Source organism: Actinoplanes sp. NPDC051851, assembly GCF_040681165.1.
Classification (GTDB): domain Bacteria; phylum Actinomycetota; class Actinomycetes; order Mycobacteriales; family Micromonosporaceae; genus Actinoplanes.
This window is the reverse complement of the sequence record NZ_JBFAYF010000001.1, coordinates 57672-114788: the sequence shown is the minus strand read 5'-3', so window position 1 is coordinate 114788 and position 57117 is coordinate 57672. Positions and strand designations below refer to the sequence as shown.

The following is a 57117-nucleotide window of genomic DNA, read 5'->3' as shown; positions in this document are numbered from 1 at the left end:
GGACGGCGACCGCCTGGTCGACGGTGGCGCCGGAGCCGGCGATCAGGGCCGAGACCGAGCGCATCTCCCGCTCCAGCCGGTCCAGCTCGGCGAAGCCCCAGAGGTACGTCTCGGTCAGGTCGACCTTGGCGCCGAGGAAGTACTGCGAGGCCAGCTCGTACCGCTCCAGCCCGGCGGCCTCCTTCTCCCGGCCGCGCGGCGCCATCTCCTCGCGGAGGAAGCGGCCGAAGTCGCTGGTGGCCGCGGTGGCCGCGGCGGCGCCCCGGCGCAGTTCGGTGGCGAGCGCGCCGTCCGCCTCCAGCCGGCCGGCCAGGCCCGCGAAGAAGTCGTCCCGGTCCGGGTCGGTCCACGCGTCGCACTGCTCGGCCACCGCGAGCAGTTGGGCCCGTGCGCTGACCAGGTCCTTGTCGGCGCCCTCCAGCAGGGTGCGGCGATACTGGTCGAGGGCCTTGGGGAAGGCGTTGAGCCGGGCGGCGATGTTGGCGACCGCCTCCTCACCCTCGGTCGGCATCACGTCGAACACCATCCGGAGCCCGTGCAGGCCGCTGGTGATGACGCTCACCTCGGTGGCGGTGAAACCGGCGTCGAACCGGGCCAGCTCCAGGCCCAGCCGCTCCATCATGGCTTCCTTGGCGACCTGTTCGGCCTCGTGTTCCGGCTCGGTCACGTCGAGCTCGTTGACGGTACGGCGGATCAGCTCCGCCTGGGCCGCGAAGCCCTCCGGGGAGAGGTCGTCGGTCTTGTCGTCGTAACCCGAGATGCCGACGGCGGTGGCGCCGGTCGGATTGAGCTCGGCCCAATCGTCGACATATCGGTTGGCGAGTTCGTCAATTCGTCCCACGGCCGAACCCTACGGGACATCGGGTGCCAAAACGGTCCGGAATTTGTAAGGATCCGCCCCGAACGCGGGCGAGGCCGGCGTCTAGTGGCTCGCGGTCCACTCCAGCAGGCGCTCCGCGGGCCAGCTGTTGATCAACCGGTCGGCGGGGACGCCGCAGAGCGCGGCCCGCTCGCAGCCGTTGCCGAGCCAGTCCAGCTGGCCCGGGGCGTGCGCGTCGGTGTCGATGCTGAACCGGCAGCCGGCCTCGACCGCGACGGTCAGCATCCGCTTCGGCGGGTCCAGCCGGTCCGGCCGGGAGTTGATCTCGACGGCCTTGTCGTGCGCCACGCAGGCGGCCAGCACCTTCTCCAGGTCGAAGGTGCTCGGCGGGCGGGTCCGGGCGGTGCGGTGCGCGGCGTCCCCCGCGCCCTGGGCCGCGATCTTCCGGCCGGTCATGTGGCCGAGGACGTCCAGATGCGGATTCGCGATCGCGGTCACCATCCGCCGGGTCATCCGGGCCGCGTCGTCGCGGAGCCTGCTGTGCACCGAGCCGACCACCACGTCGAGCCGGGCCAGCAGCTCGTCCTCCTGGTCCAGCGAGCCGTCCTCCAGGATGTCCACCTCGATGCCGGTGAGGATCCGGAAACCCGCCGGGAGCTGCTCGTTCAGCGCCGCGACGTGGTCGAGCTGGCGGCGCAGCCGGTCGGCGGTCAGGCCCTTGGCCACGGTGAGCCGCGGCGAGTGGTCGGTGAGCACGAAGTACTCGTGGCCGATCTCGGCGGCGGCCAGGGCCATCTCCTCGATCGGCGAGCCACCGTCCGACCAGTCCGAGTGCACGTGGCAGTCGCCGCGCAGCGCGGACCGCAGCGTCGCGGCGGCGCCCGGCAGGTCGGTCCCCTCGGTGCTGAGCAGGCGGCGCAGGTAGACGGGCTCCTCGCCGGCCAGTGACTCGGTGACGCAGCGCGCGGTGACCTCGCCGATCCCGGCCAGCTTCGCCAGCGTGCCGGCGGCGGCCCGGGCGGTCAGTTCCTCGTGCGGTGTCGTCGCGACGGTCGCGGCGGCGGAACGGAAGGCGCGTACCCGATATGTCGCCTCGTTCGCCCTTTCCAGCAGAAAGGCGATTCTCCGGAGATCGGCGACCGGATCGCGAGGGGCCATGCGGCCAGACTAAGCCCGCAAGAGCGGACCAATGGCGGAATCGGGGCGAATAAATCAATTAGCGCCCATGTCCGATGAAGATCCAAAGGGAGTTGCCCAGCGAATATTCACGTCGGTATGGTCCGTTCGCCGTCCGCGCGGAATGGACGGATAAACGGGGAGGAACACCACGATGTCCACTGCCCTGCGCGCTGCCGTTTCGGTCGCGATGCTGGTCGGTTTCTATGTTCTCGGTCTCCTGCAGCTGGCCCTGGTGGGCTGGCTGGTCGTCGAGATCGCCATCCACATGCACGGCGCCGGCGCGGTCAAGCTGATCTGGCTGCTGATCGCCGCGGTCGGCGCGGTGCTGGCCGGCCTCTGGCGGGCGATCCGGCACCGGCCCGGCCGGCCGCACGGCCTGCTCCTCACACCCGAGCAGGCGCCCGAGCTCTGGCAGACCGTCGGTGAGCTCGCCGCCGAGGTGGGCACCCGGGCGCCGGACGAGATCCGGCTGGTGCCCGAGGTCAACGCCGCGGTCAGCGAGGACACCCGGCTGCTCGGCCTGATCGGCGGCGTCCGACGGCTCTACCTCGGTGTGCCGCTGGTGATGACCCTGACGGTCGACCAGATGCGCTCGGTGCTCGCCCACGAGCTGGGCCACTACTCCGGCTCGCACACCCGGCTGGGCGCGGTGGCGTACCGGGGCCGCCTCGCCATGTACGAGACGCTGAGCGGCGTCGGTAGGTGGAACGTCTTCGGCTGGGTCTTCAAGGGCTACGGCTACCTCTACCGCCTGGTCAGCAACGCGGTCGGGCGCCGGCAGGAGCTGGAGGCGGACCTCGCCTCGGTCCGGGTGGCCGGCCTCGACGCCGCCACCAGCACCATGCGCGAGCTGCCGGTGATCGACGCGGCCTGGGACTTCTACTTCGGCAACTACATCGGGTACGGCTGGAAGCTCGGGTACGCGCCGGACGACGTCTTCGGCGGCTTCGCCGAGCTCTGGGCGGCCCGCGGCGACGAGCTGGCCGAACTGCGCGAGCAGGAGCCCGAGGGGGAGACGTCCCGCTGGGACACCCACCCGGCGCCGGCCGACCGGATCGCCGCGATGCGGGCCGCCCCGCGGAGCGCGCACACCCCGGACGGGCGGGCGGCCCGGGTGCTGCTGCCCTCGATCGACGGCGCGGCCCGCGAGCTGCAGACCGAGGTGGTCGACTTCGGTACGCGTACCGTCCTGCCCTGGCCGGACTTCACCGCCGCCTCGATGACGCTCACCATGCAGAACCGCGCCGACCGGATCTTCCGTTCGGCGGCCCGTCTCTCCGGCGTACCCGAGGCCGGTCTCGCCGAGGTGCTCGCGCTGGTCGAGGCGGGCCGGCTGGGCGAGCTGGCGGCCGAGTTCTTCCCGCGGGCCACCCGTGAGGAGGCCGCGGTCGCCTTCGCCGGCGTGCTGGACGACCTGGTCGGGCTCGCCGCGATCCGGTCCGGCACGGCCCGCTGGCAGCACTCCTGGTCGAAGCCGGCCGCGCTGGTCGGATCCGACGGCGAGCCGGTCGACTTCGCCGAGGTGGCCCGGTCGCTCGCGGCGCCGGAGAGCCTGGCGGACGGCCGGGCGCGGCTCGCCGAGCTCGGCATCGAGGTGGGTCACGCCCGGGTGGTGCAGGCCCGGGCGACCGCGAGCGGGGCCGACGTGCTCGGGGCCATCCCGAACGCCAAGGTCGACGGCGGGCACGCCGACGTCATCCTGCTGGACCGGGGCCTGGTCGTGGTGCCCGCGCCGAAGTCGACCGACGACGGCGACAAGCGGGTGGTCGCGCTGCTCCAGTCGACGAAGGCCGACGACCTGGCGACATGGAACCGCTACATCGCCTTCGAGCAGGTCAAGACCGTCGAGATCGGCCGGAGTACGCCGCTGCGGGCCGAGCTGACCCTGCACGACGGGCAGACCGTGTCGATCGAGGAGCGCTGGACCGCCAGCAAGGTGGGCAAGAGCGACGACGTCCTCCGGGAGATCCTGGAGAGCCTCAAGGAGCGCGGCGAGGCCTAGAAACACCTAGGCTCCGAACCTATGCGGACGATTGACTGGGTGGACGGCGCCGTCGAGATCATCGATCAGACCGTGCTCCCCGCCGAGGAGCGGGTGCTCCGCCTGCACACGGTGGGCGAGCTGATCGCCGCCATCCAGTCCCTCGCGGTCCGGGGTGCGCCGGCCCTCGGTGTGGCCGGGGCCTTCGGCGTGGCCCTGGCCGCGAGGATCCACGCGGACGATCCGGTGGCGCTGGACCGGGCCGTACGGAGGATCGAGAGCGCCCGGCCGACCGCGGTGAACCTGGCCCGCGGCGCCCGGCGGACCGCGGCGCGGCTGCCGCTCGGCCCGGACGCGGTGCTCGCCGCGGCCTGCGCGATCCGGGACGAGGAGATCGCCGCCTCGACGTCGATGGCCTACCGCGGCGCCGACCTCGTGGTCGAACTCTGCGGGCCACGGCCGACGATGCTGACTCACTGCAACACCGGCGGGCTCTGCGCGGTGACCGTCGGGACCGCGCTCGGCGTGCTCGGCGAACTGCACCGGCGCGAGCAGTTGGCCGGGGTGATCGCCAGCGAGACCCGGCCGCTGCTGCAGGGTGCCCGGCTGACCTCCTGGGAGCTGGGCCGCTGGGGTGTGCCGTACCGGGTGGCGGTCGACTCGGCGGGCCCGTTCCTGATGGCCCGGGGCGAGGTGGGCGGCGTGATCCTCGGCGCCGACCGGATCTGCGCCAACGGCGATGTGATCAACAAGATCGGGACGTACGCGCACGCGCTCGGCGCCCGCCGGGCCGGCATCCCGTTCATCGTGGTGGCACCGGAGTCGACGGTCGACACGGACACCCCGGCCGGCGTCCACGTGGAGATCGAGGACCGGGGCTCGGCCGAGGTGACCGGGTGGAGTGAGGCGGTCAACCCGGCCTTCGACGTGACGCCGTACGACCTGGTGACCGCCATCGTCACCGACCGCCGCGTGATCCGCCTGGACCGCGGCGAGAAGCTCTAGTCTTTGATCCAGGGCTTCAGCCAGGGCGTCTCCGGCCAGCCCTCGGCGGCGGCCATCAGCGGGAACGCGGTCGCGCCGTCCACCGTCTCGCGGATGATGTCCGCGTGCCCGGCGTGCCGGGCGGTCTCCTGGATCAGGTGCAGCAGGATGTAGCGCAGCGTGAAGTGGTCCATCTCCTTGCTGTTCCACGGCACCGAGTGGTCGACCGGGATCCGGTACCCGAGGTCGTCGATCTCGGTGACGGTCTTCTCGGTCTCCGTGGCGGCGCGGTCGTAGCGGGCGAAGACGTCCTCGATCGTCTCGCCGTCCGCGAGCGCGAAGTTCTCCTGGTACGCCGCGAAGTCCGGCTTCTGGTCGCCGCCGCGGACCGTGGAGATCCAGTTCTCCTCGGTGCTGACGCAGTGTTTGATCAGCCCGCCGACGCTCAGCGGGCTGGCGCTCGGGGCGGCGCGTAACTGCTCCTCGGTGAGACCGTGTGCGGTCAGCTTGAGCACGTAACGCATCTGGGCTAGGTAGGCGAGCAGGCCCTCCTGCTCGGAGTCGATGGGGCCGACCTGACCGGGCATGCCGTTCTCCTTCGTTCGCCGTCACGTTCGTTCGTCGTCACGGAGAACGCTAGGAGGATTAGCGGTCAGGTTCCGGCCGCATTGTCGAAAGACCGGTCTCGTCCACCGAAGTCACCCATCCGCCGGACCGTCCCAGCGCCAGCAGCGCCGGGACGTCCGCCGTGATCGACTCGCTCGTGCCCGGCGCCGGAGGCCAGGAGCGGCGCTGAGTGCTGGCGAGTGTGAGGATCGGCATGAGCGCCGTTACCGGGTCGGCCGACGTCAGGGCGTCTGCCATCTGCCGCAGGTCGCCGATCAGGGCGTCCAGCTCGCGGTGGACCGAGCTCCAGTTGCCTGCGCACATCGCCGCGGTCAGCTCGGGACGGGTCGCCGCCACCCGTGTTCCGTCCCGGAAGGATCCCGCAGCCAGGCTGATGGCCAGCGGATCCTCCGCGCTGAGGGTGAGGGCTGCGGCCAGAAGATGGGGTACGTGACTGATCCGGGCGACCGCGGTGTCGTGTTCGGCGGCGGTGGCCGGTACGACGCGGGCGCCCAGCCCGGTGTAGAGGCGGGCCAGCGTGAGCCAGTCGTCCAGGGAGGTCTCGTGCGGCTCCAGGGCCAGCACCCAGACCGCGCCGCGGAACAGTTCGGGGTCGGCGGCGGCGAAGCCGGAGGACTCGGTGCCGGCCATCGGGTGCCCGCCGACGAAGCGCCGCAGGCCGTGCTCGGCGGCGAGGACCCGGACGGGGTTCTTCACCGAGGTGACGTCGGTCACCAGGCCGTCGAAGCCCGTCAGCTCCGGGAGCACGTCCGGCAGTACGGTCAGCGGCACCGCCAGCACCGCGCACTCCCGGCCCTCGAGTGCCGCCGCGGGCGTGTCCGCGATCCGGAAACCCGCCGCCCGGGCCAGCTCGCGGGTGGCCGGGTCGGCGTCGAAACCGGTCACCTCGTGACCCGCCGCCGCGAGCGCACGCAGCAGGGAGCCGCCGATGAGGCCCAGTCCGAACAGAGCGATCCGCACGCGTCGACTCTGACACGACGCGGGGCCCGTCCTGTCGGGCGGGCCCCGCGTTTCGGTCGTACGGGAGAACTCAGGCCTTGCAGTTGTGGGTCTTGTTCCACTTCTTGACGGCGGCGACCGGGCTCTTCTGGTTGCCCTTGCGCCACGACGCGAGGTAGGAGTACGGCCAGACGACGCCGCGCCGGACCTTCCAGTCGCCGGTCTTGGCGCACGCCGGCGAGATGCCGTAGTGCAGGTGGCAGACGCCGCTCGCGTTGCCGGTGTGGCCGACCTTGCCGACCAGCTGACCGGCCTTGACCCGGACGCCGGCCTTGATGCCCTTGGTGACGCTCTTCAGGTGCGAGCCGTAGTAGCGGACGCCGTCGTCACCGAGGATCGAGACGAACTTGCCGCCGTTGTAGGGGCCGTCCTTCATCCCCTTCTTGTACTTGTCGACCCGGCTGACCTCGAGGATCACGCCGGTCGTCGTCGCCACCACGCGGGAGCCGCAGGCGGCGAAGATGTCGGTGGCCTTGTAGCCGGAGTGGGTCTTGTGCCAGGACACGTTCTTCGCGTCGACCGGGAAGACGTACTTCGTCGTGCTGGTGCTGGCCACGTTCACGGTGGCGGTGGAGGCGGGGTGCACGTACTGCTGCCGCTCCGTCGCGGACGCCGAGATGGATCCGGCGCCGGTCGCGGCGAAGCCCAGGCAGACGGCCGCCAACGTCAGGCTGGTGAGGGTACGGGATAGACGCACCGCGCCATCCTGGCATGCCGTGTCGATGGGCGTGGTACCCGCCGCCAAATGGGCCGTTCCGGTGACCGGCCGGATACGCTGCACCGAGGAACCGGAAGGAGCACCCATGGCCGACCCTCGAGGCACCTGGCCCGAGCCGCCGCCCGGGTTCTACAGCGGGCTGCCGCCACGGCCGATCTACCGGGAACCGCACCCGGTGATGGCCGGCTCGGTGCTCAGCGGGATCCTCTCCGCCGCGCTCTGGCTGATCCTCTTCGGCAGCCTGGGGCGGGACCTGGCGTCGTACGCGTGGTGGACGATCGCGGCCGCGGTGAGCGCCTGGCTGGTGGCGCTGGTCCTGGCGGCGTTCGGGGACCGTGGCGTGGCGGTCGGGGTGTCGATCGCGGCGGGCCTCGGCCTCTCGGTGTCGATGGCGTTCGTGGCCGCCCGCTGGATCGGGACGTACGACTGGCCGCTGTGGTGATCATCCGGTGCCGGCCACCGCGCGTAGGGTCTCGATCGCGGTCCGAACGGGGTCTGCCGAAGTAGGCATCGACCCTTGACGAACGCCGGGCGCCTTGTCACTCTCGGCCCATGGCCCCCTCATCGCAGCGGCTCGATCCGGATCGCTGCCGTCGCCGTCTGGAGCTGCTGGCGGCTCTGGCCCACGCGAAATCCGCGCGTGAGCTGACCACCCCGCAGCGACTGCGTGGCATGCGTCTCCGCGAGCTGATCGCCACGCGTCGCCGCCTGGTCAACTGACCCTTACGTCTCAGTAGGGCGTGGCGCGATACGCCCGCCTTCCCACCCGCTACCGTCAGGCGCTGAGGATTAGAGTCGCGTTGGGGGAATCGTGTCGATTTTCGCTGCCGCCGTCGCCCGTGGCAAGAACGGGTGGATGGCGTCGGAGCTGGACCTTTCGGGCCTGGCAGACATCGACGAGGTGGTGGACGCGCTACGGGATGCCGAGCCGGACGCCGAGCTGGCGCTGTTGTTCGTCGAGAGCGATGACGAGTACCTCGCGATCCTGCGACTGGACGAGGCCGAGGACCTGCGGGTCTTCGGCTCCGACTCGGGCTTCGCCGAGGAGTCGCGGATCGGGTCGGTACTGCTCGGCGAGGTGGAGACCCCGGCCGTCGGGGTCGACGACCTGGCCGCCGGGGACGATGGTGAGGACGAGGAACAGCCGGTCGACCCGGATATCGATCCGGTCGGCGACGCCGAGCTGCTCGCCGACCTCGGGGTGAGCGCGCAGCGGCTGCTGGCGCTCTGTGGCATGGAGGGCATGCTGCCCTCCGACGTCACCGCGGAGATCTGCCAGAAGATCGGCTGTGGTGACGAGATGGAGGAGCTGCGCGAGGCGTGATACGCCGGGAGCAGCACGAACAGTGGATGAGGCGGGCGCTCGACGTGGCGTCCGCCTCGGCGCGGGACGTGCCGGTCGGCGCGGTGCTGCTCGGGCCGGACGGCGCCGAGCTCGCCGCGGCCGGCAACGAGCGGGAGCTCTCCGGGGATCCCACCGCGCACGCCGAGATCCTGGCGCTGCGCCGGGCCGCGGCGAAGCACGGCGAGTGGCGGCTGGAGGGCTGCACCCTGGTGGTCACCCTGGAGCCGTGCACGATGTGCGCGGGGGCGCTGGTGCTGGCCCGGGTGTCGACTCTGGTCTTCGGGGCCTGGGAGCCGAAGACCGGTGCGGTCGGATCGCTCTGGGACGTGGTCCGCGATCGCCGGCTCAACCACCGGCCCGAGGTGTACGCCGGGGTGCTGGAACCCGAGTGCGCCGCCCTGCTCCGCGACTTCTTCCGCTAGCCCGCCGTGCGGGGGGATCCCAGGCGCGCTCCGCACCCGGAATCCCCACACGGCTGGGTCAGGCGATGGCGGTGGCCAGACCGATCTTGACCATGTTGCTGAAGCCCTTCTCGCGCTGCGCGGAGTCCATCGCGGCGCCGGTCTTGATGTGATCGCTGACGGTCAGGATGGTCAGCGCCTTGACCTTGTAGCGGGCCGCGATGGTGTAGATCGCGGCGGACTCCATCTCGACCGCGAGCACGCCGTAGTCGGCCAGCCGGTCGTAGAGCTCGGGGCGGTCGTTGTAGAAGACGTCCCCGGCCATGATGGGTCCGACCCGGATCGGGGTGCCCTGCGCCTCGGCCGCCTCGACCGCGGTCCGCAGCAGGCCGAAGTCGGCCACCGGGGCGTAGTCGACGACACCCTCGAAGCGGTAGCGGTTCATGTTGGAGTCGGTCGACGAGCCGATCGCGGCGATCACGTCACCGAGCTGCAGGTCCATCGCGAGCGCGCCGCAGGAGCCGATCCGGATGACCGACTTCACCCCGTACTCGTTGATCAGTTCGTGGGTGTAGATGGAGGCCGACGGCATGCCCATGCCGGAGCCCTGCACCGAGACCCGCTCGCCCTGGTAGGTACCGGTGAAACCGAGCATCCCGCGGACCTGCGTGTAGCAGACCGCGTCCTCGAGGAAGTTCTCGGCGATCCACTTCGCTCGCATCGGGTCGCCGGGCAGCAGCACCCGCTCGGCGATGTCCCCGGGCTTCGCGCCGATGTGCACGCTCATGCAGTTCTCCGTCTCGTTTCGTTCCTAGCGGTCGATCTTGCCAGGTCAGCACGGTCGCGCTGGGTTATGGGTAACCCGGTGGAGAGCGTGCCGAGGCGTCGGGTAACGTACTTCCCGGTGGTGTGTCCGAGTGGCCTAAGGAGCACGCCTCGAAAGCGTGTGAGGGTTTACGCCCTCCGCGGGTTCAAATCCCGCCGCCACCGCCAACAGAGCCCGGTCCATCACGGACCGGGCTCTCTTGTTTTCTTTCGTCTCATCCGTCACTCTGTGTGCCTTGAGTCGGGGTCGCCCGGGCGGTCATTCGTGACCTAGTCCGTTCGGCTGTTCTCCATGATCAGAGTCGTTCTTGTAACGAGAGCGTTTCGTCGCAGTTCACAGGCTGGATGTACGCAGAGTAGTCAATCATGGACGGCCCAAAGATGTCGGGTGTAGCGCAAGTCACGCGGGCCAAATACACCGGATCAGACAATGCGGTTCCGACCGGGCGGCGAGAAACTTTCGCAGTATCGCCCTACGCAGATCTGTCGATGCATGTCCTAGATTTGTCATGTGAGAGTTGAGCATCACTGGTGGAATGGCGACGTCCGGCTCCAGCGCCGGGATGTCTACGTCCGCACCGACGGCAGCACCTGGGAGGTCGAGGCCCAACTGGGCGGCCCCGAGGGGAAGTCGAAGGTGCAGCAGTGTCCCGGCCGGGCGTCAGCGATGATCCTGGCCGACGCGTGGCGCGGACCACGCTGGCGGTGGCGCGAACTCTAGTTCGCGCCAGGAGCCCCCGGCTGTGCCGCAAATGCTTGACTTGTCCCGGCCAGCCTCGAAAGGGCCGGATCCCATGATCGGGATCCGGCCCTTTCGTGTGTGTCAAGCCGGTTCGCGACGCACGCAGGGTCCGATGTGCGCGATTCTTCGCGATCTACCCTGAATGCCCATCCAAAGGGCAAGGAAGCGATCAACCATGCAGGCCTCAGTCACCGACCACCGATGCGATGTCGCCGTGCTCCACCTCCGCGGCGAGCTCGACGCGGACACTGCCGGCCGGCTCTACACGACCCTCGCCGACCTGCTGGAGCGCCCGGTCCCACGCATCGTCGTCGACCTCACCGGTCTGAGATTCTGCGACTCGGTCGGCCTGAGCGCCTTCATCACCAGTAAGCAGGTGATCGCGGCCCGCGGTGGCTGGCTGAGCTTCGCGGGCGCCGACGACTTCCTCACGCAGCTGATGAAGACGGTTGGCCTCAGTCGATATTTCGCAATTTTTCCGGAAGTAGAGGATGCCATAGCTGCCGCACAGCTCTAACGCCGGAACGGTTGCGTACCCGCCTATCACCTGCTTCTTCCCGAATGCTGGAACTCGTATAGGCGGTCATCGACCCGCGTGACACGATCCTCCGACTTGGACGTGTACGCGGGGGAGGCGTCGTGAGCCGGTGGAAGGCTGCCCTGGCAGCCCAACTGATCATCGTGTGTGGACTCGTCGGGATCGCCGCCGAGTCGCCACCGGCGGCCGCGGCCGCCACCGTCACCATTCCGGCCGACTGCCCGGTCGTGACACCGGGCACCTTCGGTGCCGCCCCGGCGGGTGCCCTCGCCGGGGGCACCTGCCGTCGGCTCGACGTGCCGGCCGGCACCTACCTGATCAAGGCGTACGACGCGGCGAACCAGCTGCTGGGCAGTGCGCTCTACGACGCCGACGGCGCCCTGCGGTGCTCGGCGTACTACTGCGCGCTGACCGCGGGCAGCCACTACCTGATCGTCGAGTCGGCCGGCGCGGACTTCGCCACCACCCTGGTCTCCACGGCGGCCGAGGGCTGCACGGCGATCGGCGACCAGGGCTTCAGCACCGGGGCGTACCGCGCAACGATCGGCGCGGTGGGCGAGGTCGACTGCCTGGAGCTGCCCAGCACCTCCGGCTACTTCCACGTCGCGCTCGCCGAACACGACCGGCAGACCTGGCCGGTGCTGCGCCTGGTCCACCCGTCCGGGCCGACGAGCTGCACCAACTCGTCCGGGCTGATCACCGGCGCGGGCTGCCGGATCACCGGTGACGAGCCGGTCCGGCTGCTGGTCACCAACGACGACGACCCGGTGCCGGGGGACTACCGGCTCGCGGTCCAGAACACCACCGGACCGACCGGGTGCGCCACGGTGGCGCCGCAGGGCTCCTTCGGGAACCCGGGCGGGGCCACGGTCGCGTTCCCCGGCGAGGAGTACATCACCTGCCTGACCGTCCCGGCCGGACAGTTCGCCGGCCGCGAGCTCTTCACACTGACCCGGATCGCGGGCGGCGGGTCCGCCGGATACCGCGTCTACGACTCCGCCGGGCAGCGGGTCTGCACCGTCACGACGGCGGCCTTCGCCGCCGGTGGCTGCGCGATGAGCGGGGACCAGCCGTACACCGTGGTGATCTACACGGCGATCAACTCCGGGACGTACCGGCTCACCCACGTGGACGCGACCGGCACCGGATGCGAGTCGCCGGCCTCCACCGCGTTCGGCGGGGTCGCCACCGTGGGGACGCTGACCGCGCCGGGCGACGTCCGGTGCTACCGGACCGGTGCGGCCTGGCTCCGGACGCACCCGAGCGGCGTCACGACGTACCTGCGCTACTTCGACGCCGACGGCGACCTGCGGCTCTGCCTCAACGGCGAGTGCGCGCTCAACGGGCCGACCGAGTTCTTCCTGACCGCCGGTGCGGCGACCGGGTACGCGGTGGACACCTGGGCGACCGGCGGCGACTGTGCGACGCCCACCGACTCGACGGCGTACGGCTTCGGCCCGGTGAGCGGGACCCTGACCGCGGCGGACCGGGCGTACTGCCTGCGGGTGCCGGTGGCGCCCGGTGACGCGTTCCAGGTGACCGGGGTGGGCGCGGCGACGCCGTACCTGATCAGCCCGGACGGCACGGTCGCCGCGTGCCCGGCGGTGACCGGCGGCCACCTCTGCACGGCCGGCACCACGTCGATCGGGTCCGCCCTCTTCGCGCTGGTCGGCGACGATGCCGTCTTCCAGGCCACCGCGACCTGCGCGACCGGCCTCTGCGACGGGGCGCAGTACACGCTCACCGGCTACTCGCCGATCACGGTGGCGGCCGGTGGGAAGGCGACGATCACGCTCTTCGGTACCTCGCTGCACCTGCGGGACACCGTGTCGCTGACCCGGGCCGGGTACGCGGCGATCCCCGCGGTGGTGCGTACGGTCTCCGGGGACCGGCAGGTGCTCACCGCCGAGGTGGACCTGACCGCCGCGGCGGCGGGCGCCTGGGACGTGAGCGGGGTGTCGTACTCGTCCGCCTCGCGGACCGCGCGGGTGGCGGGCCTGGTCACCGTGAACCCGGCGCCGCGTCTCACCGTCACCAAGGCCCCGTCGGTCGGTGGCACGGTGCGGGTCGGGTCGACGGTCAAGGCGGCCACCGGGACGTTCTCGCCGGCGGCGGCCGCCTACACCTACCAGTGGACCGCGAACGGCACGGCGATCAAGGGGGCGACCGGGGCGTCGTACACGATCCCGGCGGCGTACCGGGGCAAGCGCCTCGCGGTGACCGTGACGGCCCGCCGCAGCGGATACCAGAACACCGCGGCGACGTCGGCCGCCGTGACGGTCGGGTACGGCACGGCGCCGAAGGCCACCAAGGCTCCGAAGATCACCGGGTCGGTGAGGGCCGGTAAGACCGTGAAGGTCTCGGCCGGGACCTGGTCGCCGAAGGCGGACTCGTACCGCTACGAGTGGCGGCTGAACGGCAAGGTCATCAAGGGTGCCACGGCGTCCTCGCTGAAGCTCAAGAAGGCCTGGATCGGTAGGAAGCTGACCGTCGTGGTGATCGCCAAGCGGGCGGGCCACACCGACGGCCGGGCCACCAGCGCCGGCGTCAAGGTCAAGAAGTGAGGAACGTGCGCGCCACCCTGCTTCTTCTCTCCGCCCTGGTCGCGGTTCTCCCGGCCGGACCGGCTCGTGCCGAACCGGCCGTCGACGTCGACCCCGCGACCTGCGTGGCGGTCGGCGACCAGGGGTACTCCGAGGACGCCTACCGAGGTTCCTTCGCCGCGGCGGGCGAGGTCGACTGCCTGGAACTGCCCAGCCCGGCCGGCGCGACGATCGAGATGCTGGTGCCGCGGAACTCCAGCGGCGTCCAGGACCCGGACTGGACCGTGGTCGACGCGGACGGTACCCAGGTCTGCTCGTACGGGACCTGTGAGCTGACCGGTCCCGCGCCCTACCGGGTCCTGATCACCGGGCCGGGCGCCGGCTCCTACCTGTTCGCCGTGCAGCGGACCGACCAGGAGCTCACCGGCTGCGAAGCGCTGCCGCTCGACGCGATCGGCGCGACCGGTGGCGTGCTCGTCGGCGGTCACCCGGACCGGTTCGTCAGCTGCTACGCGATCCCGGCGGACGCACACGCCGACACCGAGCTGTTCAGCATCGCCCGGGTCGGCACCCTGCTCTCCGTCGCCGGGATCTCCGTGCTGGACCGGGACGGGACCGAGATCTGCGGCGGGTACCTGGAGAGCACCACGGCGAAGCTCGCCCGGTGCCGTCTCGTGGACGGTCAGGCGTACACCGCGGTGGTGACGCACCGGACCGGCAGCACCCCGGCGTACCGGCTCAGCCGCAAGGACGCCGGGGTGGCGACGGCGAACTGCGACACGCCCGAGTCCACCGTGGTCGGTGGGGCCCCGGTGAGCGGCACGGTCGGCGCGGCCGACGACGTCCGCTGCGTCCGGATCACCGACTCCGGGAGCGGCAACTTCTGGATCGGGGTGCGCGCCAGCAGCTCGGGCATGCAGTACGCGGTGCTGGACGGCGCCGGCAACGAGATCACCGGCTGCTACGCCAACGAGCCGTGCCGGGTCACCGGCTCGGACTCCTACCGGATCATCATCTGGTCGTCGTTCGTGTCGGCGACCGTCTGGCCGGTGGCCTACCGGGTGGACACCTGGTGGCTCGGCGAACGGGGCGTGTCGAACACGATCTGCCCGACGGTCGGCGCGACGATCAGCGGGACACTGACCGAGGAGTCCGCCGGGCGCTGCGTGCAGGTGCCGATCCGGGCGTACCAGACCACGGTCCAGGTGCTGATCGGGAACAGCGCGGGCGGGACGGCGGTGCCCTTCGTCTACCTCACGAACATCGCGAGCGAGACGAACCGGGCCGGGCGGTGCCCGCAGATCCTCAACGGCTTCGAGTGCACGCTGACCGGGTCGTTCGCCGGCACCACCGCGATCGTGATGATCGCGCCGCGCTGGGAGCTCGGGTCGTACCCGTTCACCGCCGAGGTGAGCTGCACCCCGGCGCCGTGCGTGAAGCCCGCGTACGCGGTGACCGGGATCGCCCCGTCGGCGGCGCCGAACTCCGGGCCTGTCACCCTGACCCTCAGCGGGGCGTCACTGGCGGGCACCACCGGCGTGGTGCTCAGCCGCAACGGCGGCGCGAACCCGATCACCGCGGTGATCGACAGCAGGTCGGAGGAGTCGGTCACCGCCACGGTGGACGTCACCGACATGCCGGCCGGTACCTGGGACGTGACCGCGACGTCGGCGAGCGGGACCGCCACGGCGAGCCTGGTGCTCACGGCGGCGCCCCTGACGTCGACCCGGGTGCCGACGCTCAGCGGGACGGTCCGGGTCGGGTCGACGGTCAAGCTCTACAACGGGACGTTCGATCCATCGCCGACGTCGTACACCTACCAGTGGACGGCGAACGGCGCGGCGATCGGTGGGGCGACCGGGGCGGCGTACACGATCCCCGCCTCGATGCGCGGCAGGCAACTCGCGGTGACCGTCACCGCCAAGCGTGCCAACCGGCTGCCGACCTCGCACTCGTCGGCGAAGACGACGGTGGGTTACGGCGTGGCGCCGAAGGCGACCACGGCGCCGAAGGTGACCGGAACCGCCAAGGCCGGGAAGACGGTGAAGGTTTCGGCCGGCGTCTGGTCACCGAAGGCGACTTCCTATCGGTACGAGTGGCGCCTGAACGGCAAGGTCATCACGGGGGCGACCGCGTCCTCGCTGAAGCTGAAGAAGGCCTGGATCGGCAAGAGGCTGACCGTCGTGGTGACCGCGAAGCGGACGGGCCACACCGACGGCAAGGCGACCAGCAAGAGCGTGACGATCAAGCGCTAGAAAGTCGGCGAGGGCCGACCCGATCGGGGTCGACCCTCGCCAGCACTGTTTTCAGCTCGAAGCATACGAGACGCTACGACAACGCCACGCAGCGGTACCCCTACGCGGATCGACCGTTCCGAAGCCCCAGATGCACGGCCACGGCCTCGCGGAGCGGCTCGTGCAGAGAAGCCGGAAGCCGCCCCAGGCGCCGATCGATACGTGTCACGTCGATGGCGCGGAGCTGTTCGACCTGAACCTTGGACTCCGCGGTGAGACCCGTCCCGATCTGGTCGGATGCGATGAGAACCTGGAAGGGGTAGACCTTCGTGACGTTCGAGGTGATCGGCGCGACGGTGACGACGCCACGGCCGTACCGTTCCGCGGCCCGGTTGGCGCCGTCATTGCTGATGATCACCGCAGGGCGGACCTTGTTCGCCTCGCTTCCCGTCGCGGGGTTCAGGTCGACCCGCACGATGTCGCCCCATCTCACGACGGCAGACCGTCGGCGGCGGTGGCGTCCCACAGCTCGGCGTCGGGGGAGTCCGACCACTCGCTGAACGCATCCGCGTACTGATCGGCGAGCTGTCGCTCACGGAGAAGAGCGACGGCCTCCTGGAGGGCTGCCGAGCGGTTCGTTCCACGCTCGTCGAGAAACCGGACATCCTCCTCGGGGAGGCTGACGCTTATCTTCATAAGTGGATGCTACCAGGAGTAGCACCACTGGTACTACCGTGTTGGCGGCCTACGCCGATGGCGAGGATCCTCGGCGCGGGCGAGAAGCGTGCCACTCGCGGACCGTCGGCGGGCGCCATGCGGGCGACCGCCCGAACATTCGGTCAGGCGCCGGCGCCTGGCCGCGGGAGACGTATGCGGCCCAGGTGGCGCGACTGATCGGCGCCCCTGCGGATGCGAGAAACGCCAGCACATGGTCGGTCGTCCACCAGTCGTCCGGCAGTCCGCCGCTCGTCTCGCCCATTGCGGGTGAGACTACGCGCCCCACCGAGCGGTTTGTCCGTAGTGGCGTCCACGAATTGTCTGTCCGTTCCGTCTCCGTGGCCGAATACAACGTCGAGTTGTATTCTTCAGATCCGTGGACACAGCTTCGCGTTGTATTGACATCGGCGAGGGTGATCCCCTCGCCCCGGAAGGCCGGACAGTGGCGGCTATCTACGCTCTCGGGGACACCGCTGAGGAGGTCGGGCAGGCTCTGCTCTCCGGTGGGTGGCTCGGGCGGCGCCGCGCCGTTGCTTCCTGTCCGGTCGCCCGCTACCTCACGGTTGTCGTGCCCGGCGTGGTCGATGCGATTGTCGGATCGAGCGGATTGACCGTCCATCTCATCGGTGGCGACGACATCGAGATCGCCCTGCCGTCGGCCGTCGCGGGCTTCGTCCTCGCCTTCGACGTCGGCGTATTCCCGGAGTTGATGGCGGAGCAGCGAGGTTGAACCCGCGGCCCGTGGACGGAGGGCGGGGAAGCAGAAAGGCCGGACCCGCTGGGTCCGGCCTTTATCGGCGGAGGATACGAGATTCGAACTCGTGAGGGTGTTAACCCAACACGCTTTCCAAGCGTGCGCCCTAGGCCTCTAGGCGAATCCTCCGTGCGCCAGGATACATAGCGGTTTCCGGCCCTCCGCGCGGGAGGGGGTCCCACACCGCCGGGCGGTCGCCGGGTAGGCTTGTCCGCAGCCCCTCGTGCGGCGTTACCTCGTGAACCTCCCCAGGGCCGGAAGGCAGCAAGGATAAGCGGGCTCTGGCGGGTGCACGAGGGGTCCTTCTTTTTCTCCCTCGAGACACCCCACCTCCGGGGACGGCGGTTTGGTTCTGTCGGACCCTCGGCGGAGAATGACGCGGTCGTCAGGAGGTGGCAGGAGTGGCGCTCGCGCTCTACCGGAAGTATCGTCCGCGGACCTTCGCCGAGGTCATCGGGCAGGAGCACGTCACCGAGCCGTTGTCGCAGGCACTGCGCAGCGGCCGGCTCAACCACGCCTACCTCTTCTCCGGTCCACGTGGCTGCGGCAAGACGTCGAGCGCCCGGATCCTGGCCCGCTCGCTCAACTGTGAGCAGGGGCCCACCCCCGAGCCGTGCGGCGTCTGCGGCTCCTGCAAGTCCCTGGCGAACGACGGCGGCGGGTCGCTCGACGTGATCGAGATCGACGCGGCCAGCCACGGTGGCGTCGACGACGCGCGCGAGCTGCGGGAGAAGGCGTTCTTCGCCCCCGCCAACAGTCGCTACAAGATCTACGTGATCGACGAGGCCCACATGGTCTCGTCGGCCGGCTTCAACGCGCTGCTCAAGCTCGTCGAGGAGCCGCCGGAGTACGTGAAGTTCATCTTCGCCACCACCGAGCCGGACAAGGTGCTCGGCACGATCCGCTCGCGGACGCATCACTACCCGTTCCGGCTGATCCCGCCCGCGGTGCTCCGGCCGTACCTGCAGACCCTCACCGACGCCGAGGGCATCACCGTCGACCCGGCCGTCTTCCCGTTGGTGGTGCGGGCCGGCGGCGGCAGTGCCCGGGACACCCTCTCGGTGCTCGACCAGCTCATCGCCGGCGCCGGTCCCGACGGGGTCAGCTACGCGCGCGCCGTGAGCCTGCTCGGCGTCACCGACTCGGCCCTGCTCGACGAGATGTGCGAGGCGCTGGCCGAGGGCGACGGCGCCGCGGCGTACCAGACGATCGACCGTGTCGCCGAGGCCGGCCACGACCCGCGCCGCTACGCCTCCGACCTGCTCGAACGCCTCCGTGACCTGATCGTCCTGCAGCAGATCCCGGACGCCGTCGCCAAGGGCCTGATCGACGGCCCGGCCGACCAGCTCGAGGCGATGGCCTCCCAGGCCACCCGGCTGGGCCCGGCCACCCTCTCCCGCTGCGCCGACATCGTGCACAACGGCCTGGTCGAGATGCGCGGCACGACCGCCCCGCGCCTGCTCCTGGAGCTGATCACGGCCCGCATGCTGCTGCCCGGTGCGGAGGATTCGACCGGTGCCCTCCTGCAGCGCCTGGAGCGCTTGGAGCGCCACGGTCCGCCGATCGGCGCCGGGCCGTCTCCGGTTCCTTCCGCTTCCGACGTACGGGTCTCCGCTGACGTGCGCGCTTCTGAGGTACGCACGGAGCCCGGCCCGTCCGCGTCACCCGGCCCGATCGGCGGAGCCGGGGGTGGTGCCGGTGACGCGCGCGCCGCGGCCCGTGCCGCCGCGGCCGCGGGAGCCAGCGGCGGTGGTGGTGGGCGTCGTCCGTCCGGTCGCGCCGCCGCACCGGTGTCCCCGGCCGCCCCGGTGACCGCGGCTCCGGTCGCCGTCCCCGCGGCTCCGGCCGACCCTGTTCCGGCGGACTCTGTTCCGGCGGACTCTGCTCCGGTCGCGTCCGCTCCGGTCTCGCCCGCTCCGGATGTCCCTGATTCGGGGGGTTCCGTCCCGGTTTCTGTCGCTCCGGTGGCCGCCGCCGACGAGCCGGACTGGAACCAGGTGGCCACCGGCGAATCCGACGATGAGCCGCCGTGGGACGAGGAACCGCCCGCTGCCGTCGCCGAGACCCGTCCCAGCCCGGAGGAGACGCTGACGCGGATCCGTTCCGCGTGGCAGTCCCTGGGCCAGGAGCACGAGAAGGTCCTGGCGATGCAGAACTACGGCGTCATCCTCCAGGACCTCGACGGCGACACGGTCCTCTTCACCGCGCCGACCCCGAAGTCCGTCGAGCGCTTCCTGAGCTACACGGACGAGATCGTCACCAAATTCTCCGGTACGGTCGGCGGCCGCTGGCAGATCCGCTGCGAACTCCAGGGCGCCTCGCCCGCTCGCGGCGCCCGTTCCACGTCCCAGCCCGCGCGAGACCAGTCGGCGTCACGCCACCTCTCCTCCTCTTCCGCGGCCCGCCCGGCGCAGCCCGCCGCTCCGGAACGCAACACGGGCCGGACCGAGCCGCGTCCCGCGCGCCCGTCCCGTCCGGCTGCCACCGACTCCGACGACGATTGGCCGGCCTCTTCCCACGTCCCTGATCCCGCTGCACAGAGCGCGGCTGCACAGAGCGCGGCTGCTCGGGGTGCGACCGACCAGCGGGTGGCGGTTCCGGGCGCCGGCGGTGACTCCGGCGCGTCCGATGACGGCTGGCCCGAGCCGGCTCGGCCGGGTAGTGCCTCTCGAGGGCTCCAGGCGCCACGGGATCCCGAGCCGGACGATGGCGGTTGGCCCGAGCCCGTCAAGCCGGGCAGCCGCGACTCCGTAGCCGGTTCCGCGGCGCCGCACGCCGTCACTGCCGACGGGCCGCATACCGTCACTGCCGACGGGCCGCACGCCGTCGCTACTGGCGGGCCGCACGCCGCCGTGGAGCCGGTGCCCGCGGCAGGGGCGCCCTCCGGCTCCTCCGTTGCGGCTGCATCGGCGGTGACGTCCCCGGCGGTGACGTCCTCAGCCACGTCGGCACCGGTGGACGTGTCGGCGTCGGCGGCCCATCCCGCCACGGGCCCGGCTTCGCGTCCGGCCGCGACGACGGGCGGCGGGGGGTTCGGCGGCGGATCCGCTTTCGGCGGTGCCGCCCTGTCCGCCGCGCCTCCACCGGCTCCCGTTCCGGCTCCGGCCCCGGCTTTCGCTCCGACTCCCGCTCCGACTCCCGCTCCGACTCCCGCACCGGCTGTTCCCGTGGCCGTGCCCGCCGTCCCGGCTGCCGGCGCTGCTCCGGGTGCCTCGTCTCCGACCGCCTCGTCTCCGGGTGCCTCGTCTCCGGGTGCCTCGTCTCCGGCGGTTTCATCTCCGGCTGCTTCGTCGCCGGTGGTGTCGGCTCGGGCGGCCGCCATGGAGGCTGCACGTGCTGCGGCTCGTGGTGGGGTGGGTTCGGCGTCCAGCAGCGCCCAGGCCGTTGCGCGTGCTGCCGCTGCCCGTGCGGCCGCTCAGGGCGGTGCCGGTGGTGCCGCTCCGGCTGCCGCTCGGGCGCCGATCTCCGCTCCCGGGAGTGCGGGAGGGGCCGCGTGGTCCGATGGGACTCCTACCGGGGAGGCTCCCTACGACCCCGAGTTCGACGGGCCCCCGCCCGCCGGGTCCGACCCGGGGTACCAGGGCTTCGACCCGGGGGATGAGCCCTCGGACGAGATCATCGACGAGAAGACCGCCCGCCAGTCCGGGGAGGAGCACGCCATGCAGCTTCTCCATGCCGCCTTCGGGGCCGAGAAGATCGGCGAGCTCTAGCGGCTGCCGTTCCCTTCGCCGGCGCACACCCTGAAACGGGTGTGTGCCGACCACCCCTGCCCTTACCTGACCCGGCCGGGCGGCGGCCCCCGCGTGTGGGGTGCTGCGGACGAACAAAGGTGATGGTCTCCAGCGACAACCACGGCGGCCCCCGCGTGTGGGGTGCTGCGGGATGAGGCGGGGCGCGTGGTGGCGTACGGGAGAGGTTTGGAAGGTGTGTGGGGGTGAGAGGCGGGGCGAAGCGTGGTGGGTGGCGGGTTCGGGGAGAGGGTGGCGGCTACGCTGGCGGCGGCTGATTCGGGCGGCGGTGTCGGTGGCGGTGTGATTGATGCCGGTCGTCGTCGGGAAACGGCTGACGAGACAGTGTTGGACCAGAGACAGTGTTGGACTAGTTGAGGAGCGGTGCCATGCGCCCCGGTGCACAGCCGAACATGCAGCAGATCATGAAGCAGGCGCAGAAGATGCAGCAGCAGGTCGCCAAGGCGCAGGCCGAGCTGGCCGAGGCGGAGCTGACCGGCACCGCCGGTGGCGGGCTGGTCACCGTGACGGTGACCGGGCTCGGGGAGTTCAAGGCCGTGAAGATCGACCCGAAGGCCGTGGACGCGGACGACGTCGAGACGCTGGAGGATCTGGTGCTCGCCGCGATCCACAACGCGGCCGAGGCGCAGCGGGAGCTGGCCGAGGAGAAGATGGGACCGGCCACCGGCGGCCTCTCCCTCCCGGGGTTCTGATCCGTGTACGAAGGCGCCATCCAGGATCTGATCGATGAGCTGGGCCGGCTTCCGGGCGTCGGCCCGAAGTCGGCTCAGCGCATCGCGTTCCATGTGCTCTCTGCGGACCCGGCCGACGTCAACCGGCTGGCCACGGCGCTGCGCAAGGTCAAGGAGCTGGTCCGGTTCTGCACGACCTGCTTCAACGTCTCCGAGGCGGAGCAGTGCCGCGTCTGCCGTGATCCACGGCGTACGAACGAGGTGCTCTGTGTCGTGGAGGAGCCGAAGGACATCGTGGCGGTCGAGCGGACCGGGGAGTTTCGCGGGCGTTACCACGTGCTCGGCGGGGCGATCAATCCGCTGGAGGGGATCGGTCCGGACAATCTACGCATTCGGGAGCTCCTCCACCGGCTCGGTACGGGTGAGGTGAAGGAGCTGATCCTCGCCACCGACCCGAACACGGAGGGTGAGGCGACGGCCACCTACCTCGGCCTGCTCGTCAAGCCGATGGGGATCGCGGTGACCAGGCTGGCGAGCGGTCTGCCGGTCGGCGGTGACCTTGAGTATGCGGACGAGATCACGCTCGGTAGGGCCTTCGAGGGTCGCCGCGCCATCTGAATTTACCTGTGGTAACACTGCCGTAACGGGCTGCTAGGAGTTTGGCCCGGATTGGCTACTTACAGGCCCTCTACGCGGTACCTTCCGTTTGTTCGGCGTCTAGGTCACGGTGACATCACGAGGGAGACACGGAAGCACCCGAGTGCGGTCGGTGAGCTTGACCCGAGGCGCCGCATTAGGTGAATGTTCCTCTCGATGGCGGCCACACCCGCCGTCGGGTGCCTTCGTGGCCCCGGCCTGATCTCGGCCGGCGGCGGCGAGGGTCGGCACTCGAGGCATGCGAAAACCGATCGGTTGCCGCTCGCAGCGTGGGCCATCGTCGCCGTGCGTGGGTCTTCCGTGTCCACGTACCGTCGGCTGTGGACTCCCGTTGCACGGCGGCCGGGAGAGGACCGGCGAACAGATGTCGCTTGGCCCAAAGGCGTCGATCTCCGAGGAGACTCCGGCGCCGACCGCCGACGCGGCTGAGGAGCGGGGGCCCGCCGAGAAGGCGATCGCCGGACGCTCGCTCAAGCAGATCGCCTGGCGCCGCCTGAAGAAGGACAGGGTGGCCATCGGCGGCGGAGTCGTCGTCATCTTCCTGATCGTCGTGGCGATCCTGGCGCCCGTACTGACCAAGCTCTTCGGGCATCCGATCGACGAGTATCACATCGATCAGATCGATGTGACCTTCGGTACGCCGCTCAAGCCGTGGGGCGGTATCAGCTCGGACTTCCTCCTCGGCGTGGAGCCGACGTCCGGCCGGGACGTGTTCAGCCGCATCGTCTACGGCGCGCAGACCTCCCTGACCGTCGCGTTCCTCTCCGCATTCTTCTCGACCTTCCTCGGTGTTCTCTTCGGCACCGCTGCGGGTTTCCTGGGTGGCTGGATCGACTCGGTGGTCAGCCGGGTGATGGACTTCCTGCTCGCCTTCCCGCAACTGCTCTTCTCGATCGCGCTGGTGTCGGTCCTGCCGCAGTCCTTCCTCGGAATGGACAGCCGCTGGTCGCGGATCCTGGTGCTGGTCGTCGTGATCGGGTTCTTCGGATGGCCGTACATCGGGCGCATCGTCCGCGGGCAGACGCTGTCGCTGCGCGAGCGTGAGTTCGTCGAGGCGGCTCGCAGCATGGGCGCCCGGTCTCCGCGCATCCTCTTCCGGGAGCTGCTGCCGAACCTGGCGGCGCCGATCCTCGTGTACGCCACGTTGATCATCCCGCAGAACATCCTGACCGAGGCCGCGCTGAGCTTCCTCGGCGTCGGTATCCCACCGCCCAACCCGTCCTGGGGCGGCATGTTGTCGGACGCGGTGAGCACGTACTCCATCGATCCGATGTACATGATCATTCCTGGCGCGACGATCTTCATCACGGTGCTGGCTTTCAACCTCTTCGGTGACGGCCTGCGCGACGCACTCGACCCGAAGGCCCGCTGACACAGGGGCACACGGAACATCGCATGTTTCGCGGACCGCCCGGTTCGCTTTTCGAGGAGGTAGGAGTACCAGTGTCAGGAAGAACTAGGGCGATTGCGGCGGCCGGCGTCGCTGTCGTTCTGGGGCTGACCACCGCGGCGTGCGGTGGAAGCTCCGACAGCAGCGACAAGTCCAGCAGTTCCAATGGCAAGGCCGCATACAACGCCGCGATCACCAGCGTGGTGAACGCGTCCGACGTCAAGGGCGGCACGCTCAACCTGTGGGGTGCGCAGGACGCCGACTTCTGGGACCCGGTGCGCGGCTACTACGCGTTCGTGTGGGACCTGAACCGGCTCTACACCCGTAAGCTGGTCGACTACGCCTCCACCCCGGGCACCGACGGCCTGACCCTGCAGCCCGACCTGGCGTCGGCGCTCCCGGAGATCAGCGCGGACAAGCTGACCTACACGTTCAAGCTGAAGACCGGCATCAAGTTCGACGACGGCAGCACCATCACGTCGAAGGACATCAAGTACGGCATCGAGCGCGTCTTCGCGCAGGACGTCCTCCCGGGCGGCCCGACCTACCTGATCAACATCCTCGACCCGGATGGCGAGTACCCCGGCCCGTACAAGGACACCGACCCGAACAAGCTCGGTCTCAAGTCGGTCGAGACGCCGGACGACCAGACGATCACGTTCCACCTGGAGACCGTCAACTCGGACTTCCTCTACCTGCTCGCCATGCCGGGCGCCGGCCCGGTTCCGCAGAAGCGGGACACCGGCGCCAAGTACACGTCGGCCCCGGCCTCGTCCGGTCCGTACATGTTCAAGGAAGGCAGCATCGAGCCGGGTAAGGGCGCGACCTGGGTCCGGAACCCGAACTGGGACGCCTCGACCGACACGATCCGCAAGGCGCTGCCGGACCAGATCAACCTGACGATCACCACCAACGCCGAGGACATGGACTCCCGCCTGATCGCGGGGACCGCGGACATCGACGTCGGCCAGACCGGTGTGCAGGCGACCGCGCGTACCAAGATCCTCCAGGACCCGACCCTGAAGGCGAACGCGGACACCCCGACCACCGGCTTCATCCGGTACGCCGCGCTGGCGACCAACGTCGCGCCGCTCGACAACATCGAGTGCCGCAAGGCGGTCATGTACGCCGCCGACCCGACCACGCTGCAGGCGGCCCGTGGTGGCCCGATCGCGGGTGGCGACATCGGCACCAGCATGCTCCCGCCGAACATCGCGGGCTCCGAGGCGACGTACGACCCGTACAACCGCCTCCAGGGCAAGGCGCAGGTCGACGAGGCCAAGAAGGCGCTGACCGCGTGTGGCCAGCCGAACGGCTTCTCCACCAAGATCGCCGTGCGTAACAACAAGCCGGCCGAGGTCAAGTCCGCCGAGGCGCTCCAGGCCTCGCTCAAGGCGGTCGGCATCAACGCCTCGATCGAGCAGTACGACGGTTCGCAGATCGCCACCGTCATCGGCTCGCCGGACAACGTCAAGGCCAAGGGCTACGGCATCCAGATCGCGGGTTGGGGCGCTGACTACCCGACCGGCTCCGGTTACCTGCAGGCGCTGGTCGACAGCCGCTTCATCCTGAAGAACGGCAACTACAACCTGCCGCTGATCAAGGACGACTCGATCGACGCCCTGTTCGACCAGGCCGCCGCCGAGACCGACGCGACCAAGGCCGCGACGCTCTACACCCAGATCAACCACAAGGTCATGGAGGGCGCGTACTACCTGCCCTTCGTGGTCGACAAGGCGCTCAACTACCGCAACCCGCGGCTGACGAACGTCTACGTCCACGACGCGTTCGGCATGGTCGACTTCCAGGCCCTCGGCGTCAGCGACGGCAAGTAGCAGTTCGTCAGTGCCTGACAGCATCAGCATCGGGTAATTCGAAGGGTTGGTGAAGGCCGCCCGCGGCGGGCGGGTGCCGGTTCGCTCCGGTACCCGCCCGTCGTTCGGCCGAACGACGTGCTGGCTTATCTCATCCGGCGGCTGATCAACGCCGTCCTCACGCTGCTGGCGGTCACGTTCGTGACCTTCGCCATCTTCTTCATGGTGCCGAAGCTGACCGGCAGCGACCCGGCGCTGCTCTACATCGGCAAGAACGCCGGTGACAAGGTGGCGCTCGAGGGCATCCGCACGAAGATGGGTCTCGACGACCCGATCATCGTGCAGTACGGCAAGTTCCTGAAGGGCCTGGCCGTCGGCCGCGACTACGCCAACGGACCGGACGTCACACACTGTTCGGCGCCCTGCATCGGCTACTCGTTCAAGACCGAGCAGGAGGTCACCCCGCTGCTCATGGACGACCTGCCGGTCACCCTCTCGCTGGCGCTGGGTGCGGCGGTGCTCTGGCTCATCGCCGGTGTGGCGACCGGCGTGATCTCCGCGCTGCGAAGAGGCACGTTCCTGGACCGGGCCACGATGACCGTGGCGCTCGCCGGTGTCTCCTTACCGATCTACTTCACCGGCCTGCTCGCCTCGGCGATCTTCGTGTACTGGCTGGCCTGGCTGCCACAGGGGCAGTACGTGCCGTTCACCGAGAATCCGGCGGACTGGTTCGTGCAGATGCTGCTGCCCTGGATCACCCTCGCCTTCCTCTTCGCCGCGAACTACGCGCGACTCACCCGGGCCAACATGCTCGAGACGCTGGGCGAGGACTACATCCGTACGGCCCGGGCCAAGGGCCTGCCGGAGCGGGTCGTGATCGGCAAGCACGGCCTGCGGTCGGGTCTGACCCCGATCGTCACCATCTTCGGCCTCGACCTCGGCACGCTGCTCGGCGGCGCCGTCCTCACCGAGGCCGTCTTCAACCTGCGTGGCCTCGGCTACCAGGCGCTCCAGGCGATCAAGGGCAGCGACCTGCCGGTGATCCTGGGCGTCACGCTGATCGCCGCGATCTTCATCGTCGTCGCCAACCTGGTCGTCGACCTGGTGTACGGCCTCATCGACCCGCGCGTGCGGCTGGGCTGAGGGAGAGCGAATGTCACGCCCATTCCTCGAGGTCAAGGACCTGACCGTCCGCTTCGAGACCGACGACGGCATCGTGCAGGCCGTCTCCGAGTCCAACTTCAGCCTGGAGGCCGGCAAGACGCTCGGCATCGTCGGCGAGTCCGGCTCGGGCAAGAGCGTCACCTCGCTCGCCGTGCTGGGGCTGCACCGTACCCGGAGCAATGCCAAGGTCAGCGGCGAGATCTGGCTCGACGACCAGGAACTGGTCACCGCCACCGACGAGGACGTCCGCGCCCTGCGCGGCGGCAAGATGGCGATGATCTTCCAGGACCCGCTGAGCGCGATGCACCCGTACTTCACGGTGGGCGCGCAGATCGTCGAGGCGTACCGGGTGCACCACCCCGGGGTGAACAAGAAGATCGCCCGGGAGCGGGCCATCGACATGCTGGCCCGGGTCGGCATCCCGCAGCCGTCGCGCCGCTTCAGCGACTACGCGCACCAGTTCTCCGGTGGTATGCGCCAGCGCGCGATGATCGCGATGGCCCTGGTCAACGACCCGAAGCTGCTGATCGCGGACGAGCCGACCACGGCCCTGGACGTGACCGTGCAGGCGCAGATCCTGGACCTGATCCGGGACCTGCAGGAGGAGTTCGGCTCCGCGGTCATCATGATCACTCACGACCTCGGCGTGGTGGCCGAGCTCGCCGACGACGTCGTGGTGATGTACGGCGGCAAGATCATCGAGCACGGCCCGACGGTCGACCTGTTCCAGCGGCCGCAGCACCCGTACACCTGGGGTCTGCTCGGCTCGATGCCGCGGCTGGACCGGGAGGTACGCGACCGGCTCACCCCGGTGAAGGGCTCGCCGCCCAGCCTGATCAACCTCCCCTCCGGCTGCGCCTTCCACCCGCGATGCCCGTACGCGGGCCGCAACGGGGACCGTTCCTTCACCGAGGTGCCGGTGCTGACCGGCGGCGCCCACGCGGTCGCCTGCCACATGCCGGCCGAGGAGCGCACGAAGATCTTCCAGGAAGAAGTCGCACCGAACCTCTGAGCGGGGAGAGTTAGAACGATGAGCGAGAACCTGCTCGAGGTGACCGGGCTGCAGAAGCACTTCCCGATCACGAAGGGGCTGTTCAAACGCCAGGTCGGCGCGGTCCGCGCGGTGGACGGCATCGACCTGACCGTCAAGTCCGGCGAGACGCTGGGCCTGGTCGGCGAGTCCGGCTGCGGCAAGTCGACGGCCGGCCGGCTCTTCACCCGGATCCTGGAGCCGACCGGCGGGAAGATCGTCTTCGAGGGTCAGGACATCAGCCACAAGACGGTGACGCAGATGCGGCCGCTGCGGCGTGACGTCCAGATGATCTTCCAGGACCCGTACTCGTCGCTGAATCCGCGGCACACCATCGGCACGATCATCTCGGCGCCGCTGCAGATCCAGAACATCCCGACCCCGAAGGGGCTGAAGACGGCCGTACAGGAGCTGCTCGAGCTCGTCGGTCTCAACCCGGAGCACTACAACCGGTACCCGCACGAGTTCTCCGGCGGCCAGCGGCAGCGCATCGGCATCGCCCGCGCGCTCGCCCTGCGGCCCAAACTGATCATCGCCGACGAGCCGGTCTCCGCGCTGGACGTGTCGATCCAGGCTCAGGTGGTGAACCTGCTGGAAGACCTTCAGAGCGAGTTCGATCTGACGTACGTCTTCATCGCGCACGACCTGTCGGTGGTCCGGCACATCTCCGACCGGGTCGCCGTGATGTACCTCGGCAAGGTCATGGAGATCGCGCACCGCGACGACCTGTACAAGAACCCCCGCCACCCGTACACCGTCGCGCTGATGTCCGCGGTCCCGGTGCCGGACCCGGTCCGCCGCGACCGCGCCCAGCGCGAGCGGGTGCTGCTCACCGGCGACGTCCCGAGCCCGATCAATCCGCCGTCCGGGTGCCGCTTCCGCACCCGGTGCTGGAAGGCCCAGGACATCTGCGCGAACGAGGAGCCGCCGCTCGTCCAGCGGCTCGACGACCCGGACTCGCACCTGACCGCGTGCCACTTCCCGGTGGTCGACGACGAGACGGTGGCGGGCCGCAAGCCGGCGGCGACTCCGGCCTGACCTTCGGCGGCGGCTTCGGTCTGACATTCGGCGTACGGGGAAGGGCGAGCCCGCAGCGGGCTCGCCCTTCCCCGTATCAGTGGAGTCTCATCGCTCGCAGCCGCTCCGGGTGTCCCGGTCGGGGAACGGGGTGACGCACCGGTCGGCGCCGTCGCCACCGTCGAGCAGGTTGGCGTCCCCCGCCGGGGTGCCGGACCAGGCCTTGACGGTCAGGGTGTCGTGGCCGGCGCCGCCGTACAGCTTCGCGCCGCCGTCGTAGGTGGTCAGGGTGTCGTCGCCGGCCCGGCCGTACATGGTGGTGTCCAGGTATCCGCTGCCGACGAAGACGTTGTCCGCGGCGTTGCCGGTGAAGATGACCGGGCCGGAACCGGCGGAGGCCTGGGCGCCCTCGAACGTGCCGTCGACCGCGTCCGATTCGTTCACCGGCGTGTTCGCGGCCGTGCCGTTGAGGTCGACGGCGATCGTCTCCGCGCCCTCCTGGTAGTAGAGCGTGTCGAAGCCGGAGGCACCGCGCAGCGTGTCGGGCCACCACACCGCGACGTCGTAGACGTGGCCGTCGCCGGTCACCCGGTCGTTGCCGGACCCGCCGTCGACGACGTCCGGCCCCTCGTCACCGGAGAGGGTGTCGTGGCCGGCGTTGCCGTAGACGCGGTCGCTCCCGTAGCCGCCGCTCAGGGTGTCGTTCCCGGCGCCGCCGGTGATGCTGTCGTCGCCGCGCCCGCCGACGATCCTGTCGGTGCCGGAGCCGCCGTCGGCCACCAGCCGGATCGCCGTCTTGTCGACGAGAACGTCGTCGCCGCTGCCCAGCGAGATGTTGATGGACGCCCAGGCGCGGCTCGCCGAGCAGATCACCCTGGTCTTGTCGCCCTTGACGGCCTTGCAGCCCTTGCCGGCCTTGACCGCGACCCGGTCGTCGATCACCAGCTTCGTGCCGGAGAGGCTGACCGAGACGCTGTTCCGCGCGCCCGCCGCGGCGGTGTACCGCACCCGGGCGCCGGCCGAGTCCGTGGTGACCTTGACGACGGCGGCCGAGGCGGCCTGTGCCGGTACCGCGACGACGCCGAGCGTGAGTGGTCCGAGCAGCGTGACGCCGGCCCGGACGAGCCATGGCGATCGTGACATTGGTGCTCCCCCCTGAGAAGTCGAGGAGAGCGTAGGAAGGGGCGGGACCGTTCCGCTGCCCGTGACCGCCGCTGTTCATCGTCGCGTCACGCCGATTTCGCGTGCACTGTGGAGGGAGGCGGTCGCGGGCGGCGGGAGCGTCAGTGCTCGCAGGCGGTCAGCGTGTCCCGGTCGGGCCAGGGCGTCACGCAGGTGTCGCTGTCGGCGCCGCCGTCGAGGAGGTTGGCGTCGACGGCCTGGACACCGGCCTTGCGCACCACCAGGGTGTCGTCGCCCTCCTCGCCGTACAGCTTCGCGCCGCCGTCCCAGGTGGTCAGCGTGTCGTTGCCGGACCGGCCGTACATCGTGGTGCCCTTGCCGCCGCCGAGGAAGACGTTGCCGGCGGCGTTCCCGGTGAAGACCGCGGGCCCGGACACGACCGTGGCCTCGGCGTTCTCGAAGGCGTCGTCGACGATGTCGCCCTCGTTGAGCGCGGATCCGGCCGCCGAGCCGTTGAGGTCGACCGAGATGCTCTCGGCGCCCTCGCCGTAGCTGAGCGTGTCCACCCCGGGGCCGCCGTGCAGCGTGTCCGGCCAGGTGGCGGGGGTGGCGTACCGGTGGCCGTCGCCGGTGACCCGGTCGTCGCCCGCCCCGGCGTCGATCACGTCGGCGCCGTCCTCACCCACGATGACGTCGTCGCCGCCGCGCGCGTCGATGACGTCGTCGCCGCCACCGCCGTGGATCGTCTCGGCGTTGTCGGTGCCGGTGATCCGGTCGGCGCCGTGGCCGCCGGTCAGGCCCTCGACGTCCGAGCCCACGGTGTCGTGCTCGCCGTCGGCACCGTCGTCGTTGCCGAGCATGCCGTCGAGCGCGATGGTGACGTCCGTGGTCCGGGTGGCGTACGAGATCGTGTCCCACCCCGACCCGCCGCCGTAGTAGTCGGCGTCCGGCCCGGCCGTCCACGGCGCGGGGAACCGATCGTTCCCGGACCCGCCGGAGTGCCAGTCGTCGCCCGCCCCGCCGTCGAGGTCGTCGTTGCCGGTGTCGCCGGTCAGGCGGTCGTCACCGGTGGAGCCCCGCAGCGTGTCGTTCCCGTCGCCGCCGTAGATCAGGTCCTTGCCGTCCTGACCGTAGAGGCTGTCGTTGCCCGGCCCGCCGTAGACCCGGTCGTTGCCGGCGCTCCCGGAGAGGGTGTCGTTGCCCAGCCGCCCGCTCAGGTAGTCGACGCCGTCGCCGCCCACCAGGTCGTCGGCGTTCGAGCCGCCGGTGAGGTAGTCGTTGCCGTCCCCGCCGTCCGCCGACATCCGCAGGCCGGTCTGGTTGATCACCGAGTCGTTGCCGGCGCCGAGCGTCACCCTGACGCCCGCCCAGGACCTGGAGGTGGAGCAGAGCACCCGGGTGCCGCTCCCCTTGACGAGCTTGCAGCCCTTGCCGGGGGTCAGCGGGACCACGTCGCTGACCGCGACCTTGGCGCCGGACCGGGTGATCGACACGAGGTTGTTCTTGCCGGCCGCCGCGACGTACTGAACCCGGGTGCCGAGTGCGTCGGTCACCACCTTGACGACGCCGGACGTGGCGGCGTGCGCGGGTGCGGGTGCGGCGAGAGTGCCCAGGATGAGCGGGGTGAGCAGGGCCACCCCGGCACGGGCCGGCCGGATGGAACGGGACATGGATCGACTCCCCTGTGATTGGGTCAGGACCACCTCACCTGGGGGGAGCGGTAGAAGTGCACGCCGCGCCGGATCCATCGTGGAGCGTACGCGCCGAGGCGTTCGCGGAACGAGAGCCAGTCGTGCCTCTGCCGCGGTGACCAGCCTAACTCCGCGATCGCGGCCAGCCGGGGGAACGCCTGGAACTCGATGTCGCCGAGATCTCGCAGGGTCTCCGACCAGAGCGGCGCTTCCAAACCCAGAATCCCTTCCTCCGGTACGCCCGGAACCCGGGTACCCGGATCCCAGTCGTAGGCGTCGCGCACCTCGGTCGTACCGGCCCAGTGCAGGCCACCGGGGGTGAGCAGGTCGTACTGCATGTCGAGGTAGGTCCGGTCGGCCGGGGAGAGCACGACGTGCGCGCCGTGGGCGACCGCCGCGGCGGTCGGCGCGCTCTCGCCCTCCGGATTCCAGAACTGCACGACGGCGCCGCTCGCGCCGGGTGCGGCGGCGATCTCCTGCCAGCCGTACGGAACCTTGCCGTACGCCGCCACCAGGGGAAGCACCCGTTCCTCGAAGGCGAGGTAGTCCTCGTGCCGGGTGGAGTGCGCCTCGTCCCCGCCGATGTGCAGGTACGGCCCGGGCGTGAGCGCGGCGAGCTCCCGGATCACGTCCTCGGCGAACCGGTGGGTGATCTCCGTACCGGTGCAGAGCGAGCTGTAGCCGACCCGGATGTCGGTCCGCGGCCGGGGCGCGACACCGTCGCAGGTCAACTCCGGGTACGCCACCTGGGCCGCGTTCACGTGCCCCGGCATGTCGATCTCCGGGACGATCGTGACGTACCGCTCGGCGGCGTAACGGACCAGATCCCGGTAGTCGTCCTGGGTCAGGTACCCGCCGCCGATGCCGCGTACCCCGGTGCCCGGCCCGCCGCCGACCGTGGCGAGCCGGGGCCAGCTCTTGATCTCGATCCGCCAGCCCTGGTCGTCCGCGAGGTGCAGGTGCAGAAAGTTGATTTTGAAGCGCGCGATCTCGTCGATGTAGCGCTTCACGTCCGCCGGCGGGTGGAAGTGCCGGGCCAGGTCGAGCATGGCACCGCGGTACGGGTACCGCGGACGGTCCCGGATCTCGCCCGAGGGCACGACCCAGTCGACCGGGCGTACCGAGGAGGCCTCGATCTCGGTCGGCAGGAGCTGGAGAAGCGTCTGCACGCCGGCGAAGAGACCGGCCGGGCGATCGGCGCGCAGCGCCACGCCCGCGGGAGTGATCCGCAGCCGGTAGCCCTCGTCGCCCAGCCAGGGGTCCGGCGCGTTGGTGAGCCGCAGGTCGATCGCGCCGGAGCCGCCGGACCGGACCGGCAGCGCGAAACCGGTCGGCGTCCGTAACGCCGCGGCCAGCCGATCCGCGACCGGCCGGGCCGCGGCGGACACGGTGATCGTCATGCCGGGGAGCAACCGGAACGGCTCGCCGCCCGCGGGCGTGACCTCGGCCGGAGCCGGGATGACGCTGCCCAGGGTGATCGGCCGCGGCGGCGGCCCGCTCGCCGCGGACGCGGTGGTCGCGGCGAGCGGCAGCAGGAGCGTGACTGCTACGGCCAGGCGCGTGAGCTTGATCCGGCGCACCCGGCCGAACGTAGCGAACGTGCTCTACCGCTCGCAGTTCACCGTGGTGTCGCCCGGGAAGACCGTGCAGAGGTCGCCCAGGGTGCCGTTCGGGCCGCCGTCCAGCTGGTCGGCCGCGTCGGTGCCGAGGTCGTCGCCGCTCAGCTCGTCGTCGCCGCCCTGGCCGAAGAGCAGGTCCGCGCCGCCGCCGCCCTCGATGACGTCGTCGCCCTCGCCGCCCCAGAAGACGTTGCCGGAGGCGTTGCCGATCAGGTGATCGCCGAACGGGGTGCCGATGATCTCCTCGACGTCGGCGCCGACCGTGTCGCCCTCGCCCTCGCGGCCGTCGTCGCCGGGGGTGCCGGTCAGGTCGGCCCGGACCGGGTTGACCTCGCGGTCGGAGTAGTCGACCGCGTCGAAGCCGCTGCCACCGCGGATCACGTCGGCGGCGATCGTGTGCGGGATGTCGGGGTCGGCCTCGGGGGTGTACTCGTGCGCGTCCGGCATCAGGTAGTCGTTCCCGGAGCCGCCGTCCAGCAGGTCGGAGCCGCCGAAGCCGTTCAGGACGTCGGCGCCGCCCCTACCGTAGAGCTTGTCGTCGCCCTGGTAGCCGCCGTAGATCCGGTTGCCGGTGTCGTTGCCGGTCAGGACGTCGTTGCCGTACCCGCCGTTGAGGTTCTCCACGTTCTTGGCGATGCTGTCGTGCTCGCCCGCGGAGCCGTCGTCGCGCTTGGCGCCGTCCAGGTCGGCGACGACCGCGGTCTTGCGGCCCTCGTAGTTCACCAGGTCGGTGCCGGAGCCGCCGTTCAGCACGTCGGCGCCGTCCGCGGTGGTCTCCTGGACGAGCTGGTCGTCGCCCTCGTCGCCGTAGAGGCTGTCGTCGCCGGTGTTGCCCCGGAGGTAGTCGTTGCCGGACTCGCCGTGCAGGAGGTCGGCGCCGCTCCCGCCGTAGAGCCAGTCGCTGCGGGCGCCGCCGTAGAGCCGGTCCGCGCCCGCGCCGCCCTCCAGACGGTCCCGGCCGCCGCGGCCGTAGAGCGTGTCCTTGCCGTCGTCGCCGTAGAGGGTGTCGCCGTCGGTGCCGCCGGTGATCGTGTCGTTCCCGGCGCCGCCGTGCGCGATCAGCACCACGCCGGCGTTGTCGGCCAGCGTGTCGTTCTTACCGCCCAGCGAGACGGAGATCTGGTTCGGCGTACCCGAGAAGGTGCACTTGACCCTGGTCTTGTCGTTCTTGACCTTCGTGCAGCCGGCGCCGGCCTTGATCGCGACCACGTCGTCGACGATGATCGTGGTGCCGGAGCGGGTCAGCGTCACGCGGTTGACCGTGCCGGACGCGGCGATGTAGTTGACCGTGTTGCCGCCGGCGCTGCTGGCGGTGACCACGCCGGTGCCGGCCGCCCAGGCGGGAGCGGCCACGGTGCCGACCGCGGCGGATGTGAGCGCGACCAGCCCGATCCGGGCCGACCACAGGTTTGTGGGCATGCTGTGCCTCCCCCATGACATCGATATGTCGGGGAGCTTAAATATTTTCCCGCTCTCCGGGATCAGCCTTCAGGTCGGTTCAGCAGACCCACAGCGACGGTGTGCAGAGCATCCAGATCGGACGGATCCGCCAAGGTCGCCCGGCCGCCGGTCACCACGTACCACTCCTCGGCCTCGCGGTACTGCACCCGGATCGTCACCTCGCTCCCGGCGAGCTCGCTGCGCAGCGTGAGCTCGCCGGTGACGACGCCCACCTCGTCGGTCATCACCCCGCCGGGCCCGGGGACGATGTCGGTGGTCTTACTGGTCGGTGTCGCTTCGGCGGTGTCGGCCATCAGCAGGTCTCCAGCATGTAGGCGAGCGCCCCCTTCTCCTTCTCGGTCACGGTCAGCTCGTAGAAGTTCTTCACGGTGATCCAGTCGGTGGCGTAGTCGCACCACGCGTCCTGGGACGGCGGCTTCCAGGTCGACGGGTCCTGGTCGCCCTTGGAACGGTTCGAGCTGGCGGAGACCGCGAGGAGCTGCGGGCGGTCGAGATCGTTGGCGAAGTCCTCGCGCTGGTCGGTGGTCCACTTGTCCGCCCCGGACCGCCAGGCGTTGGCGAGCGGGACGGTGTGGTCGATGTCCACCTTGGTCGGCGAGTCGAGGGTCTTGCCGTCGTAGAAACTGGTGAAGGTGCCGGAGACGACGTTGCACCCTTCGGTCTTGACGTCGGTGCCGTCGCGCTCCAGGACCGAGTCGCGGACGTCGCAGTTCTTGCCGGTGCTCTTCCAGTGCGGGAACTTCTCCCGGCTGTAGCCGGTCATCTTGCCTTCGGCTGCGACCTTCAGCTCGGCGAGCTGCGCGGACGCGTTGCCGCTGCCCGACGAACCGGTGTCGTCGGAGCCGCCCGTGGTGGGCGAGCCGGCGTCGACGACGTCGCAGCCGGTCAGGAGGAGGGCGGAGAGAAGGAACGGGATCCAGCGGGAGTTACTTGGGGCCACGAGCCCCAGCCTAAGGGTGTTCCCCGCGCGCCGCCTGTCGACGGCGCGCGGGGGAGTGAATCATCGTGCGCGGTTGACGGCGCTGTTCACGGCCTTGATCGAGGCGCTGACGATGTTGGCGTCGATCCCGACACCCCAGTACGCCCGGTCGCCGACCTCGACCTCGACGTACGCCGCGGCCTGCGCGTCGCCGCCGGAGGTGAGCGCGTGCTCCTGGTAGTCCAGCACCCGGGCCTTGATCCCCAGCGGCGCCACGGCCTGCGTGAACGCGTCGATCGGGCCGTTGCCGACGCCGGTCAGGGGACGGCGTACGCCGTTGTGGAAGACCTCGACGTCGATCTCGACCTTGCCGTCCACGGTGGCCGTGCTGTAAGTCTCGATCTTGAAAGCGGTCGCGTTCTGGTGCTCGACCAGGTACTCGCCGGCGAAGATGTCCCACATCTGCTGCGGGGAGACCTCGCCGCCCTCCTCGTCGGTGTGGTGCTGCACCACGCCGGAGAACTCGATCTGCAGCCGCCGCGGCATGTCGAGCTTGTGCTCCTCCTTCATGATGTACGCCACCCCGCCCTTACCGGACTGCGAGTTGACCCGGATGACCGCCTCGTACGTGCGGCCCACGTCCTTCGGGTCGATCGGCAGGTACGGCACACCCCAGGTGAAGTCGTCGATCTCCACACCGGCGGCGTCCGCGTCGGCCTGCAGCGCGGCGAAGCCCTTCTTGATCGCGTCCTGGTGCGAGCCGGAGAATGCGGTGTAGACCAGGTCGCCCGCGTACGGGTGCCGCTCGTGCACCGGCAGCTGGTTGCAGTACTCGACGGTCCGCTTGACCTCGTCGATGTTCGAGAAATCGATCATCGGGTCGACGCCCTGCGAGAACAGGTTCAGCCCCAGGGTGACCAGGTCGACGTTGCCGGTCCGCTCGCCGTTGCCGAACAGGCAGCCCTCGATCCGGTCGGCGCCGGCCAGCAGGCCCAGCTCGGCGGCGGCCACACCGGTGCCCCGGTCGTTGTGCGGGTGCAGGCTCAGGACCACGCTGTCCCGCCGGGGCAGGTTGCGGTGCATCCACTCGATGGAGTCGGCGTACACGTTCGGGGTGGCCATCTCGACCGTGGCGGGCAGGTTGATGATCAGCGGCCGGTCCGGGGTGGGGTCGATCACGTCGATCACCGCGGAGCAGATCTCCAGCGCGTACTCCAGCTCCGTGCCGGTGTACGACTCGGGGGAGTACTCGTACAGGATCTCGGTGTCCGGGGTGTGGATCTCGGCGTACTTCTGGCAGAGCCGGGCGCCGGTGGTGGCGATGTCGGTGATGCCGTCCCGGTCCAGGCCGAACACCACGCGCCGCTGCAGCGTCGAGGTCGAGTTGTAGAAGTGCACGATGGCGCGCTTGGCGCCGCGGATCGACTCGAAGGTCCGGTCGATCAGGTGCTCCCGGCACTGGACCAGCACCTGGATGGTGACGTCGTCCGGGATCAGGTCCTGCTCGATCAGCTGGCGTACGAAGTCGAAATCGGTCTGGCTCGCCGCCGGGAAACCGACCTCGATCTCCTTGTAGCCCATCTTCACCAGCAGCATGAACATCCGCCGCTTGCGTTCCGGGGACATCGGGTCGATCAGGGCCTGGTTGCCGTCCCGCAGGTCGACGGCGCACCAGCGCGGGGCGGCCTCGGCGATCCGGCTCGGCCACTGCCGATCAGGCAGGTCGGTGACGAACTGCTTCTGGTACGGGACGTAGCGCTGGAAGGCAGGACGCTGAGACGAGGAAGTGGACATGTGACTGCTCCAGTCAGATGGAAGACGAGCAGGCGGCGCGCGTCACCACCGCGACGAGGTGCCGGCCTGGAATGAGGCCCCGTCGCGGCAGAGAAGGAGGAGGTTCACCTGCCACATGTCGCTCACCAGGCTACGTGATCAACTTTCATGCGGCCAGGAAACGTGCCGGATCGTGGGATAGATCAAAAAGCCGAGGCGGTGGGCTGAACAGCGGTCATGCCCATCGGGACCCCGCCGACCTCGGGTCCGGGCAGGGTCACCGTGGCGGGTGCGACGGCCTGTCCGGCCAGCGTGAGCACCCCGAAGGCGACCCGGGCGGAGGTCAGCAGACCGTCCGCGGCGAAGCAGTAGACGCCGGGGTCGGCCGGTGCGTCCAGGCCCGCCGTGTTCGAGTCGACCGAGTAGCAGGTGCCGCCCTGCGCCCCGGCCAGCGGCTGCACCGCGGAGACCGCCAGCGCCGCGTCCCGGTCGGTGAAGACGCTCAGCCACTGGCGGAACAGGCGCTGCACCCGGGGGTCGTACTTGGCGGGGACCTTGTCGCTCTTCTCGGCGACCTTGATGCACGTCGGGGTGATCGGGTCGGTCGCCGAGGAGAGCGTGCACTGATACAGACCGGTCGCCACCCGGACGATCGTGACGCCGGTGGTGCCGCCCTGCGCGCCCTGCGGGATGTCCACCCGCCAGGTGCCGTCGGTCGCCACCGTCACCACCACGTTGCGCGGGGTGCCGTTGCCGACATCCCAGCTGTACAGCGCGGTGTACCGGCGGTCCTGCGCGATCGCGGCGAGCCCGGCGAGCTGGTCGCGGGCGGAGAGGCTGTCGTCGGCGGTGGTGGCCGAGGGCGAAGGGGTGGGCGCCGCGGCCGGTGCGTCGTCGCCGCACCCGGCGAGGCACAGGGCCAGCAGCGTGGTGAGGAAACAGACAGCACGGCGCATCGAGACATTCTCACTCCCGGTCGGCGGGGGTGCGACACGCCGCGCCGCAGCGTGTCGTGCGGCACCGATGGCCGGAATCTGGGATCGCCTGTCAAGGTCACAGGTCAGCGCGGCTACTGTGGTGGCGACTCGTCGTAGCCGAAGGAATGGTTTGCCGTGGCTCTTGTGGTGCAGAAGTACGGTGGCTCGTCCGTCGCGAACGCTGAGCGGATCAAGCGGGTGGCGGAGCGCATCGTGGCCGCCCGTAAGGCCGGCGACGACGTGGTCGTGGTCGTCTCCGCGATGGGTGACACCACCGACGAGCTGATGGACCTGGCCAACCAGGTGAGCCCGCTGCCGCCCGGCCGTGAGCTGGACATGCTGCTCACCTCGGGCGAGCGCATCTCGATGGCCCTGCTCGCGATGGCCATCCACAACCTGGGCTACGAGGCCCGGTCGTACACGGGCTCGCAGGCCGGCGTGCTGACCACCTCGACGCACGGCAAGGCCCGGATCATCGATGTGACCCCCGGCCGCCTGCGGACCGCGCTGGACGAGGGCGCCATCGCCATCGTCGCCGGTTTCCAGGGCGTGTCGCAGGACACCAAGGACATCACCACCCTCGGCCGTGGCGGTTCGGACACCACCGCGGTCGCCCTCGCCGCGGCGCTGCACGCCGACGTCTGCGAGATCTACACCGACGTGGACGGCGTCTTCACCGCCGACCCGCGGATCGTCCCCGACGCCCGGCACATCAAGCGGATCACCTACGAGGAGATGCTCGAGCTGGCCGCCGGCGGGGCGAAGGTGCTGATGTTGCGATGCGTGGAGTACGCCCGGCGCTTCAAGGTGCCGATCCACGTACGCTCGTCGTACTCGAACAAAGAAGGCACGCTCGTCACCGGATCGATGGAGGACCCTGACGTGGAGCAAGCACTGATCACCGGGGTCGCGCACGAGCGCAGCGAGGCCAAGATCACGATCGTCGGGGTGCCCGACGAACCCGGCGCGGCCGGCCGGATCTTCGAGACCGTCGCGCAGGCCGAGATCAACATCGACATGATCGTGCAGAACGTGTCGACCGAGGGCACCGGCCGCACCGACATCTCGTTCACGCTGCCGAAGGCCGACGGCTCGACCGCGATGGCAGCGCTCGACAAGATCAAGGCGCAGATCAAGTTCAAGAGCCTGCTCTTCGACGACCACGTCGGCAAGGTCTCGCTGATCGGCGCGGGCATGCGCTCGCACCCGGGTGTCGCCGCCTCCTTCTTCGCCTGCATCGGCGAGGCCGGCGTCAACATCGAGATGATCTCCACCTCGGAGATCCGCGTCTCGGTCGTCTGCCGCGACACCGACCTGGACACCGCGGTCCGCGCCGTGCACGCTCAGTTCGAGCTCGGTGGCGCCGAGGAGGCCGTCGTCTACGGCGGTACGGGCCGGTAAACCGGTCGATGACGCGGCCCACGCTCGCCGTCGTCGGAGCCACCGGTTCCGTCGGGTCCGTCATGCTCGAGCTGCTCTCGTCCCGGCGCGACGTCTGGGGCGAGATCCGGCTGATCGCGTCGGCCCGGTCGGCGGGCCGGACGCTGACCTGCCGGGGTGAGCGACTGCCGGTGCTCCCGCTCACCGCCGAGGCGTTCGACGGCGTCGACGTGGCGATGTTCGACGTGCCCGACGAGATCTCGGCGCACTGGGCCCCGATCGCCGTCGAGCGCGGCGCGACGGTCGTCGACAACTCCTCCGCGTTCCGGATGGAGCCCGACGTTCCGCTGGTGGTGCCCGAGGTCAACCGCGCGGTGGCCGGGCACCGTCCGCGCGGCATCGTCTCCAGTGCCAACTGCACCACCGCCACGATGATCATGGCGGTGGCTCCACTTCATCTCGAGTACGGCCTCCGCGAGCTGGTCCTCGCCTCCTACCAGTCGGCGTCCGGCGCCGGTCAGGTCGGCGTGGACACCCTGCACGACCAGTTGACCAAGGTGGCCGGCGACCGGCTGCTCGGCTCCCGCCCCGGCAACGTCCGCCAGGTGGTCGGCGACGACCTCGGCCCGTTCCCGGCGCCGATAGCGCTCAACGTGGTGCCCTGGTCCGGGCAGCCGGCCCCGCTCGGCTGGTCCTCCGAGGAGCTCAAACTCCGCAACGAGTCCCGCAAGATCCTGGCCCTGCCGGTGCTGAAGGTCTCCGCCACGTGCGTACGCGTCCCGGTGGTGACCGGCCACTCGATCGCGGTCCACGCGGTCTTCGCCGCCGAGGTGACCGCCGACGGCGCCCGCCAGGTCCTCCGCAACGCCCCCGGCGTGATCGTCGTCGACGACGTCGAGGCCGGCGAGTTCCCGATGCCCATCGACGCGGTCGGCACCGACCCCTCATGGGTGGGCCGCATCCGTCGCGCCATGGACGACCCGCGCGCCCTGTCCTTCTTCGTCACGGGCGACAACATGCGCAAGGGCGCCGCCCTCAACACCGTCCAGATCGCCGAACTGATCGCCGCCGACCTCTCCCGCTGACCGGTGTGTGAGGTTCGGCGCCGGTAGAACGACCGAACCCCACACATCGGTGGGGGTCAGGAGGCGGCGGCGTCGAGGTCGGCGCGGGTCAGCAGGGCGCGCAGGGTGATGCCCTCGGTGGCCAGGGCCTGGGCGCCTCCCTCCTGGCGGTCGATCACGCAGACCGCGTGGTCCACGTGGGCGCCGAGCTTGCGGAGGTCGTTGGTGGAGAGGACGACCTGGCCGCCGGAGGTGACCACGTCCTCGACGATCAGCACGCGGCGGCCGGCCACCTCGGCGCCCTCGGCCAGGCGGGCGGTGCCGTACTGCTTGGCCTGCTTGCGGATGAACGCGGTGGGCAGTCCGGCGTGCCGGGCCAGCGCGGTGACGACCGCGATGCCGCCCATCTCCAGGCCGGCCAGGACCTCGGTGCCCTCCGGGATCAGCACGGCGAGGCGCTCGGCGAGCTTGTCGAGGAGGACCGGGTCCGCCTCGAACTGGTACTTGTCGAAATACTCGGTGGCGGTCCGGCCGGAGCGGAGGGTGAACTCGCCGGTCAGCCGGCTCACGGTGCGGACCTGCCGGGCGAGGTCGATGGAGTCAGTCACAAGGTCCCAGCTTGTCAGGCCGCCGGTCCGGCATCCGCAACCACCCCCGTGACCAGTGGCGGGACTCTCCCCTGGGCCGGCCGGGTGTGGGAGGGAGAGCGGATAAACCTGCCGTCACCCGTTGGCGTACTTGATCGGGCCCATACGGCATTCTATGTCTGTTTGGGGTATTTTTCGCCTATTAGTGGCTTGCGCCCGGAAGGAACTGTTCTGTGACACCCTTCGCCATGCTCTTCCTGCTCGCCCTCGCCGGCTCCACGTGCTTCGCGCTCGGCCGGGCCTTCGGTCGCGGCGAACGTTACGAGCGCGGCTACCGGGAGGGCTTCCGGGACGGCGAGACCGGGTCGCTGGCCCGCGCTACCAGGCTCATGCAGCTCGGCGACCGCCCGTCGATCGCTCCCGTGGTGGAGACGATGCTCGGCCCCTACGTCGTGCCCCAGCAGATGAGCCCCCGCCCGGTCTGCCCCACGGTGGCGGGGGTCCCGGTCCGCCCCCAGTTCGCGATCTGAGTTCGGCGGTCCTCGCCGACGGCGTCGCTCGCACGACCCGACCGCGGGCGCGGTGGTCATGCCGGAAAGCAGGGAGCCCTGTAGGGCCTCGCCGACCGCCTGCGCGGCCACCTGCGAAGAGCCCTACGGGGCGAGTCCTCGCCCGCCGGTCAGCCGGGCGACTGAGAGAACTTGTAGCAGGTGCCGTTGCTGCTCTTGGACTTGATCGCCGCAGCCGTTTCGGGACCGTAGTCCCCGTCGACACCGACGCTGATGTAGTTCTGCACCTGGCGAAGTGCGGCGTAGGTGTTGGAGCCGAAGTCGCCGTCCTCGGTGAGCTTGGCGTGGCTGATGTAGTCCTTGGCGACGTAGCAGTCGTTGATCATTTCCTGGAGGGCCAGGACCCCGTTGTTCGAGGCGCCCTCGTACATCGAGCAGCTGGTGTTGTTCTTGCTCGAGTTCATCGGGACGTACGCGGAGCCCGAGTAGACCGCGAGCTCGACCCGGGTCGTGCAGCTCGGCGTGGCAGCGGAGGCCGAGGTCGCCGGGGGCAGGGCGAACCCGCTGAAGGCCGCCGTGAGCGCGGCGCCAACCGTCACAAGTTTCGACTTACGCAAGGTGGATCCCCCATGTGCTGAACATTGATTGTCCATTTCGGACAGTCATGGTGATCGAACCCTACGGGTACGAGAATCGGCGGGCAACCCCGTGACGCGTGACGATGGGGGGCCGTTCACCCCTGGCAAAGGCCGGATACGACTCAGGGCGGGTCTCCTGTTTCCAGAAGACCCGCCCTGAGTATCGGTCGGGGTGGCGGGATTTGAACCCACGGCCTCTTCGTCCCGAACGAAGCGCGCTACCAAGCTGCGCCACACCCCGGTGCTGCGTGGTAAATACTAGCGGACCCGATCGCCACCCCGAAATCGGTATCCCCTCAAACGCAAAACCGCAGGTCAGCGGGGCATCAGGGTGAGGATGGAGGCCTCCGGGCGGCAGGCGAAGCGGATCGGGGCGGTCGGGTGGGTGCCCATGCCGGCCGAGACGTGCAGCCACGCCTCCGAGCCCGGCCACCGGTGCAGGCCCTTCGCCATCTGCCGGGGCAGGTCGCAGTTGGTGGTCAGGGCGCCGTACCCGGGGACGCAGACCTGGCCGCCGTGCGTGTGGCCGGCCAGCAGCAGGGCGAAGCCGTCGTCGGCCATCGCGTCCAGGACCCGCTTGGCGGGCGTGTGGCTGACCCCGATGTGCAGGTCGGCGCCGGTGCTGATCGGGCCGGCCACCAGGGAGTAGTCGTCCCGGTCGATGTGCGGGTCGTCCACGCCGGCCAGCTCGATCGAGCGGCCGCCGGCCTTGACGATGGTGCGGGCGTTGTTCAGGTCGGCCCAGCCGGCGTCGGTCAGCGCGTCTCGCAGGTCCTCGGCCGGCAGCTCGGCGCCCTGCACGTACTCCCGGTCGGGCATCAGGTACTGCAGGGGGTTCTTCCAGACCGGGCCGGTGTAGTCGTTGGAGCCGAAGACGAACGCGCCGGGGCGGTCCAGCAGCGGCTCCAGGGCGCGCAGGACGCCGGGGACGGCGTACGGCGAGGCCATGTTGTCGCCGGTGACCACCACGAGGTCGGGGTCGGTGCCGGCGAGCGCGGCCACCCACTCCTGCTTGCGCCGCTGCTCCGGCATCATGTGCAGGTCGGAGAGGTGCAGGATGCGCAGCGGTTCCGCGTCCTGGTCGAGCACCGGCACGTCGAAGCGCCGGAGCGTGAACATGTTCCGCTCGATCAGCGAGGCATAGGCGAAGGCGGCGCCGCCGACGGCGGTCAGCGCGGCGACGGCGGAGATAAAGGAGCGCTTACGCATGTCGGCAAGGGTAGTTTCTCCGCCATGGGAACGCTGAAAGACCGCCTGAACGATGACCTGCACACCGCGATGAAGAGCCGGGACGAGCTGATCACCTCCACGCTGCGGATGGCCCTCTCGGCGGTGCGCACCGCCGAGGTCGCCGGCGACGAGGCCCGGGAGCTCTCCGACGACGAGGTGCTGGCCGTTCTGACCAAGGAGGCGAAGAAGCGCCGCGAGGCGGCCACCGCGTTCGCCGGGGCGGGGCGCGCCGACCAGGCGGCGAAGGAGACCGCCGAGGGCGAGGTGCTCGACCGCTACCTGCCGAAGCAGCTCACCGACGCGGAGATCGCCGAGCTGGTCACCCAGGCCCTGACGGCGGGCGGGTTCAGCGGCAAGGGTCAGATGGGACCGGCCATGAAGGCGGCTCAGGCGGCCGTGGCGGGCCGCGCGGAGGGTGGCCGGGTGGCCGCCGAGGTGAGGCGTCAGCTCGCCTGAGAGCGGTTCTGAGGGCGTACGGGAGAAAACGGAAAGGCCGGGAGAAGATCTCCCGGCCTTTCCGTCATGTGACCTCTATCGCCGTCGGCCCGGCACGGTGGTCAGGCCGGTCGTCGGGGTCTCTTTCTCGTCCTCCTCCTTGCCCGCGCTGACCTCGATCACCACGGTGCCGCCCTTGACGGTCTTGCCGTCCGGGCTGGTGCCGGCCGCGGTGCCCTTCGGGCAGCTGGACTCGACGCTGCTGCCGGTGACCGCCTCGAAGCCGGCGCCCTCGATCCGGTCCTTCGCGGTCGAGATCGAGTCGCAGGTGACGTCCGGGATGCTCCGCTGCTCACCGACCGAGATCTTGTCGCTGGAGGGCGTCTTGAACTGGACGCTCGGCTTGCCCTCCATGTAGTCCCGCAGGGAGTACTGCACCGCGGCGTTGATCACGTCGTGCGACATGTAGTCGGTGTGGTTCTGCCAGTCCGGGTTGACCAGGTAACCGGCCATGACCAGCTTGGTGGTGCCGACGATCAGCGACGCGGTCTTGCTGTTGTCGGTGGTGCCCGTCTTACCGAAGACCGGGTGGTCGACGATGCTGCGGGTGTTCGAGGCGGTGCCGCCCTTGCAGTTGCCGAGCTGAGCCGAGTCACCGACCGGGCAGCGCGCCGCGTCCAGAGCGGCCCGCGCCACGTCCTTGGTGGTGGCCTGGATGCAGTGCGGCTTGCCGACGTCGATCTTCTCGCCGTCCGCGGTGGTGATCTGCTCGACCGGGGTCGGCTCGCAGTACTTGCCGTCGCCGGCCAGCGTCGCGTACGCGTTCGCCATGTCCAGCGGCGTCGAGTTCGAGACGCCGAGGGTGAAGGCGCCCCACTGGTTCGCCGAGGTCTCGGTGGCGGCGAGCTTCGCGTCTTCCGGCGCGCGGAACTGGACGCCGAAGCGCTTGGCGACCGCGACCACGTTCTCCGCGCCGACCTTCTCCTCGAGCGGGACGAAGTACGTGTTCACCGACTTGCCGAAGGCGCCCCACATGTTCCAGACGCCGGACTCCTTACCCGCGTTGGTCGGGCACCAGAAGTGCGTACCGGCACAGGCGGAGTCGCTGCTCGACGAGATGATGTACCCCGACTTGTACTGGTCCGGGGCGTTGATCGAGTAGCTGAGCGGCAGGCCCTTCTCCAGCGCGGCCACCATGGTGAACATCTTGAACACCGAGCCGGCCTGGTAACCGGTGATGTCGCCACCGCCGGTGATCAGCGGGTTGGTGGTGTTCGGGTAGGTGCCGCGGATGCCCTTGGCGCGTTTCGCCGGGTCGGAGGAGAGCTTGTTCTCCGGATCGTCCGGGTCGTCGAGCTTGTACTTCCGGTTCGCGGCGAGCACCCGGACCTTGCCGGTGCCCGGCTCGACGCCGGCCAGCAGCGCGGCGTTGCGGTCGGTGTCCTTCTCGACCTTGAGGATCTCGGTGCGGGCCGCGGCCTGGCCCTTCAGGTCCATCGAGGTGACGACCTTGTAGCCGCCGCTCTTGAGCCGCCGCTCCCGGTCGTACGTGGTGGCCCCGAACGCCTCCTGGCTCATCCACCAGCGGTAGAAGTAGTCACAGAAGAAGCCCCAGTAGTTCTTGGCCACCGAGACGCAGCCGTTGCCGACCGCCTTGACCTTGCTGGGGACCTTCTCCTTGACCGCCTTGTCGGCCTCGGCCTGGGTGATCTTGCCCATCGAGACCATGCCGGGGATCACGTAGTTGTTGCGGCGCGCGGTGATCTGCTCGTTGCCCGACTCGGTGGTCGGGTTGAAGCTGGTCGGCGCCTTCACCATGCCGGCGAGCATGGCCGCCTCGGCGACGGTGAGGTCCTTCGGCTTCTTGTTGAAGTAGACCTGGCTGGCCGCGTAGACGCCGTACGCCTGGTTACCGAAGGGCGCGATGTTGAGGTAGCGCTCCAGGATCTGGCCCTTGGTGAGCTGCTTCTCGATCTGCAGGGCGTACTTCATCTCGGTGAGCTTGCGCTTCGGGGTGTCCGTCGTCGCGTCGATCACCTCCTGCGGGTTCGTCGCCGAGTAGGCCAGCGACATCCGCACGTACTGCATGGTGAGGGTGGAGGCGCCCTGCTGGGAGCCGCCCTGGTTGTTGCTCACGAAGGCCCGGGCGACACCCTTGATGTCGACGCCGTTGTGCTCGTAGAACTTGCGGTCCTCGGCAGCCACGATCGCGTCCTGCATGTTCTCCGAGATGTCCTTGAGCGGGACATCGCTACGGAACTCGTCGTAGAACTGCGAGATCTGGGTGCGCCCGTCGGACGCGTAGATCCGGGTGATCTGCGGAGAGCTGAAGTCCTTGAGCTCGCTGGGCAGGCTCGCGAATGTCGTACCGCCTGCCTTGGCGGCCAGACCGGACATCGCCGCCGCAGGGAAGGCGGCCGCGGCCACCACCACTCCGGCCAGCAGGCCACAGACGAGCAGCGATGTCGCGTTCGTGAAGATGTTGTGATCGCGTCTGCGAAGCCAGGAGGTCACCCGAGAAGGGTACGCGAACAGTGCACACGACCGCCCGCCGAGCAGGTCGCCCTCGCCCGGTATGAGTGTGGCGTGTCCCCTCGTCCGGTGGAGGGATTTTCCACATCTGCACCTTAGATACCCCCGTTCGGACCCTTCGGCGCGGCCGCTTTGCCCGGAAGTACCGGCCTATACGTATTTGAGGGACAACGTTGCGTAATCACCCAACTACAGAGCATGATGGTCCGGCGAGACATCGCACGACGTCTGCGCGGCATGGGGGACAAGGGCTGCCGCGGACGTCCGGGGGTGAAAGCAAGGCAAGGGGGGACGTTTACCGATGGGGATGATCAGCGATTGGCCCAGCATGGCGGCGTGTCAGAGTGGCGACCCTGACGCGTTGTTCGTGCAGGGCGCCGAGCAGAACGTGGCGAAGAGGATCTGCCGCAGCTGCCCGGTGCGCTACGAATGCCTCGCCGACGCCCTGGACAACCGGATCGAGTTCGGCGTCTGGGGAGGCATGACGGAACGGGAGCGGCGGGCTCTGCTGCGCCGGCACCCGCACGTGGCGAGCTGGCGGAAGATGTTCGAAGCCGCACTGCGGGAGAAGGGCGCCGACAAGGTGCTGGTCTCCACGCGCTGATCCCGGGGCTCATCCCCGGGAGAGCAGCGCGCCGATCGTTCGTAGCCCGTCGACGTCGTGCACGTCGGCGGGCTGAGCCGCGACCTCCACCGTCGGGACCTCGGGGAAGGCCTCGATGAAGGTGGCGGCCACCCGGACCTCACGCTCGTTGCGGCGCAGCAGGCCGGCGTGGATGCGCAGCACGTCGGCGGTGACCTTCTGGTCCCCGGCGGCGTCCAGCCGGGCGGCGGCGGCCTCGCTCTCGTCGGCGGGCAGCCCGGCCGGGTCGCTCTGGTGCATCCGGTTCAGCACCAGCCCGCCGAGCGGCATCCGCTCGGCGACCAGCCGCTCCGCGAAGTACGCCGCCTCCCGGACGGCGTCCTTCTCCGGCGCCGCGACCAGCAGGAACGCGGTCTGCGGGTCCTGCAGGATCCGGTACGTCTGATCGGCCCGCTGCCGGAACCCGCCGAACATCGAGTCGAGCGCCGCGACGAAGCCGGAGAGATCGGTCAGCAACTGCGCACCGAGGATCTTCTGCACCGTCCGGGAGAAGATCCCGAACGACGCGGTGACCAGGTTGAACATGCTCTTCCCACCGGCCCGGGCCGGCGCCAGCAGCAGCCGCAGCATCCGGCCGTCGAGGAAGCGGGAGAGCCGGGCCGGCGCGTCCAGGAAGTCGAGCGCGGAGCGGGACGGCGGGGTGTCCACCACGATCAGGTCCCACTCGTCGCCGGCCCGCAGCTGGCCCAGCTTCTCCATCGCCATGTACTCCTGCGTGCCGGCGAAGGTCGAGCTCATGGCCTGGTAGAACGGGTTCGCGAAGATCTCCGCGGCGCGCTTCGGGGTGGTGTGCTGCTCGACCACCTCGTCGAAGGTGCGCTTCATGTCCAGCATCATGGCGTGCAGCTCGCCGCCGGACTCCCCGGCGTCGATGCCCTTCACCTGGCGTGGCGTGTTGTCCAGCTCGGTGAGGCCCATCGACTGGGCCAGCCGGCGGGCCGGGTCGATGGTGAGCACCACCGTGCGGCGGCCGTGCACCTCGGCGGCGCGCAGGCCGAGCGCGGCGGCCGTGGTGGTCTTGCCGACCCCGCCCGCGCCACAGCACACCACGATACGGATGGCCGGATCAGCGAGGAGGCCGTCGACGTCGAGCCGCGGAGCGGTCACACCAACCACTACTCCAGAGTAATGCGTCGTGATCGGACGCTGGGTGATCAAACACTCAATAGCCGGGCGGCGAGGAGGTCGAGCCCGGCGCGGTCCACGCCGTCCGGCAGCAGGGGCAGCTCGACCATCGGGCGCCCCCGTTCGGTGAGGTCGTGGCGGAGCGACTCCTCCAGCTCCCGGCGGGTCAGGTGGGCCTGCGCCTCGACGGCGAGCTGGTTCACCAGGGCGGCGGGCGCGGACAGCCCGGCCGCGGCCAGGCCCCGCCGGATCTCCGCCTTGCTGGCCCGCCCGCCGGCCAGCAGTGGCGCCCGTGCGCCGTTCAGGATGATCCGGCCGGTCCGGATGCCGAGGCCGGCCAGCTCGTCGACGGCGTCCAGGGTCTCCTGGACCGGCATCTCCTCGAGCAGGGTGACCACGTGCACCGCGGTCATCGGGGAGCGCAGCAGGGACGCCACCCCGTCGCTCTGGGTCTTGATCGGGCCGACCTTGGCCAGCTTCGCGGTCTCGGTGGTCACGTTCAGGAAGCGGCCGATCCGGCCGGTCGGCGGCGCGTCCAGAACCACCGCGTCATAGACCCGGCGGCCCTCGTGGGAGCGGGTGGTGGCCTCCTTGACCTTGCCGGTGAGCAGGATGTCCCGCAGGCCCGGTGCGATCGTGGTGGCGAAGTCGATGGCGCCGATCTTGCGCAGGGCCCGGCCGGCCGCGCCGAGCTTGTAGAACATGTCCAGGTATTCGAGGAGCGCCTCCTCGGGGTCGACCGGCAGGGCGCGGACCTCGCCGCCGCCGCTGGTCGTGGTGATCCGGCGCTCCGCGTACGGCAGCGGGCCGAGCCCGAACAGCTGGGCGATGCCCTGGCGGCCCTCCACCTCGACCAGCAGGGTGCGGCGGCCACCGGCGGCCAGACCCAGGGCCAGAGCGGCGGCGACGCTGGTCTTGCCGGTGCCGCCCTTGCCGGTCACCACGTGCAGTCGCTCCGGCCAATCACCGACGTGCTCACCCATGCCCTCAAAGGTACGGTGTGCGATCAGCCGGTCACCTCACAGACCAGCCAGCCTGTCTTGTGGACCACGGTGAACTGGAGGTCCTGGGCGGCGGTCTTCTCGTCCTCGGTCGACATCACCACGCGGACGCCGACGTCGGCCTGCCCGTCCTCGGTGGTGGTCACCGACGGGTCGTCCCAGCGGAAGACCGCGCCCTCGTACCCGTCGGCGTACTCGCGGATCTCCCGGACCCGGTCGGCGAGCCGGCCCTCGTCCCGGGACTTGCGGCAGACCAGGTCCTCGGCGGCGTGCGCGTCCTGCTGGGTGTAGACCGCGGTGAGGAAGCGGTTGACCGCGGTGGTCGGGTCCGGCGAGCCGGGGTTGTCCGCGTCCCGGAGCAGGAAGTACGCCGAGACCGCCCCGCCGCCGCAGAGCACGAAGGTGGCGGCGAGCGCCAGCGACAGGAAGATCGTGGAGCGCCCGCCCCGTCCGGTGCCGACCCCGGCGGGCAGCAGCGGCATGTGGACCGGCTCGTGGTCGCCGGTCCGGCTCACCCAGATCGGCTCCGGCTCGGGCGCCTGCACCGCGGCCGGCGGCGAGTGGTCCCAGGCCAGGTGCTCGGGCGGGGGGTGGTGCCATTCGCCGGGCTTCTCGTGCCGGGCGTGCCAGGGCCCGTCCGGCTCCGGCTGGTGCCAGCCCGTCTCGCCGACGGCCGGCATCAGGCCGGTGACCGGCGGCATGAATCCGGTGACCGGGGTCATCGGGTCGAGGTCCGGGGAGAACGGCGCGGTGTGGTCCACCGCGATCGCCGGGTGCTCCTGGGTGGCCTCGAGGAGCAGGTGCGGCGGCCCCGGCGGCAGCGGCGTGGGGTCCTGCGGCGGGATCGGCGTCGGTGGTTCCGGTTCGGGCGACGGCGGTGGTTCCGGATGACCAGGGTCGGTCATGTCACCCTCCGTGTTTTAAAAAGCACTTTGCGTACGCTCTCCGGCTCAGCCTAGCCAACGTGGGAGATGCCCGGGTCCTAAGCTGTGCCGGTACCCGACTAAGGAGTGTCCGAGCATGCAGAAGTGGGAGTACGTGACCGTGCCCCTGCTGGTACACGCGACCAAGCAGATCCTCGACAACTGGGGCGAGGACGGCTGGGAGCTTGTCCAGGTCGTGCCGGGGCCGAACCCGGAGCAGTTGGTCGCCTACATGAAGCGGCCCAAGTCATGACCGGCTGCACCGAGCGGCACTCAGCCGCACCTGCGGACGGCGCTGTACGCGAGGGCCGGAAGGGCATGACCGAGGAGGCTCGGTCATGACCACGCCGATCGCCGGTGAGGGCGCGGTGGACGCGTACGCGAAGCTCGCGGAACTGGGCCTGACCCTGCCGCAGGTGGCGGCGCCGCTGGCCGCCTACGTGCCGGCGGTGCAGACCGGAAATCACGTCTACGTCTCCGGTCAGCTGCCGCTGGTCGACGGCAAACTGCCGCTGACCGGCAAGGTGGGCGCCGAGGTGACCCCGGAGCAGGGCGCCGACCTGGCCCGGACCTGTGCCCTGAACGCGCTCGCCGCGATCGAGGCGCTGGTCGGCCTGGGCCGGCTCGTGAAGATCGTCAAGGTGACCGGGTTCGTCGCGGTGGCGCCGGGCTTCACCGGTGTACCCGCCGTGATCAACGGTGCCTCCAACCTCTTCGGCGAGGTGCTCGGTGAACAGGGCCGGCACGCCCGCAGCGCGGTCGGCGTCGCCGAACTGCCGCTCGGCGCGCCGGTCGAGGTCGAGGTCATCGCCGAAGTGGCCTGATCTTGCGGTAGTTCGGCCGGATTTGGTCACCCAAGGTGACCGGAACGGACATCGTGTCTCGGATACCGCCCATGTCGCGACGTACGATTCTCGGCATGGGGGGTGCTGAGCCCGCATCGGCCGAGGCCGTGCGGCTGCCGGGTTGGGTGTCGTTGCAACGCGCTCCCAACCCGGGTCCGATGACGCTCGACGGCACCAACACCTGGATTCTGCGCGCCCCGGGCGCGGCCGAGGCCGCGGTGATCGATCCCGGTCCGCTGGACGAGGATCATCTCCGGCGGATTGCCGACGCGGGCCCCTACGCGTTCATCCTGATCACCCATGGTCACCATGATCACGTCGAGGGTGCGGCCCGGCTCTCCCGGTTGCTCGGCGGCACCCCGGTGCTCGCCGCCGCACCGGAGCACGGCGAGCCCTTCGACTCACGCACGAGCCTCGATGGGAACGGACTGGAAATACGCGTCCTGGACACTCCCGGTCACACGAGTGATTCGGTCTGCTTCCTGGTCGAGTGTGGGAACGAGCGCGTGATGTTCACCGGCGACACCATTCTCGGCCGCGGTACCACGGTGGTGGCCCGGCCCGACGGCGATCTGAGCGCCTATCTGGCGAGTCTCGAGCGGCTCCGGTCGTACCGGGAGGTCCTGATGCTTCCGGGCCACGGCCCGGCCCGGAGCGACACCGCCGCGCTCGCGGTGGAGTACCTGGACCACCGCCGGGAACGACTCGCGCAGGTGGCGGCCGCGATGGCCGCCGGCGCACGGACTCCGGAGGCGGTGGTCGACCTGGTCTATCCGGACATCGACCCACGCGTGCGGTTCGCGGCCGAATGGTCGGCCGCCGCGCAGATCGACCATCTGACCCGGGCCCGGGAATCAGCCGCCTCGTCCGACGGTTTGGACCGGCTGTGACCTGCCCCGTGTGTGGCACCGTCGCCGTTCCCGGTGCCCGCTTCTGCCACCACTGCGGCTCGGCGCTGCCGTCCGCCGCCTCGCTGCCCGCCGCCGAGCGCCGGATCGTCACCGTGCTCTTCGGCGACCTCTCCGACTTCACCTCCTGGTCCGAGGACCTCGACCCGGAACGCGTCGGCGCGGTCACCGACCGGGTGCTGGCGGCGCTGGCGGGCGCGGTGAAGACGTTCGGCGGGCACGTGGACAAGCTGACCGGCGACGGGATCATGGCGGTCTTCGGCGCGCCGGTCGCCCACGAGGACGACGCCGAGCGGGCGGTCCGGGCGGCGCTGAGCATGCAGCGGGCGGTCCGCCGGGTGCTGGACGACGAGCGTGGCGGCGGTGCGCCGCTGGGTCTGCGCGTCGGCCTGAACACCGGCGAGGTGGTCGCCGGCATGCAGGCCGGCATCGAATACACCGTCATCGGCGACACGGTGAACACCGCCGCGCGGCTCGCCGACGCCAGCGCGGTGGGCGCGGTCTACGCCGGCGAGCGCACCAGCGGCGGGACCCGGCACGTCGCCTCCTGGCGGCAGCTGCGCCCGCTGAAGCTCAAGGGCAAGAGGGAACCGGTTCCCACGTACGAGCTACTCGGCCTGCACGACGCCCCCGGCACCCGATCCGGGCTGGGCGACGAGGCGCCGTTCGTGGGCCGGGAGACCGAGCTGGGCCGGGTCTCCGGGCGGCTCGCCGAGGCGATCGACTCCGGCGTCCCCCGGGTGATGGTGATGACCGCCGAGGCCGGCATCGGCAAGTCCCGCTTCGCCGGCGAGGTGAAGCGCCTGGCCGCCGCCGACGACGCCCGGGTGCTCCGGGTCCGCTGTCGCGCGTTCGGTGAGCGCCGCCGCTACGCACCCCTCGCCGACCTGGTCCGCAAGGCCGCCGGCCTGCCCAAGGACGTGCTCGCCACGGTCGGCCGCGGCGTGGTCGAGGAACGGCTGCGCAAGGTCGCGAACCGTCTGAACGTCCCGCTCGACGTCGACCGTCTCCTGGCGCTTCTGGGGTACGGCGAGGCCCCGGCCGCCCCGAGTGGCCCGACCGCGCCCGCGGACTGGCCGCCGAGCGCCAAGCGGGTGGACGCCGAGGCCATCTCGATCGCCGTCGCCGACCTGCTGAACGCGCTCGCCGCGGAGACCCCGCTGATGGTGATCGTCGACGACCTGCACGATGCCACCGCCACCACGATGGACGCACTGGGCAGCACGCTCTCGCTGCTCGACGGGCCGGCCGTGGTGGTGCTGCTGGGCCGCCCCGAGCTGGTGCGTACGGCGGGGAACCTGGCCCGGCTCGCCGACGCCGAGGTGCACACCCTGCCGCCCCTGCGCGGTGCGGACGCGTCCCGGCTGCTCACGTCGTACCTCTCCGGCGGCAAGCTGCCGCAGCCGGACACCGACCGGATGCTCGCCACCGCACAGGGCAATCCGTTCTACCTGGCCGAGATGGTCACCCTGCTGATGGAGCGGGGCGCGCTGACCCCGTCGATCGGTGCCAACGCGGCCGGCCGATGGCAGCTCGCCGCCGGATCGCTCGGCAGCCAACTGCTCTCCCGCGACCTGGCCGCGGTGCTCGCCGCGCGTATCGACGCGCTGCCGGCCGAGCCGCGCGCGGTACTCCGGGACGCCTCGGTGGCCGGGACGACCGTGCCGACCGGTGTGCTGGAGGCGCTGCAGGAGCGCCGGGTCGGTGCGGATCCCCTCGAACCCGCGGTGGACGAACTGCTCCAGCGCCGGATGCTGCACCGCAACCGCGGCGGGTTCGCGTTCACCACCCCGCTGATGCGCGAGGCGGCGTACGCCGGGCTCGGCAAGGCGGACCTGGCCGAACGGCACGCGTGGCTGGCCACCTGGGCGGCGCCGGAGACGGTCCGGCAGCACGCGGACGGCGCCACCCGGTTGAACCTCAGCGACAACGAGCGGGACGCGCTGGTCGCCCAGCATGCCGAGACCGCGATCGAGCTGGCCGACGCGGTGCGGCTGCGCCCGGACGCCCCGGCCCGCGAGGTGGCCGCGCTCGGCGTCGCCGCGCTCGGCCGGATGGCCCGCCGGGCGCTGGCCAACATCGAGCCGGCCGCCGCCATCGAGTACGCCGAACGCGCCACCCAGCTCACCCGGGACGGCCTGCCGCTGCCCGACCAGCTGGTGCACGCCCGCGCACTGCTGCGCCTGGGCCGGGCCGAGGACGCGCTGGCGTACGGCGAGAAGATCATCAACGCCGCGACGGACGACCCGGTCTGCCGGGCCGAGGGCACCATCCTGATCGGCCGGGCGTACGAGGCGCTCGGCGACGGCGCCCGTGCGGTGGCCGCCTGGCAGGAGGCTCTGGAGGTGGCGACCGAGGCGCAGCTGCTGCCGGAGCGCGCGAACGCGATGCGCCGGCTCGGCATGGCCGACTTCCTGAACGGGCGGCTCAGCCAGGCGAGCAGCCGGTTCGCGGCGGCGTACCAGGTGACGCTCGCCGCCGGGGACCGCCACGGGCAGGCCTGGGCGCTGCAGAACCTGGCCTGGGTGACGACCACCCGGGGCGACTTCGCCGGCACCGACGCGGTGCTCGGCCGGGCGGCCCGGCTCTTCGCCGAGCTGGGTGACCCGGTCGGCCGGTCCTGGCTGCGCGGCACCACGGCGTTCGCCCGGCTGCTGGCCGGGCGGCTGCAGGAGGCCCGCCGTCTCGCCCGGATCTTCCTGCCGTTCGGTGACCGGGTCGGCGAGGGCTGGGCGGTCGGCACGCTGCGGGTGGTGGAGGCGTACGCGGCCGCCGAGCTCGGTGACCTGGTCGCGGCGGACAGCCAGGCGCGCCGGGCGTACCGGGAGTTCCAGGAGGTCAACGACGACTGGGGCTGCGGGCTGGCGATGGTCGTCCGGGGCGCCATCGCGCGCGGGGTGGGTGAGTTCGACCACGCCGCCGACCTGCTCGCCGACGCCCTCTGGTACGCGGACAAGACCGGTCACCCGCTGCTGCTCGGGATGGCGGGCACGATGCACGGCTTCGTCGCGATGCAGAGCGGCGACCTGGCCACCGCGGAGGCGGACGCCCGGCGGGTGATGACGTCGGTCGAGCCGCACAACGCGCTCGCCCCGGCCCAGGTGGGGCCGCGGGTGCTGCTCGCCGAGGCGCGGATCCGGGCCGGGGACGCCGCGACCGCGGTCGGGCTGCTGGCGCCGATCGCGAGCGACACCTCGGCGCCCTCGCTGCTCTTCTCCCGGCGGCAGGCGCTGGCGACGTACGCGGCGGCGCTGCTCGCCGAGGGGCAGGTGGACTCGGCGCTGATCTGGATCGACCGGGCCGCCGGGGTACCCGCCGAGGACATCCGCAGCGGGGTGGTCTTCGAGATGGTCCGGGCCCGGGTGCTGGCCGCTTCTGATCGGTACGTCGAGGCTCGTGCGGCGGCCGAGGAGGCGGTCCGGCTGGCCTATTCGACCGAGCAGGCGAGCGAGCGTTCCGCCGCCGAGGAGCTCCGCGATACGCTGGCGGTGGCCGAGGTCGAGCCCGCCGCGGTGGAAACTGTCGCCTACGCGTCTGACGTGCCGGGATGATCTCCCGGACGGCTGGCGTATTTTCTATCCCGTGACGGATACACCGCCAGGCGCCCTGCCCGCGCCTTACGTGCCGGGCATGTCCGGTTTGTCGGTCATGGCCCGAGGTGGCTATGCCACCGTGTACCGGGCCACCCAGGATTCCGTCGGTCGCGAGGTCGCGATCAAGGTGGAGAACCGGACACTGGACAGTCCGCGTGATCAAGCTCGCTTCCTCCGGGAGGCCCGCGCCGCCGGCCGGATGTCCTCCCACCCGCACGTCGTGGACCTCTTCGACGTCGGCGTCACCGTCGACCAGCACCCGTACCTGATCATGGAGCTCTGCGACGGGTCGTACCTGGACCGGATGCGGGTCAAGCCGCTCAGCCCGGCCGAGGCGCGCGACGTCGGCGTGAAGATCGCCGACGCGCTGGTCCACTCGCACGCCAACGGGGTGCTGCACCGCGACGTCAAGCCGGCCAACATCCTCTACTCGCAGTTCAACGCCGCCGTCCTCGCCGACTTCGGGCTGGCCGTGCTCGGCGAGATGCGCGACTCCTCGGTCACCCTCGAGGTGCTGACCCCGGCGTACGCGCCGCCCGAGATGTTCCGCCACGAGAGCCCGTCCGGCGCGGCCGACGTCTATGCCCTCTGCGCCACGCTCTACGCCGTGATGAGCGGCCGGCCGCCGCGCTGGGAGACCGACCGCAGTCCGAGTCTGATCACGCTGATGAACCTCTTCGAGCAGCCGATCCCGGAGCTGCCCGGCGTGCCCTACACCCTGACGGACATCCTGCGCTACGGCATGTCCAGCGATCCGTCCGCCCGCCCGACCGCGCAGCAGCTCCAGGACATGCTGAACAACCTGCACCTGGACCCGAGCGCGCCGCAGCCACCGCCGGTCTACCGCTCGACCTCGCCGACCTACGTCCCGCCGCGACCGCGCCCGATCTCGCCCTCGACGCCGACGCAGTCCGACGACACCCCGACGATCCAGACCGACCGCAAGGGCTTCTTCGCCAAGTGGTTCAGTTGGTGATTTTTCCGGTACGCCGTTAAAACTCCACAACCGCGGCATTCCCGCCCTGCTGTCGCCGGGCCGCGACCCGCCCTGCTCACTCCCGGCCGTAGCGCGCCCGCGGCTCAAAACCGTGCCGCGCGCTCCGCCCGGAACGCACATGAGCAGTTCGCGGGCTTCCGCCGCCCTCGGGAGGGCCGCAGTCGCACACGGTCGTTCATCGTGCGCTCCCACCGCCCCGGAATTCGGCGAATCGTGTTCCTGACCGCCCCTGCGCGTCTGGCTGTG

At 70.5% G+C, this 57117-nt stretch carries 51 protein-coding genes, 3 tRNA genes, 1 other RNA gene and 2 pseudogenes (1 of these 57 cut by a window edge); 31 read left to right on the top strand and 26 right to left on the bottom strand.

Annotated elements, in window-relative coordinates:
• Together AB0M08_RS00525 and AB0M08_RS00520 are read right to left on the bottom strand one after the other, a co-directional pair.
• Window positions 1-841: the 5' portion of a DUF885 domain-containing protein gene (locus tag AB0M08_RS00525; protein WP_364486054.1), read on the bottom strand. The gene continues 830 nt to the left of window position 1, outside the view; the window shows 841 of its 1671 coding nt (coding positions 1-841); its start codon is at window positions 839-841; the stop codon falls past the left edge of the window.
• An 81-nt stretch (window positions 842-922) separates the two neighbouring features.
• Complete coding sequence (locus AB0M08_RS00520) at window positions 923-1978, bottom strand: PHP domain-containing protein (RefSeq protein ID WP_364486052.1); 1056 nt, start codon at window positions 1976-1978, stop codon at window positions 923-925.
• A 172-nt stretch (window positions 1979-2150) separates the two neighbouring features.
• Here AB0M08_RS00520 and AB0M08_RS00515 point away from each other — a divergent pair, with 172 nt between their 5' ends.
• Both AB0M08_RS00515 and mtnA read left to right on the top strand, forming a co-directional pair.
• Entirely contained in the window at window positions 2151-4001 is a 1851-nt protein-coding gene (locus AB0M08_RS00515) for a M48 family metallopeptidase (protein WP_364486049.1), read from the top strand.
• Window positions 4002-4022: 21 nt separating this feature from the next.
• The gene (gene mtnA / locus AB0M08_RS00510; RefSeq protein WP_364486047.1) at window positions 4023-4985 is read left to right on the top strand and encodes an S-methyl-5-thioribose-1-phosphate isomerase; all 963 of its coding nucleotides are present in this window, start codon (window positions 4023-4025) and stop codon (window positions 4983-4985) included.
• Here mtnA and AB0M08_RS00505 read toward each other — a convergent pair.
• From AB0M08_RS00505 to AB0M08_RS00490, 4 genes and pseudogenes are all read right to left on the bottom strand, one after another.
• On the bottom strand, window positions 4982-5551 hold the full coding sequence (locus AB0M08_RS00505; RefSeq protein ID WP_364486046.1) for a DinB family protein: 570 nt from the start codon (window positions 5549-5551) through the stop codon (window positions 4982-4984). The two genes, mtnA and AB0M08_RS00505, sit on opposite strands and share 4 nt — an antisense overlap.
• Window positions 5552-5609: 58 nt before the next feature.
• The gene (locus tag AB0M08_RS00500; RefSeq protein ID WP_364487089.1) at window positions 5610-6086 is read right to left on the bottom strand and encodes a prephenate dehydrogenase dimerization domain-containing protein; all 477 of its coding nucleotides are present in this window, start codon (window positions 6084-6086) and stop codon (window positions 5610-5612) included.
• Window positions 6081-6563, bottom strand: a pseudogene (locus AB0M08_RS00495) (prephenate dehydrogenase/arogenate dehydrogenase family protein); the annotation flags it as partial. The gene AB0M08_RS00500 and the pseudogene AB0M08_RS00495, both read right to left, overlap by 6 nt.
• A gap of 58 nt (window positions 6564-6621) precedes the next feature.
• Entirely contained in the window at window positions 6622-7287 is a 666-nt protein-coding gene (locus tag AB0M08_RS00490) for a M23 family metallopeptidase (protein WP_364486043.1), read from the bottom strand.
• Window positions 7288-7393: 106 nt separating this feature from the next.
• Between AB0M08_RS00490 and AB0M08_RS00485 the strand changes: the two genes are divergently transcribed.
• The 4 genes from AB0M08_RS00485 to tadA all read left to right on the top strand — a co-directional run bounded on the left by AB0M08_RS00485 (window position 7394) and on the right by tadA (window position 9075).
• Entirely contained in the window at window positions 7394-7750 is a 357-nt protein-coding gene (locus tag AB0M08_RS00485; protein WP_364486041.1) for a hypothetical protein, read from the top strand.
• A gap of 110 nt (window positions 7751-7860) precedes the next feature.
• On the top strand, window positions 7861-8028 hold the full coding sequence (locus AB0M08_RS00480; RefSeq protein ID WP_364486038.1) for a hypothetical protein: 168 nt from the start codon (window positions 7861-7863) through the stop codon (window positions 8026-8028).
• Window positions 8029-8119: 91 nt separating this feature from the next.
• Window positions 8120-8632 carry a tRNA adenosine deaminase-associated protein gene (locus AB0M08_RS00475; protein ID WP_364486035.1) on the top strand — a complete coding sequence of 171 codons (513 nt, stop codon included), beginning with the start codon at window positions 8120-8122 and terminating at the stop codon, window positions 8630-8632.
• Window positions 8629-9075 (top strand): tRNA adenosine(34) deaminase TadA, encoded by a 447-nt coding sequence (tadA, locus tag AB0M08_RS00470; protein ID WP_364486032.1) that lies wholly within the window; start codon window positions 8629-8631, stop codon window positions 9073-9075. Before AB0M08_RS00475 ends, tadA begins: the two co-directional genes overlap by 4 nt.
• A gap of 58 nt (window positions 9076-9133) precedes the next feature.
• Here tadA and deoD read toward each other — a convergent pair whose 3' ends face one another.
• Entirely contained in the window at window positions 9134-9841 is a 708-nt protein-coding gene (deoD, locus tag AB0M08_RS00465) for a purine-nucleoside phosphorylase (RefSeq protein WP_364486029.1), read from the bottom strand.
• Window positions 9842-9957: 116 nt separating this feature from the next.
• Here deoD and AB0M08_RS00460 point away from each other — a divergent pair.
• The 5 genes from AB0M08_RS00460 to AB0M08_RS00440 all read left to right on the top strand — a co-directional run bounded on the left by AB0M08_RS00460 (window position 9958) and on the right by AB0M08_RS00440 (window position 15957).
• A tRNA-Ser gene (locus tag AB0M08_RS00460) sits at window positions 9958-10047 on the top strand.
• 343 nt (window positions 10048-10390) lie between these two features.
• Window positions 10391-10600, top strand: coding sequence for a hypothetical protein (locus tag AB0M08_RS00455; protein WP_203683101.1), 210 nt, complete (start codon window positions 10391-10393; stop codon window positions 10598-10600).
• A gap of 163 nt (window positions 10601-10763) precedes the next feature.
• Entirely contained in the window at window positions 10764-11138 is a 375-nt protein-coding gene (locus AB0M08_RS00450; RefSeq protein ID WP_364486026.1) for an STAS domain-containing protein, read from the top strand.
• Between the two features lie 122 nt (window positions 11139-11260).
• On the top strand, window positions 11261-13723 hold the full coding sequence (locus tag AB0M08_RS00445) for a hypothetical protein (RefSeq protein ID WP_364486023.1): 2463 nt from the start codon (window positions 11261-11263) through the stop codon (window positions 13721-13723).
• Window positions 13720-15957, top strand: coding sequence for a hypothetical protein (locus AB0M08_RS00440; protein WP_364486020.1), 2238 nt, complete (start codon window positions 13720-13722; stop codon window positions 15955-15957). The genes AB0M08_RS00445 and AB0M08_RS00440 overlap by 4 nt, the downstream gene beginning before the upstream one ends.
• Window positions 15958-16057: 100 nt before the next feature.
• Here the strand turns inward: AB0M08_RS00440 and AB0M08_RS00435 are convergent, their stop codons facing one another.
• Together AB0M08_RS00435 and AB0M08_RS00430 are read right to left on the bottom strand one after the other, a co-directional pair.
• Window positions 16058-16411, bottom strand: a complete 354-nt coding sequence (locus tag AB0M08_RS00435; protein ID WP_364486017.1) for a type II toxin-antitoxin system PemK/MazF family toxin — start codon at window positions 16409-16411, stop codon at window positions 16058-16060.
• Window positions 16412-16425: 14 nt separating this feature from the next.
• Window positions 16426-16632 carry a ribbon-helix-helix domain-containing protein gene (locus AB0M08_RS00430; protein ID WP_364486014.1) on the bottom strand — a complete coding sequence of 69 codons (207 nt, stop codon included), beginning with the start codon at window positions 16630-16632 and terminating at the stop codon, window positions 16426-16428.
• A gap of 397 nt (window positions 16633-17029) precedes the next feature.
• On the opposite strand from AB0M08_RS00430, the gene AB0M08_RS00425 reads away from it, so the two are divergent.
• The gene (locus AB0M08_RS00425; protein ID WP_364486011.1) at window positions 17030-17383 is read left to right on the top strand and encodes a hypothetical protein; all 354 of its coding nucleotides are present in this window, start codon (window positions 17030-17032) and stop codon (window positions 17381-17383) included.
• Window positions 17384-17451: 68 nt separating this feature from the next.
• On the opposite strand, the gene AB0M08_RS00420 is transcribed toward AB0M08_RS00425, so the two are convergent.
• Window positions 17452-17536 (bottom strand) — tRNA-Ser (locus AB0M08_RS00420).
• A gap of 83 nt (window positions 17537-17619) precedes the next feature.
• Between AB0M08_RS00420 and ffs the strand changes: the two genes are divergently transcribed.
• The 9 genes from ffs to AB0M08_RS00375 all read left to right on the top strand — a co-directional run bounded on the left by ffs (window position 17620) and on the right by AB0M08_RS00375 (window position 28920).
• Window positions 17620-17715: signal recognition particle sRNA small type (ffs, locus tag AB0M08_RS00415), an RNA gene on the top strand.
• A gap of 93 nt (window positions 17716-17808) precedes the next feature.
• Window positions 17809-21117, top strand: coding sequence for a DNA polymerase III subunit gamma and tau (locus AB0M08_RS00410; protein ID WP_364486008.1), 3309 nt, complete (start codon window positions 17809-17811; stop codon window positions 21115-21117).
• 431 nt (window positions 21118-21548) lie between these two features.
• Entirely contained in the window at window positions 21549-21848 is a 300-nt protein-coding gene (locus tag AB0M08_RS00405; protein ID WP_222942269.1) for a YbaB/EbfC family nucleoid-associated protein, read from the top strand.
• A 3-nt stretch (window positions 21849-21851) separates the two neighbouring features.
• Window positions 21852-22445 carry a recombination mediator RecR gene (recR, locus tag AB0M08_RS00400; protein WP_364486006.1) on the top strand — a complete coding sequence of 198 codons (594 nt, stop codon included), beginning with the start codon at window positions 21852-21854 and terminating at the stop codon, window positions 22443-22445.
• Window positions 22446-22848: 403 nt separating this feature from the next.
• Window positions 22849-23856: an ABC transporter permease gene (locus AB0M08_RS00395; protein WP_364486003.1), complete on the top strand. Its 1008-nt coding sequence runs from the start codon at window positions 22849-22851 to the stop codon at window positions 23854-23856.
• 71 nt (window positions 23857-23927) lie between these two features.
• On the top strand, window positions 23928-25709 hold the full coding sequence (locus AB0M08_RS00390) for an ABC transporter substrate-binding protein (RefSeq protein ID WP_364486000.1): 1782 nt from the start codon (window positions 23928-23930) through the stop codon (window positions 25707-25709).
• Between the two features lie 117 nt (window positions 25710-25826).
• A complete protein-coding gene (locus AB0M08_RS00385) occupies window positions 25827-26831 on the top strand; it encodes an ABC transporter permease (RefSeq protein WP_364485997.1) in 1005 nt (334 codons plus the stop codon).
• Between the two features lie 10 nt (window positions 26832-26841).
• The gene (locus tag AB0M08_RS00380) at window positions 26842-27864 is read left to right on the top strand and encodes an ABC transporter ATP-binding protein (RefSeq protein WP_364485994.1); all 1023 of its coding nucleotides are present in this window, start codon (window positions 26842-26844) and stop codon (window positions 27862-27864) included.
• An 18-nt stretch (window positions 27865-27882) separates the two neighbouring features.
• Window positions 27883-28920: a dipeptide ABC transporter ATP-binding protein gene (locus AB0M08_RS00375; RefSeq protein WP_364485992.1), complete on the top strand. Its 1038-nt coding sequence runs from the start codon at window positions 27883-27885 to the stop codon at window positions 28918-28920.
• A gap of 87 nt (window positions 28921-29007) precedes the next feature.
• Here the strand turns inward: AB0M08_RS00375 and AB0M08_RS00370 are convergent, their stop codons facing one another.
• The 8 genes and pseudogenes from AB0M08_RS00370 to AB0M08_RS00335 all read right to left on the bottom strand — a co-directional run bounded on the left by AB0M08_RS00370 (window position 29008) and on the right by AB0M08_RS00335 (window position 38440).
• Window positions 29008-30042: a calcium-binding protein gene (locus tag AB0M08_RS00370; RefSeq protein WP_364485990.1), complete on the bottom strand. Its 1035-nt coding sequence runs from the start codon at window positions 30040-30042 to the stop codon at window positions 29008-29010.
• A gap of 140 nt (window positions 30043-30182) precedes the next feature.
• Entirely contained in the window at window positions 30183-31691 is a 1509-nt protein-coding gene (locus AB0M08_RS00365) for a calcium-binding protein (RefSeq protein ID WP_364485988.1), read from the bottom strand.
• Between the two features lie 23 nt (window positions 31692-31714).
• Window positions 31715-33292, bottom strand: coding sequence for a beta-N-acetylhexosaminidase (locus AB0M08_RS00360; RefSeq protein ID WP_364485985.1), 1578 nt, complete (start codon window positions 33290-33292; stop codon window positions 31715-31717).
• A gap of 24 nt (window positions 33293-33316) precedes the next feature.
• Window positions 33317-34750 carry a calcium-binding protein gene (locus AB0M08_RS00355; RefSeq protein ID WP_364485982.1) on the bottom strand — a complete coding sequence of 478 codons (1434 nt, stop codon included), beginning with the start codon at window positions 34748-34750 and terminating at the stop codon, window positions 33317-33319.
• Between the two features lie 62 nt (window positions 34751-34812).
• A pseudogene (locus AB0M08_RS00350) lies at window positions 34813-35052 on the bottom strand (hypothetical protein); the annotation flags it as partial.
• A gap of 32 nt (window positions 35053-35084) precedes the next feature.
• The gene (locus AB0M08_RS00345; protein ID WP_364485979.1) at window positions 35085-35732 is read right to left on the bottom strand and encodes an HNH endonuclease family protein; all 648 of its coding nucleotides are present in this window, start codon (window positions 35730-35732) and stop codon (window positions 35085-35087) included.
• Window positions 35733-35792: 60 nt separating this feature from the next.
• The gene (leuA, locus tag AB0M08_RS00340; protein WP_364485976.1) at window positions 35793-37505 is read right to left on the bottom strand and encodes a 2-isopropylmalate synthase; all 1713 of its coding nucleotides are present in this window, start codon (window positions 37503-37505) and stop codon (window positions 35793-35795) included.
• A gap of 182 nt (window positions 37506-37687) precedes the next feature.
• A complete protein-coding gene (locus AB0M08_RS00335) occupies window positions 37688-38440 on the bottom strand; it encodes a hypothetical protein (RefSeq protein ID WP_364485973.1) in 753 nt (250 codons plus the stop codon).
• A 156-nt stretch (window positions 38441-38596) separates the two neighbouring features.
• Between AB0M08_RS00335 and AB0M08_RS00330 the strand changes: the two genes are divergently transcribed.
• A complete protein-coding gene (locus tag AB0M08_RS00330; protein WP_364485970.1) occupies window positions 38597-39862 on the top strand; it encodes an aspartate kinase in 1266 nt (421 codons plus the stop codon).
• An 8-nt stretch (window positions 39863-39870) separates the two neighbouring features.
• The gene (locus AB0M08_RS00325) at window positions 39871-40926 is read left to right on the top strand and encodes an aspartate-semialdehyde dehydrogenase (RefSeq protein ID WP_364485967.1); all 1056 of its coding nucleotides are present in this window, start codon (window positions 39871-39873) and stop codon (window positions 40924-40926) included.
• 56 nt (window positions 40927-40982) lie between these two features.
• On the opposite strand, the gene pyrE is transcribed toward AB0M08_RS00325, so the two are convergent.
• On the bottom strand, window positions 40983-41513 hold the full coding sequence (gene pyrE / locus AB0M08_RS00320) for an orotate phosphoribosyltransferase (RefSeq protein ID WP_364485965.1): 531 nt from the start codon (window positions 41511-41513) through the stop codon (window positions 40983-40985).
• A gap of 212 nt (window positions 41514-41725) precedes the next feature.
• On the opposite strand from pyrE, the gene AB0M08_RS00315 reads away from it, so the two are divergent.
• A complete protein-coding gene (locus tag AB0M08_RS00315) occupies window positions 41726-42022 on the top strand; it encodes a hypothetical protein (protein WP_364485962.1) in 297 nt (98 codons plus the stop codon).
• 149 nt (window positions 42023-42171) lie between these two features.
• Here AB0M08_RS00315 and AB0M08_RS00310 read toward each other — a convergent pair whose 3' ends face one another.
• The 3 genes from AB0M08_RS00310 to AB0M08_RS00300 form a co-directional block, all read right to left on the bottom strand.
• Complete coding sequence (locus tag AB0M08_RS00310; RefSeq protein WP_364485959.1) at window positions 42172-42600, bottom strand: peptidoglycan-binding domain-containing protein; 429 nt, start codon at window positions 42598-42600, stop codon at window positions 42172-42174.
• 206 nt (window positions 42601-42806) lie between these two features.
• Window positions 42807-42880, bottom strand: a tRNA-Pro gene (locus tag AB0M08_RS00305).
• 74 nt (window positions 42881-42954) lie between these two features.
• A complete protein-coding gene (locus AB0M08_RS00300) occupies window positions 42955-43758 on the bottom strand; it encodes a metallophosphoesterase (protein ID WP_364487085.1) in 804 nt (267 codons plus the stop codon).
• A gap of 114 nt (window positions 43759-43872) precedes the next feature.
• On the opposite strand from AB0M08_RS00300, the gene AB0M08_RS00295 reads away from it, so the two are divergent.
• Entirely contained in the window at window positions 43873-44325 is a 453-nt protein-coding gene (locus tag AB0M08_RS00295; RefSeq protein WP_364485956.1) for a GatB/YqeY domain-containing protein, read from the top strand.
• 75 nt (window positions 44326-44400) lie between these two features.
• Here AB0M08_RS00295 and AB0M08_RS00290 read toward each other — a convergent pair whose 3' ends face one another.
• A complete protein-coding gene (locus AB0M08_RS00290; protein ID WP_364485953.1) occupies window positions 44401-46818 on the bottom strand; it encodes a transglycosylase domain-containing protein in 2418 nt (805 codons plus the stop codon).
• Between the two features lie 319 nt (window positions 46819-47137).
• Here AB0M08_RS00290 and AB0M08_RS00285 point away from each other — a divergent pair, with 319 nt between their 5' ends.
• The gene (locus AB0M08_RS00285; RefSeq protein WP_041832981.1) at window positions 47138-47440 is read left to right on the top strand and encodes a WhiB family transcriptional regulator; all 303 of its coding nucleotides are present in this window, start codon (window positions 47138-47140) and stop codon (window positions 47438-47440) included.
• 9 nt (window positions 47441-47449) lie between these two features.
• Here the strand turns inward: AB0M08_RS00285 and AB0M08_RS00280 are convergent, their stop codons facing one another.
• The 3 genes from AB0M08_RS00280 to AB0M08_RS00270 are packed head-to-tail and all read right to left on the bottom strand — an operon-like array spanning window position 47450 to window position 50510.
• Complete coding sequence (locus tag AB0M08_RS00280) at window positions 47450-48586, bottom strand: ArsA family ATPase (protein ID WP_364485950.1); 1137 nt, start codon at window positions 48584-48586, stop codon at window positions 47450-47452.
• 47 nt (window positions 48587-48633) lie between these two features.
• Window positions 48634-49587 carry an ArsA-related P-loop ATPase gene (locus AB0M08_RS00275; protein WP_364485947.1) on the bottom strand — a complete coding sequence of 318 codons (954 nt, stop codon included), beginning with the start codon at window positions 49585-49587 and terminating at the stop codon, window positions 48634-48636.
• 23 nt (window positions 49588-49610) lie between these two features.
• A complete protein-coding gene (locus AB0M08_RS00270) occupies window positions 49611-50510 on the bottom strand; it encodes a hypothetical protein (protein WP_364485944.1) in 900 nt (299 codons plus the stop codon).
• A 115-nt stretch (window positions 50511-50625) separates the two neighbouring features.
• Between AB0M08_RS00270 and AB0M08_RS00265 the strand changes: the two genes are divergently transcribed.
• From AB0M08_RS00265 to AB0M08_RS00245, 5 genes are all read left to right on the top strand, one after another.
• Window positions 50626-50781, top strand: coding sequence for a DUF4177 domain-containing protein (locus tag AB0M08_RS00265; RefSeq protein WP_185038204.1), 156 nt, complete (start codon window positions 50626-50628; stop codon window positions 50779-50781).
• Window positions 50782-50866: 85 nt separating this feature from the next.
• Complete coding sequence (locus AB0M08_RS00260) at window positions 50867-51352, top strand: RidA family protein (RefSeq protein WP_364485942.1); 486 nt, start codon at window positions 50867-50869, stop codon at window positions 51350-51352.
• 95 nt (window positions 51353-51447) lie between these two features.
• Window positions 51448-52263 carry an MBL fold metallo-hydrolase gene (locus tag AB0M08_RS00255; RefSeq protein WP_364485939.1) on the top strand — a complete coding sequence of 272 codons (816 nt, stop codon included), beginning with the start codon at window positions 51448-51450 and terminating at the stop codon, window positions 52261-52263.
• Complete coding sequence (locus AB0M08_RS00250; protein ID WP_364485936.1) at window positions 52260-55832, top strand: adenylate/guanylate cyclase domain-containing protein; 3573 nt, start codon at window positions 52260-52262, stop codon at window positions 55830-55832. The genes AB0M08_RS00255 and AB0M08_RS00250 overlap by 4 nt, the downstream gene beginning before the upstream one ends.
• Window positions 55833-55863: 31 nt before the next feature.
• Entirely contained in the window at window positions 55864-56850 is a 987-nt protein-coding gene (locus AB0M08_RS00245) for a serine/threonine-protein kinase (RefSeq protein WP_364485933.1), read from the top strand.
• The last annotated feature ends 267 nt before the right edge of the window (window positions 56851-57117 follow it).

Excerpts from the sequence above, each read along its gene's own strand:
- AB0M08_RS00520 (WP_364486052.1), bottom strand. The coding sequence starts at position 1,978 with ATGGCCCCTCGCGATCCGGTCGCCGATCTCCGGAGAATCGCCTTTCTG.
- AB0M08_RS00515 (WP_364486049.1), top strand. The coding sequence starts at position 2,151 with ATGTCCACTGCCCTGCGCGCTGCCGTTTCGGTCGCGATGCTGGTCGGT.
- mtnA (WP_364486047.1), top strand. The coding sequence starts at position 4,023 with ATGCGGACGATTGACTGGGTGGACGGCGCCGTCGAGATCATCGATCAG.
- AB0M08_RS00505 (WP_364486046.1), bottom strand. The coding sequence starts at position 5,551 with ATGCCCGGTCAGGTCGGCCCCATCGACTCCGAGCAGGAGGGCCTGCTC.
- AB0M08_RS00485 (WP_364486041.1), top strand. The coding sequence starts at position 7,394 with ATGGCCGACCCTCGAGGCACCTGGCCCGAGCCGCCGCCCGGGTTCTAC.
- AB0M08_RS00480 (WP_364486038.1), top strand. The coding sequence starts at position 7,861 with ATGGCCCCCTCATCGCAGCGGCTCGATCCGGATCGCTGCCGTCGCCGT.
- deoD (WP_364486029.1), bottom strand. The coding sequence starts at position 9,841 with ATGAGCGTGCACATCGGCGCGAAGCCCGGGGACATCGCCGAGCGGGTG.
- AB0M08_RS00450 (WP_364486026.1), top strand. The coding sequence starts at position 10,764 with ATGCCCATCCAAAGGGCAAGGAAGCGATCAACCATGCAGGCCTCAGTC.
- AB0M08_RS00430 (WP_364486014.1), bottom strand. The coding sequence starts at position 16,632 with ATGAAGATAAGCGTCAGCCTCCCCGAGGAGGATGTCCGGTTTCTCGAC.
- AB0M08_RS00405 (WP_222942269.1), top strand. The coding sequence starts at position 21,549 with ATGCAGCAGATCATGAAGCAGGCGCAGAAGATGCAGCAGCAGGTCGCC.
- AB0M08_RS00395 (WP_364486003.1), top strand. The coding sequence starts at position 22,849 with ATGTCGCTTGGCCCAAAGGCGTCGATCTCCGAGGAGACTCCGGCGCCG.
- AB0M08_RS00380 (WP_364485994.1), top strand. The coding sequence starts at position 26,842 with ATGTCACGCCCATTCCTCGAGGTCAAGGACCTGACCGTCCGCTTCGAG.
- AB0M08_RS00375 (WP_364485992.1), top strand. The coding sequence starts at position 27,883 with ATGAGCGAGAACCTGCTCGAGGTGACCGGGCTGCAGAAGCACTTCCCG.
- AB0M08_RS00370 (WP_364485990.1), bottom strand. The coding sequence starts at position 30,042 with ATGTCACGATCGCCATGGCTCGTCCGGGCCGGCGTCACGCTGCTCGGA.
- AB0M08_RS00365 (WP_364485988.1), bottom strand. The coding sequence starts at position 31,691 with ATGTCCCGTTCCATCCGGCCGGCCCGTGCCGGGGTGGCCCTGCTCACC.
- AB0M08_RS00355 (WP_364485982.1), bottom strand. The coding sequence starts at position 34,750 with ATGCCCACAAACCTGTGGTCGGCCCGGATCGGGCTGGTCGCGCTCACA.
- leuA (WP_364485976.1), bottom strand. The coding sequence starts at position 37,505 with ATGTCCACTTCCTCGTCTCAGCGTCCTGCCTTCCAGCGCTACGTCCCG.
- AB0M08_RS00335 (WP_364485973.1), bottom strand. The coding sequence starts at position 38,440 with ATGCGCCGTGCTGTCTGTTTCCTCACCACGCTGCTGGCCCTGTGCCTC.
- AB0M08_RS00325 (WP_364485967.1), top strand. The coding sequence starts at position 39,871 with ATGACGCGGCCCACGCTCGCCGTCGTCGGAGCCACCGGTTCCGTCGGG.
- AB0M08_RS00300 (WP_364487085.1), bottom strand. The coding sequence starts at position 43,758 with ATGTTCACGCTCCGGCGCTTCGACGTGCCGGTGCTCGACCAGGACGCG.
- AB0M08_RS00295 (WP_364485956.1), top strand. The coding sequence starts at position 43,873 with ATGGGAACGCTGAAAGACCGCCTGAACGATGACCTGCACACCGCGATG.
- AB0M08_RS00285 (WP_041832981.1), top strand. The coding sequence starts at position 47,138 with ATGGGGATGATCAGCGATTGGCCCAGCATGGCGGCGTGTCAGAGTGGC.
- AB0M08_RS00275 (WP_364485947.1), bottom strand. The coding sequence starts at position 49,587 with ATGGGTGAGCACGTCGGTGATTGGCCGGAGCGACTGCACGTGGTGACC.
- AB0M08_RS00270 (WP_364485944.1), bottom strand. The coding sequence starts at position 50,510 with ATGACCGACCCTGGTCATCCGGAACCACCGCCGTCGCCCGAACCGGAA.
- AB0M08_RS00265 (WP_185038204.1), top strand. The coding sequence starts at position 50,626 with ATGCAGAAGTGGGAGTACGTGACCGTGCCCCTGCTGGTACACGCGACC.
- AB0M08_RS00260 (WP_364485942.1), top strand. The coding sequence starts at position 50,867 with ATGACCACGCCGATCGCCGGTGAGGGCGCGGTGGACGCGTACGCGAAG.
- AB0M08_RS00255 (WP_364485939.1), top strand. The coding sequence starts at position 51,448 with ATGGGGGGTGCTGAGCCCGCATCGGCCGAGGCCGTGCGGCTGCCGGGT.